General features: G+C 72.4%; 42 protein-coding genes and 3 pseudogenes. 21 read left to right on the top strand and 24 right to left on the bottom strand.

Annotated features, from left to right (window positions below; all coding sequences use genetic code 11):
- Positions 1-194: 194 nt before the first annotated feature.
- Positions 195-1,784, bottom strand: a complete 1,590-nt coding sequence (locus tag AC07AL_RS25980; protein WP_363584369.1) for a threonine/serine exporter family protein — start codon at positions 1,782-1,784, stop codon at positions 195-197.
- Positions 1,785-2,106: 322 nt separating this feature from the next.
- On the opposite strand from AC07AL_RS25980, the gene qcrB reads away from it, so the two are divergent.
- Positions 2,107-3,729 carry a cytochrome bc1 complex cytochrome b subunit gene (gene qcrB, locus AC07AL_RS25975; protein ID WP_478318359.1) on the top strand — a complete coding sequence of 541 codons (1,623 nt, stop codon included), beginning with the start codon at positions 2,107-2,109 and terminating at the stop codon, positions 3,727-3,729.
- A gap of 45 nt (positions 3,730-3,774) precedes the next feature.
- Here qcrB and ctaF read toward each other — a convergent pair whose 3' ends face one another.
- The 5 genes from ctaF to AC07AL_RS25950 form a co-directional block, all read right to left on the bottom strand.
- Positions 3,775-4,164: an aa3-type cytochrome oxidase subunit IV gene (gene ctaF, locus AC07AL_RS25970; RefSeq protein WP_363584365.1), complete on the bottom strand. Its 390-nt coding sequence runs from the start codon at positions 4,162-4,164 to the stop codon at positions 3,775-3,777.
- Entirely contained in the window at positions 4,161-5,840 is a 1,680-nt protein-coding gene (gene ctaD / locus AC07AL_RS25965; RefSeq protein ID WP_363584363.1) for an aa3-type cytochrome oxidase subunit I, read from the bottom strand. Before ctaD ends, ctaF begins: the two co-directional genes overlap by 4 nt.
- A 264-nt stretch (positions 5,841-6,104) precedes the next feature.
- A complete protein-coding gene (locus AC07AL_RS25960; RefSeq protein WP_363622669.1) occupies positions 6,105-6,584 on the bottom strand; it encodes an ATP-binding protein in 480 nt (159 codons plus the stop codon).
- A gap of 141 nt (positions 6,585-6,725) precedes the next feature.
- Positions 6,726-7,118: an STAS domain-containing protein gene (locus tag AC07AL_RS25955; protein WP_363622667.1), complete on the bottom strand. Its 393-nt coding sequence runs from the start codon at positions 7,116-7,118 to the stop codon at positions 6,726-6,728.
- Positions 7,119-7,235: 117 nt separating this feature from the next.
- Positions 7,236-8,180, bottom strand: a complete 945-nt coding sequence (locus AC07AL_RS25950; protein WP_363584357.1) for an RNA polymerase sigma factor SigF — start codon at positions 8,178-8,180, stop codon at positions 7,236-7,238.
- Between the two features lie 313 nt (positions 8,181-8,493).
- Here AC07AL_RS25950 and AC07AL_RS25945 point away from each other — a divergent pair, with 313 nt between their 5' ends.
- From AC07AL_RS25945 to AC07AL_RS25930, 4 genes are all read left to right on the top strand, one after another.
- On the top strand, positions 8,494-11,946 hold the full coding sequence (locus tag AC07AL_RS25945) for a HAMP domain-containing protein (protein ID WP_478318356.1): 3,453 nt from the start codon (positions 8,494-8,496) through the stop codon (positions 11,944-11,946).
- 70 nt (positions 11,947-12,016) lie between these two features.
- Positions 12,017-14,566: a SpoIIE family protein phosphatase gene (locus AC07AL_RS25940; RefSeq protein WP_478318355.1), complete on the top strand. Its 2,550-nt coding sequence runs from the start codon at positions 12,017-12,019 to the stop codon at positions 14,564-14,566.
- Between the two features lie 99 nt (positions 14,567-14,665).
- The gene (locus tag AC07AL_RS25935) at positions 14,666-14,836 is read left to right on the top strand and encodes a hydrophobic protein (RefSeq protein ID WP_331744879.1); all 171 of its coding nucleotides are present in this window, start codon (positions 14,666-14,668) and stop codon (positions 14,834-14,836) included.
- A gap of 156 nt (positions 14,837-14,992) precedes the next feature.
- Positions 14,993-16,009 (top strand): YihY/virulence factor BrkB family protein, encoded by a 1,017-nt coding sequence (locus AC07AL_RS25930; RefSeq protein WP_478318354.1) that lies wholly within the window; start codon positions 14,993-14,995, stop codon positions 16,007-16,009.
- A 12-nt stretch (positions 16,010-16,021) separates the two neighbouring features.
- Here the strand turns inward: AC07AL_RS25930 and AC07AL_RS25925 are convergent, their stop codons facing one another.
- A complete protein-coding gene (locus AC07AL_RS25925; RefSeq protein ID WP_478318353.1) occupies positions 16,022-17,575 on the bottom strand; it encodes a phosphatase PAP2 family protein in 1,554 nt (517 codons plus the stop codon).
- A 140-nt stretch (positions 17,576-17,715) separates the two neighbouring features.
- On the bottom strand, positions 17,716-18,087 hold the full coding sequence (locus AC07AL_RS25920; protein WP_363622656.1) for a winged helix-turn-helix transcriptional regulator: 372 nt from the start codon (positions 18,085-18,087) through the stop codon (positions 17,716-17,718).
- Between the two features lie 110 nt (positions 18,088-18,197).
- Between AC07AL_RS25920 and AC07AL_RS25915 the strand changes: the two genes are divergently transcribed.
- Both AC07AL_RS25915 and AC07AL_RS25910 read left to right on the top strand, forming a co-directional pair.
- Positions 18,198-19,037, top strand: a complete 840-nt coding sequence (locus tag AC07AL_RS25915) for an SDR family oxidoreductase (RefSeq protein WP_363622654.1) — start codon at positions 18,198-18,200, stop codon at positions 19,035-19,037.
- Positions 19,038-19,177: 140 nt separating this feature from the next.
- Entirely contained in the window at positions 19,178-19,351 is a 174-nt protein-coding gene (locus AC07AL_RS25910; protein WP_063352486.1) for a CsbD family protein, read from the top strand.
- 223 nt (positions 19,352-19,574) lie between these two features.
- Here AC07AL_RS25910 and AC07AL_RS25905 read toward each other — a convergent pair whose 3' ends face one another.
- Genes AC07AL_RS25905 through AC07AL_RS25895 form a run of 3 tightly spaced genes read right to left on the bottom strand, consistent with a single transcriptional unit; the run spans position 19,575 to position 22,151 of the window.
- A complete protein-coding gene (locus AC07AL_RS25905; protein ID WP_478318351.1) occupies positions 19,575-21,554 on the bottom strand; it encodes a DUF8189 domain-containing protein in 1,980 nt (659 codons plus the stop codon).
- Between the two features lie 55 nt (positions 21,555-21,609).
- Positions 21,610-21,885, bottom strand: coding sequence for a hypothetical protein (locus AC07AL_RS25900; protein WP_363627717.1), 276 nt, complete (start codon positions 21,883-21,885; stop codon positions 21,610-21,612).
- Between the two features lie 5 nt (positions 21,886-21,890).
- The gene (locus AC07AL_RS25895) at positions 21,891-22,151 is read right to left on the bottom strand and encodes a hypothetical protein (protein ID WP_400985651.1); all 261 of its coding nucleotides are present in this window, start codon (positions 22,149-22,151) and stop codon (positions 21,891-21,893) included.
- Between the two features lie 464 nt (positions 22,152-22,615).
- Here AC07AL_RS25895 and AC07AL_RS25890 point away from each other — a divergent pair, with 464 nt between their 5' ends.
- Positions 22,616-23,602, top strand: a complete 987-nt coding sequence (locus tag AC07AL_RS25890) for a helix-turn-helix transcriptional regulator (RefSeq protein WP_363584338.1) — start codon at positions 22,616-22,618, stop codon at positions 23,600-23,602.
- A 61-nt stretch (positions 23,603-23,663) separates the two neighbouring features.
- Here the strand turns inward: AC07AL_RS25890 and AC07AL_RS25885 are convergent, their stop codons facing one another.
- Both AC07AL_RS25885 and AC07AL_RS25880 read right to left on the bottom strand, forming a co-directional pair.
- Entirely contained in the window at positions 23,664-24,611 is a 948-nt protein-coding gene (locus AC07AL_RS25885; RefSeq protein ID WP_400985824.1) for an NmrA family NAD(P)-binding protein, read from the bottom strand.
- Between the two features lie 95 nt (positions 24,612-24,706).
- Positions 24,707-25,744 (bottom strand): helix-turn-helix transcriptional regulator, encoded by a 1,038-nt coding sequence (locus AC07AL_RS25880; protein WP_363584336.1) that lies wholly within the window; start codon positions 25,742-25,744, stop codon positions 24,707-24,709.
- Positions 25,745-25,840: 96 nt separating this feature from the next.
- Between AC07AL_RS25880 and AC07AL_RS25875 the strand changes: the two genes are divergently transcribed.
- Both AC07AL_RS25875 and AC07AL_RS25870 read left to right on the top strand, forming a co-directional pair.
- On the top strand, positions 25,841-26,239 hold the full coding sequence (locus AC07AL_RS25875) for a VOC family protein (protein WP_363584334.1): 399 nt from the start codon (positions 25,841-25,843) through the stop codon (positions 26,237-26,239).
- A gap of 183 nt (positions 26,240-26,422) precedes the next feature.
- The gene (locus tag AC07AL_RS25870) at positions 26,423-26,896 is read left to right on the top strand and encodes a nucleoside deaminase (RefSeq protein WP_363584332.1); all 474 of its coding nucleotides are present in this window, start codon (positions 26,423-26,425) and stop codon (positions 26,894-26,896) included.
- Between the two features lie 287 nt (positions 26,897-27,183).
- On the opposite strand, the gene AC07AL_RS25865 is transcribed toward AC07AL_RS25870, so the two are convergent.
- Positions 27,184-27,552, bottom strand: a complete 369-nt coding sequence (locus AC07AL_RS25865) for a hypothetical protein (RefSeq protein WP_063352503.1) — start codon at positions 27,550-27,552, stop codon at positions 27,184-27,186.
- A gap of 116 nt (positions 27,553-27,668) precedes the next feature.
- A complete protein-coding gene (locus AC07AL_RS25860; RefSeq protein ID WP_363584330.1) occupies positions 27,669-28,121 on the bottom strand; it encodes an SRPBCC family protein in 453 nt (150 codons plus the stop codon).
- Between the two features lie 354 nt (positions 28,122-28,475).
- Between AC07AL_RS25860 and AC07AL_RS25855 the strand changes: the two genes are divergently transcribed.
- Positions 28,476-29,552, top strand: a complete 1,077-nt coding sequence (locus tag AC07AL_RS25855) for a mechanosensitive ion channel family protein (RefSeq protein ID WP_478318349.1) — start codon at positions 28,476-28,478, stop codon at positions 29,550-29,552.
- 4 nt (positions 29,553-29,556) lie between these two features.
- Here AC07AL_RS25855 and AC07AL_RS25850 read toward each other — a convergent pair whose 3' ends face one another.
- Positions 29,557-30,327, bottom strand: a complete 771-nt coding sequence (locus AC07AL_RS25850) for a maleylpyruvate isomerase N-terminal domain-containing protein (RefSeq protein ID WP_363584326.1) — start codon at positions 30,325-30,327, stop codon at positions 29,557-29,559.
- Positions 30,328-30,531: 204 nt separating this feature from the next.
- On the opposite strand from AC07AL_RS25850, the gene AC07AL_RS25845 reads away from it, so the two are divergent.
- Entirely contained in the window at positions 30,532-30,837 is a 306-nt protein-coding gene (locus AC07AL_RS25845; protein WP_400843852.1) for a GNAT family N-acetyltransferase, read from the top strand.
- 117 nt (positions 30,838-30,954) lie between these two features.
- Positions 30,955-31,695 (top strand): SDR family oxidoreductase, encoded by a 741-nt coding sequence (locus AC07AL_RS25840; protein WP_363584322.1) that lies wholly within the window; start codon positions 30,955-30,957, stop codon positions 31,693-31,695.
- 85 nt (positions 31,696-31,780) lie between these two features.
- Here the strand turns inward: AC07AL_RS25840 and AC07AL_RS25835 are convergent, their stop codons facing one another.
- The 3 genes from AC07AL_RS25835 to AC07AL_RS25825 form a co-directional block, all read right to left on the bottom strand.
- Entirely contained in the window at positions 31,781-32,764 is a 984-nt protein-coding gene (locus AC07AL_RS25835) for an alpha/beta fold hydrolase (RefSeq protein ID WP_363584320.1), read from the bottom strand.
- Positions 32,765-33,214: 450 nt separating this feature from the next.
- A complete protein-coding gene (locus AC07AL_RS25830) occupies positions 33,215-33,649 on the bottom strand; it encodes a hypothetical protein (protein WP_363627711.1) in 435 nt (144 codons plus the stop codon).
- 47 nt (positions 33,650-33,696) lie between these two features.
- Complete coding sequence (locus AC07AL_RS25825; RefSeq protein ID WP_363622628.1) at positions 33,697-34,119, bottom strand: hypothetical protein; 423 nt, start codon at positions 34,117-34,119, stop codon at positions 33,697-33,699.
- 225 nt (positions 34,120-34,344) lie between these two features.
- On the opposite strand from AC07AL_RS25825, the gene AC07AL_RS25820 reads away from it, so the two are divergent.
- Positions 34,345-35,694, top strand: coding sequence for an LGFP repeat-containing protein (locus tag AC07AL_RS25820; RefSeq protein WP_478318346.1), 1,350 nt, complete (start codon positions 34,345-34,347; stop codon positions 35,692-35,694).
- Positions 35,695-35,909: 215 nt separating this feature from the next.
- Here the strand turns inward: AC07AL_RS25820 and AC07AL_RS25815 are convergent, their stop codons facing one another.
- The 3 genes from AC07AL_RS25815 to AC07AL_RS25805 form a co-directional block, all read right to left on the bottom strand.
- On the bottom strand, positions 35,910-36,041 hold the full coding sequence (locus AC07AL_RS25815) for a hypothetical protein (protein ID WP_478318344.1): 132 nt from the start codon (positions 36,039-36,041) through the stop codon (positions 35,910-35,912).
- A 332-nt stretch (positions 36,042-36,373) separates the two neighbouring features.
- Entirely contained in the window at positions 36,374-37,180 is an 807-nt protein-coding gene (locus AC07AL_RS25810; protein ID WP_478318342.1) for an alpha/beta fold hydrolase, read from the bottom strand.
- A gap of 151 nt (positions 37,181-37,331) precedes the next feature.
- A complete protein-coding gene (locus tag AC07AL_RS25805; protein WP_363584314.1) occupies positions 37,332-37,694 on the bottom strand; it encodes a MerR family transcriptional regulator in 363 nt (120 codons plus the stop codon).
- A 77-nt stretch (positions 37,695-37,771) separates the two neighbouring features.
- Between AC07AL_RS25805 and AC07AL_RS25800 the strand changes: the two genes are divergently transcribed.
- Positions 37,772-39,019 (top strand): MFS transporter, encoded by a 1,248-nt coding sequence (locus AC07AL_RS25800; protein WP_478318340.1) that lies wholly within the window; start codon positions 37,772-37,774, stop codon positions 39,017-39,019.
- Positions 39,020-39,129: 110 nt separating this feature from the next.
- On the opposite strand, the pseudogene AC07AL_RS25795 reads toward AC07AL_RS25800, so the two are convergent.
- Positions 39,130-39,354, bottom strand: a pseudogene (locus AC07AL_RS25795) (glyoxalase/bleomycin resistance/dioxygenase family protein); the annotation flags it as partial.
- On the opposite strand from AC07AL_RS25795, the pseudogene AC07AL_RS25790 reads away from it, so the two are divergent.
- From AC07AL_RS25790 to AC07AL_RS25780, 3 genes and pseudogenes are all read left to right on the top strand, one after another.
- Positions 39,325-39,453, top strand: a pseudogene (locus AC07AL_RS25790) (ACR3 family arsenite efflux transporter); the annotation flags it as partial. The pseudogenes AC07AL_RS25795 and AC07AL_RS25790 overlap by 30 nt on opposite strands.
- A gap of 52 nt (positions 39,454-39,505) precedes the next feature.
- Complete coding sequence (locus AC07AL_RS25785) at positions 39,506-39,862, top strand: arsenate reductase ArsC (RefSeq protein ID WP_363584451.1); 357 nt, start codon at positions 39,506-39,508, stop codon at positions 39,860-39,862.
- A 244-nt stretch (positions 39,863-40,106) separates the two neighbouring features.
- Complete coding sequence (locus AC07AL_RS25780; protein WP_400806751.1) at positions 40,107-40,751, top strand: restriction endonuclease; 645 nt, start codon at positions 40,107-40,109, stop codon at positions 40,749-40,751.
- Positions 40,752-40,834: 83 nt separating this feature from the next.
- Here the strand turns inward: AC07AL_RS25780 and AC07AL_RS25775 are convergent, their stop codons facing one another.
- A complete protein-coding gene (locus AC07AL_RS25775; RefSeq protein ID WP_478318337.1) occupies positions 40,835-41,704 on the bottom strand; it encodes a C40 family peptidase in 870 nt (289 codons plus the stop codon).
- Between the two features lie 294 nt (positions 41,705-41,998).
- Here AC07AL_RS25775 and AC07AL_RS25770 point away from each other — a divergent pair, with 294 nt between their 5' ends.
- From AC07AL_RS25770 to AC07AL_RS25760, 3 genes and pseudogenes are all read left to right on the top strand, one after another.
- The gene (locus AC07AL_RS25770) at positions 41,999-42,862 is read left to right on the top strand and encodes a phosphotransferase (RefSeq protein WP_478318336.1); all 864 of its coding nucleotides are present in this window, start codon (positions 41,999-42,001) and stop codon (positions 42,860-42,862) included.
- A gap of 196 nt (positions 42,863-43,058) precedes the next feature.
- Positions 43,059-44,261, top strand: a complete 1,203-nt coding sequence (locus tag AC07AL_RS25765; protein WP_478318334.1) for a hypothetical protein — start codon at positions 43,059-43,061, stop codon at positions 44,259-44,261.
- A gap of 185 nt (positions 44,262-44,446) precedes the next feature.
- Positions 44,447-44,824, top strand: a pseudogene (locus AC07AL_RS25760) (ADP-ribosylglycohydrolase family protein); the annotation flags it as partial.
- Positions 44,825-44,918: the final 94 nt, after the last annotated feature.

Here is a 44,918-nt window from a genome sequence, read left to right as displayed (position 1 = left end):
TCCCCCCCCCCCCCCCCCCCCCCCCTCTCCCCCCCCCCCCCCTTCCCCCTCCCCCCCCCCCCCCCCCCCCCCCCCCCCCCCCCCCCCCCCCGGCGCCGTCAGCCGCACGGTGCCGCCCACCGTCCTCAACGGCAGAGGCGGCCGGCCCTCAACGGCAGAGGCGGCCGGCCCTCAGCGGCGGTGACGGCCAGCCCTCAGCGGCGGTGGCGGCCGGCGCTGCGGCCGGGCGCCGGGACCACGCCCGGGGCGGGGAGGAACAGCCGGGCGACCTCGCGGCCCAGGTTCACGCCGATCGCCACCGCCATCGCCGTGGCCGTGGCACGCCCGACGCCGACGAGCCCGATCTCGGGCTCGCCCCGGACGAAGGCGAGCAGCCCGAAGTACAGCAACGAGCCGGGCAGCAGCGGCCCCAGTGCCGCGGTGACGTACGGCAGCGAGGAGCTTCCCCGGTAGCGGGCCATGAGCTGGCCGGACAGGCCCACCAGCCCGGCGGCGAGGCCGGTGGCCATGATGGGCTCGCCGCCGGCGTTGACCAGCACGCCGTACGTCGTCCAGCCGACCCCGCTGTTGAGCAGGACGGCCGGCAGCGTGCCCGGCTCGGTGTTGAGCAGCACCGCGAAGGTCAGGGTGAGCAGGAGCGCCGCCACCAGTTGGAGCGGCGGGTTCGACGCCGCGACCGGGACGGGCCGGGCCGCCAGGTCGGCGCCGTTGTTGACGCCGATGTAGAGCACGGTCATCACCCCGACCACCACGCCGGCCATCATGTACAGCGTTTCCATCAGACGTGCGGCCGCGGTGAGGTAGAAGCCCGCGAGGCCGTCCTGCGCCGCCGCCACCATGGGCCATCCGGGCAGGAGCGTGTAGAGCCCTCCGGTGATCACCACCGATCCGCCCAGGTTCAACCCGTTGAAGGACAGCAGGATGCCGATCGCCGCCGCCGGGGTCGCGGCCGTCGCGATCCGGTAGAACTCCGGGAGGTCGTGGCGTCCGACCAGCGCCGCGAGCCGGTCGCCGGCCAGTGCCGCGGCGACGGCGCTGACGAACACCAGCCAGGCCCGGGCGTCGGCCCGGCCGCCGACCAGCAGCGTCGCGGCGCCGGCCAGCAGGCCGGAGGACAGGACCAGGAGCCAGGCGGGGTAGCGGCGGCAGTGCCGGCGCACGGCCCTCAGCCGGTGGTGGGCGTCGTCGACGACGAGTCCGCCGGTCGTGATCTCGGTGACCAGCCGGAAGAGCACGGCCAGCCGCGCGTAGTCCCCGGCCGGGTGGCGCACGGACCGCTCGACCGTCACGGGTGGCTCCGAGGGGCCCGGCTGGTACGAGATCGCCACCCGGGTGAAGGTGACCTGGGGGTCGCAGGGCTGGGCCCGGTAGGCCTGCGCGACGGCGAGCATGGCGGCCTCGACGTCCTCAGCGGCCTCGCCGCAGGCCAGCATCAGCTCGCCCACCAGCAGCGCGAGGTCCAGGACGGCGGCCACCGCGGCCGGCCCCGGGTCGTCCGCGCCGGGTTCGCCGGTCACCAGCGGACGGTCGGTGGTCGGGGTGCGCAGCAGCGGCAGCATCAGGTCCGGCCAGGCCGCCGTGCCGTCGGCATCGGCGGATCCGCTCTCCGCCCCGGGCGGCGCCGGCCGGCCGGGAGCTCGGCCCTCCCCCGGAACTCGACCTTCCCCGGGGGCGGGGGCGGCCCCGGGGGCCCCCTCCGGACTCGACTGGGGCGGGACTCTTCCGGTCCGGCTCGCCGGCCCGTCCGCCTCGGCCCGCACGCCGAACTGCTCGTGTTCCGGCATCGTCGCTCCCTGCAACACCCCCCACCTGATGACCTTTCGCACCCATTCGACTACCCGCAGCCATCATTTCGTGAACGTCTCGACCGGAGCGCGGGGGTCCGTTCACGCCCGCCGTTCGTGGGCCGACCCGCCGCGTCCAGGCCGGGGTCCGGGGAGATTCCGCAGTTCAGCGGCCTGACACCGGGGCCTGAGAGGGCGAACGGCCATCGAACCGGGGCCGTCCGGGTGAAGCCCGGGACGGAGGGCGAGCCCCGTCCGGCCGTCCCGCCGCCACGGGATATGGCTATCGGGACACACGATCGGAGCGGACGGGAGGAGCGGCGTGCGGCTGTCGAGGTGGAGGGCGCGGGCCGGGCGGCGGGCGGAGCGGGCCGCCCGGAACACGGCGGTCGCGCTGGACCGGCGGCTGCCGCTGTTCGACGGGGCCAAGGGCCTGCTCCGGAAGGTCTTTCCCGACCACTGGTCCTTCCTGCTCGGCGAGTTGGCGCTCTACACCTTCGTGCTGCTGCTGTTGACCGGCGTCTTCCTGACGTTGTTCTTCACACCGTCCATGGCCGAGATCGTGTACGCCGGAACGTACCCGCCGCTTCGCGGGGTGCGGATGTCCCAGGCGTACGCCTCGACGCTGTCGATCAGTTTCGACGTGCGCGGCGGCCTGCTGATCCGCCAGATCCACCACTGGGCGGCGCTGGTGTTCACCGCCGCGATCTGTGCGCACCTGCTGCGCATCTTCCTCACCGGCGCGTTCCGCCGCCCCAGGGAGGTCAACTGGCTGGTGGGACTGACGCTGTTCCAGCTCGCCCTGCTGGAGGGTTTCGCGGGCTACTCGCTGCCCGACGACCTGCTCTCCGGCACCGGCCTGCGCACGGCCCAGGGCTTCATCCTGTCGGTCCCGCTGGTCGGCACCTACCTGAGCTTCTTCCTCTTCGGCGGGGAGCTTCCCGGGCACGACATCATCCCCCGCCTGTACAGCGCGCACATCCTGCTGCTGCCCGGTCTCCTGCTCGGCCTGATCACCGCGCACCTGATCCTGGTCTTCCACCTCAAGCACACCCAGTGGGCCGGGCCCGGACGCACCGACCGCAACGTCGTCGGGAAGCCCCTCTTCCCGCACTTCAGCGTCCAGACGGCGGGCCTGATGGCGATGGTCTTCGGGGTGCTGGCGCTGGCCGCCGCCCTCGCCCAGGTGAACCCGATCTGGCTGTACGGGCCCTACCGCCCCGACCAGGACTCCACCGACGCGCAGCCGGACTGGTACATGGGGTTCATCGAGGGCGCGCTGCGGCTGATGCCCGGGGCCGAGACGCGGCTGTGGGGCCACACCGTCGCCTGGAACCCGCTGATCCCGGCCGTGCTGTTCCCGCTGCTGTTCTTCGCCGCCCTGTACGGCTATCCGTTCTTCGAGCGCTGGATCACCCCGGGCAGCGGCGAGCAGCACCTGTGCGACCGCCCCCGCAACCGGCAGACCCGGACGGCGCTGGGTGTCGCCGGGACGTGCTTCTACGTCGTCCTGCTGGTCGCCGGCGGCCAGGACGTCGTCGCCCGGGCACTGGACGTGCCGGTGGAGGGCCTGAACCGGTTCCTGCGGGTGGGTCTGTTCGTCGGGCCGGTGGCGGCCTTCTGGATCACCCGGCGCCTGTGCCTGGCCTTGCAGGAGCGGGACCTCGAACGGGTGACGGAGGGCGACGAGACCGGGTTCGTGCACGAGGCCGTCGAGGGCGCCTTCCACGGCGAGCACCGGCCGCTTCCCACCGGCCTGCGCTACACGCTGGCCCTGCGCGACGCCCCGCTTCCCCTGCCGGCGCCGGGCGAGGGCGCCTCGCGGCGCGCACGGCTGCGGGCCGCCCTGAGCTCCTGGTACTACCGGGACAACGTGGAGACGGCGGTGGACGAGCCGCGGCCGGGGCCGCTCGCGTCCACCGACGCGGGACGCTCCGAGCGGTGACGACCGACCGCTCACCACTCAGCGCTCACCGCCAACCGGCCGGACTCACTGCGCGCGCTGGGCGTGCTGGAAGACGAAGCCCAGGACGCCGGCGCCCGTCACACCCGCTCCGATGAGGAAGAGCCACAAGGCGTACACCAGCCCCAGCCCGGTGACCGCGACGCCGGCCGCGGTGAGCAGCGGGTAGTAGCTGCGCGGTGCGAAGAACTCCAGCGGCCCGGCGCCGGTGACGATCTCGGCGTCGGTGCGGTCCTGCGGCCGACGGCCGCGGCGGGAGTACTGGGTCCGGAAGAAGAACGCGATCAGCGTGGACATCATGAAGGCCACGACCAGCGCCGCCTTGCCGGCCGGCTCCCGGGCGAACCAGCCGTAGATCGAAGCGGCGACGGCGAAGAACAGCGCGACGCCCGCGAACAGGTAGGACTCGGTCTTCACCGCGCGTTCTCCTCGCCTTCGAGCGCCGTGCGCGAATACTCCGGGTGGTGCAGGTCGAAGGCCGGGCCTTCGGAGCGGATGCGGGGCAGGGCGTGGAAGTTGTGGCGCGGCGGCGGGCAGGAGGTCGCCCATTCCAGGGAGCGCCCGTAACCCCACGGGTCGTCCTCGGTGACCCGGACCCCGTACCTGGCGGTGCGCCACACGTTGTACAGGAAGGGCAGGGTCGACGCGCCCAGCAGGAACGCACCGACCGAGGAGACGGTGTTCAGGGTGGTGAAGCCGTCCGAGGGCAGGTAGTCGGCGTAGCGGCGCGGCATGCCCTGGGCCCCGAGCCAGTGCTGCACGAGGAAGGTGATCTGGAACGCGGGCAGCAGCATCCAAAAGTGGATCCTTCCGAGGCGTTCGTCCAGCAGCCGGCCGGTGATCTTGGGCCACCAGAAGTAGAAGCCGGCGAACATCGCGAACACGACCGTCCCGAAGAGGACGTAGTGCAGGTGGGCGACCACGAAGTAGCTGTCGGTGACGTGGAAGTCGATCGGGGGCGCGGCCAGCAGGACGCCGGTCAGCCCGCCGAGGAGGAAGGTCACCAGGAAGCCGAGGGAGAACAGCATGGGTGTCTCGAAGGAGAGCGAGCCGTTCCACAGGGTGCCGATCCAGTTGAAGAACTTCACCCCGGTCGGCACCGCGATGAGCAGCGAGGCCAGGGAGAAGAACGGCAGCAGCACCTGGCCGGTGGCGAACATGTGGTGGGCCCAGACGACCGCGGACAGCGCGGTGATCGCGATCGTGGCACCGATCAGTCCGTAGTAGCCGAAGACCGGCTTGCGGCTGAACACCGGGATGACCTCGGAGATGATGCCGAAGAACGGCAGCGCCACGATGTACACCTCGGGGTGGCCGAAGAACCAGAACAGGTGCTGCCACAGCATCGCCCCGCCGTTGGCCGGGTCGAAGACGTGGGCGCCCAGCTTGCGGTCCGCCTCCAGCGCGAACAGCGCCGCGGTCAGCGGGGTGAAGGCGAGCAGCGCGAGGATCGAGGTGAACAGCACGTTCCAGGTGAAGACCGGCATCCGGAACAGCGTCATGCCCGGTGCCCGCAGGCAGACGATGGTGGTGATGAAGTTGACGGCTCCCAGGATCGTGCTCAGACCCGCCACGATCAGCCCCACGGCCCACAGGTCGGCGCCCGTTCCCGGGCTGTGGAGCGGCCCGTTCAGCGGGGCGTAGGCGAACCAGCCGAACGACGCGGCGCCGTCGGTGGTCAGGAAGCCCCCGACCACCATCAGGCCGCCGAACAGGTACACCCAGTACGTGAACGCGTTCAGCCGGGGGAACGCCACGTCCGGGGAACCGATCTGCAGCGGCATCACGGCGTTCGCGAAACCGGCGAACGTCGGTGTGGCGAACAGCAGCATCATGATCGTCCCGTGGATGGTGAACAACTGGTTGTACTGCTCGTTGCTCACCACCTGCAGTCCCGGCCGCATGAGCTCCGCGCGCATGAGCATCGCCAGCAGCCCGGCGAACAGGAAGAACCCGAACGCCGTCGTCAGGTACAGGTTGCCGATGGCCTTGTGGTCGGTCGTGCTCAACCACCGCAGCACCGCCGAGCCTTGACGCCGGCGGGCCACGCCGGGCGCCGGGCGGGCGGCGGCCCGCCGCCGGGTCTGCGCCATCCGCTTCCTCCTCCTGCCGGGGCCCGCCCGTACCCGCAGGGGAAAGACGCGGAGACGCTCGCCGGGACACACGCTGTGTCGCCATGCAATCACCCGCCGTCGCGCGGGCCCCTGAACCGGAGTCGGCGTGGCGGCCCCGACCGGGCGCGGATGACGAAGTCGGCGCACTGGTGCGATCCGGTGGGGCGCCGTCCCAGGTCAGCCACGAGTCAGCCGCAGGTCTGCGGCGGATCAGCCGCGGGTCAGCCGCGGGTCTGCGGCGGATCAGCCGCGGGTCAGCCGCGAGGCGTCGAACTCGGCCCAGATCGTCTTCCCGTGGCTGTGCGGTTCGGCGCCCCACCGGTCGGCGGTCCGCTCCACGATGAACAGGCCGTGGCCGCCGGGGAGGGCCGGGTTGTGCGGGCGGCGCGGGGTGGGCAGGGTCGGGCTACGGTCGCTGACCTCGGCCCGCAGGCGGATCCCGGTGGCGTCCAGGACCAGTTCCAGCGGGCCGTCGCCGTGGAGCATGGCGTTGGCGACGAGTTCCGCCACCAGCAGGACGACGTCCGCGAGGGCGCCTTCGCCGGCGCCGGGCCCGGCGGCGGACGCGTACCAGTCGTCGAGGGCGCGGGCGGTGAAGGTCCTGGCGTGGGCGACCGGTTTGGGGATGCCGGACAGGGTCAGCCGCCTGCGCTGGCCGCCGACGGGCAGCACCGGGCCCGGCTGGTGCGGGTCGCCGTCCAGGGTTCCCCGGCTCATCGTCATGTGAGGACACCCTTTCGGATCGACGGCGGTCTCGCACGGTCGGTTTCCCGGCAGTTCTCGGATTATGCCCCGTGCCGGCGTCGAACCGGGGCCGGGGCGGCCGGCCCCGGGCCGAGGCCCTGGCGGCCCGAGCCGGGGCGGTCAGGCCGCCAGGGCCTCGTCGACCGAGTCGTGGATGGAGAACACCGCCTGCGCGCCCGTCAGTTCGAGGACCCGCATGACGGTGGGCGCCACGGCGGCCAAGTGCAGGTCCAGCCCCTCCTCCGCCGCCGCGAGGCGGGTCTTGAGCAGGAGGTTCAGGCCGGAGGAGTCGCAGAAGCCCACCCCGGCGAGGTCGATCACCACCGCGCCGCGGCGCTGCGCGATCACGCTGGTGAGCAGGTTGGCGGCCGAGGCGAGCGTCTCGATGTCGAGGTCGCCCACGAGGGCGCACACCACCGCGCCGGAGGCCGTGGCACGGGTCTCGACCACCAGTTCCGCGGGCCGCGGGGACGCTGCCGGCGCGGCGGCCGCCCGAATGTCGTCGATTGGCATCATCGTCGTCTCCTCCATGTCCATGCCTTCCGACCATACGGAGGTTGTGCCGGACTGCCAAACACGGGGGTGTGCGCCCGGTTTGGTCCTCCCCGGGGCTCGTGTGGCCATGCATGCTCAGTCGTCCTCCAGCCCGTCGCGCAGGTGCCGCAGGGTGCGGCTGAGCAGTCGGGAGACGTGCATCTGGGACAGCCCGAGGCGGGCGCCGATCTGCGACTGCGTCATGTCCTCGCAGAAGCGCATGGACAGGATGAGCCGTTGCCGCTCCGGCAGGTCGGCGATGAGCGGCTTGAGCGTCACCAGGTCCTCGACGAGGGCGAGGTCCCGGTCGTCCTCGCCGAGCCGGTCGCCCAGGGGGCCGGGGGCGTCGTCGTCGTTGCTGCCGCCGAGGTCCAGGGAGCCGGCGGTGTGCGCGTTCGCGGCGGTCAGCCCTTCGACGACCTCCTCGGGGGAGAGCGCGAGGTGCTCGGCGAGTTCGGCGACCGTGGGGGCCCGGTCCAGGTCCTGCGACAGGCGTTCCTGCGCCTTGGCCAGGAGGATGCGCAGTTCCTGGAGGCGCCGCGGCACGTGGACGGCCCACGTGGTGTCGCGGAAGTGGCGCCGGATCTCGCCGAGGACGGTCGGTATGGCGAAGGTGGTGAACTCGACGCCGAGGTCGGGGTCGAAGCGGTCGATGGCCTTGATCAGGCCGACCGCGCCGACCTGGAGCAGGTCCTCCTGCGGCTCGCGGTGCGAGTTGAAGCGGCGGACCGCGAACCTCACCAGGGACAGGTTCGTCTCGACCAGGGTGGCGCGGACGTAGGAGTACTCCTTCGTCCCCTCCTCCAGCGTGCGGAGCCGGCGCAGCAGCACCTTGTTGAGCTCGCGCGCGTCGGCCGGCGCGATCTCCCGCAGGTCACCGGCGTCGGCGAGCTCCGGCGGGAGCAGGTCCCGAAGCCCTCCGGCGTCGGCGGGTTCCGGCAACGGCAGGTCCCGGGGCTCTCCGGCAGGAGCGGCCGTGCGGGACGGACCTCCCGTCGACGGGTGGGCGGAGGCGGGCAGTTCCCCAGTGGTCGTGGCCATCGGACTCCCTCTCTCGTGCTCTCTCGTGTCGGCGCGGTCTGCCCCCCGGTACCCCGTGTCGGCGGATCGATGCAGCCGCCCCCCGTGGAGGTTTCGTGAAGCCCGCACCGGCGCCGGGGCGCGGACGCGCGTCCGGGCGACGGGCGGGGCGTACGACCGGGTGGCGACCGTTGTCCGGCGGTGTGCGGGCTGGGGTAGCCTCCGAGGGCGGTACAACACCTGGAACGACGGCCAGGTCCCCCGACCCGTCCTTCGGGGTGCCCACGACCGGATTCGGGCCAGTCGGCCCGGCGTTCCACGGAGGCGACGTTCGATGGCTGGCCCGACCACGTCCCGCGACTCACAGCACCACCCGGACGAGGGGGCGGGCGCCGCGCAGGTGGGCGAGCCGGAACTGCGGCTGCTGCTGGCCGGGTTGACGGCGGTGCGCGACGGCGATTTCAGCACCAAGCTGCCGGGCGACGCGGACGGGCTGCTGGGCGAGATCGCCACGGTGTTCAACGGCATGGTCGACCAACTGTCGCGGTTCACCTCGGAGGTGACCAGGGTCGCCCGGGAGGTCGGCACCGAGGGCCGGCTCGGCGGCCAGGCCCAGGTGCCCGGGGTGTCGGGCACCTGGGAGGACCTGACCGACTCGGTCAACGCGATGGCGGGCAATCTCACCACCCAGGTGCGGGACATCGCCCAGGTCGCCACCGCGGTGGCCAAGGGGGACCTGTCGCAGAAGATCACCGTCGACGCCCGGGGCGAGATCCTGGAGCTGAAGAACACCGTCAACACGATGGTCGACCAGCTGTCCTCGTTCGCCGGTGAGGTGACCCGGGTGGCGCGGGAGGTCGGTACCGAGGGCATCCTGGGCGGCCAGGCCGACGTCAAGGGCGTCTCGGGGACGTGGCGCGACCTCACGGACTCGGTGAACTTCATGGCCGGCAACCTCACCGGCCAGGTCCGCGCGATCGCCCAGGTGGCCACGGCGGTCGCGCGCGGGGACCTGTCGCAGAAGATCACCGTCACCGCGCGCGGCGAGATCCTGGAACTGAAGGAGACCATCAACACGATGGTCGACCAGCTGTCCTCCTTCGCCGACGAGGTGACCAGGGTCGCCCGGGAGGTCGGCACCGAGGGCCGGCTCGGCGGCCAGGCCGAGGTGGAGGGCGTCTCCGGCACCTGGAAGCGCCTCACCGAGAACGTCAACGAGCTGGCCGGCAACCTCACCCGGCAGGTCCGCGCGATCGCCGAGGTCACCAGCGCCGTCGCCGCCGGCGACCTCACGCGCTCGATCAGCGTGGACGCCTCCGGCGAGGTCGCCGACCTCAAGGACAACATCAACGCCATGGTCGGGTCCCTGCGCGAGACCACCCGCGCCAACGAGGAGCAGGACTGGCTCAAGACCAACCTCGCCAGCTTCTCGGCCCTGATGCAGGGCCGGCGCGACCTCGGGGTCGTCGCCGAGTCCGTCATGGACGAACTCGCCCCCCTCGTCGGCGCGCAGTGCGGCGTCTTCTACCTCGCCGAGGACAGCCCCGTCGGGACGGTGCTCCAGCTGGTCGGCTCCTACGCCTTCCCCGACGGCGAGCGCCCCACCCGCTTCCGCCTCGGCGAGTCGTTCGTCGGCCAGGCCGCCCGCAGCCGGCGCGCCATCACCGTCGACGCCCTGCCGCCGGACTACCTGGCCGCCGCCTCCGGCCTCGGCCGCACCGGGGCGCTGTCCCTGGTGGTGCTGCCCATCGTGGTCGAGGACCAGGTCCTCGGCGTCATCGAACTGGCCTCCGTCCGGCCGTTCACCCAGGTCCACCTGGACTTCCTCGACCAGCTCATGGAGACCATCGGCGTCAACGTCAACACCATCATCGCCAACGCCCGCACCGACGAGCTGCTCGACGAGTCCCAGCGGCTCACCGCCGAACTCCAGGTCCGCTCACAGGAGTTGCAGTCACGCCGGGACGAGTTGCAGGCCTCCAACGCCGAGCTGGAGGAGAAGGCCGACCTGCTGGCGGCGCAGAACCGCGACATCGAGACCAAGAACCTGGAGATCGAACAGGCCCGCCAGGAACTGGAGGAGCGCGCCCACCAGCTGTCCCTCGCCTCGAAGTACAAGTCGGAGTTCCTGGCCAACATGAGCCACGAACTGCGCACGCCGCTCAACAGCCTGCTCATCCTCGCCCAGCTGCTCGCCCAGAACCCCACCCGCAACCTGACCGCCAAGCAGGTCGAGTACGCCGGGATCATCCACTCCGCCGGCTCCGACCTGCTCCAGTTGATCAACGACATCCTCGACCTGTCCAAGGTCGAGGCCGGAAAGATGGACCTCAACGTCGAGGCGGTGCCGCTGCGCGCGCTGCTCGACTACGTCGAAGCCACCTTCCGCCCGCTGACCAGCCAGAAGAACCTCGCCTTCACGGTGCGGACGGTCCAGCAGATCCCCGCCGAACTCCTCACCGACGACTACCGGTTGCGCCAGGTGCTGCGCAACCTGCTGTCCAACGCCGTCAAGTTCACCGAGCAGGGCCGGGTCGAACTGCGCATCGAGCCCGCCGACGAGACCGACCTGCCCGACGCCGTCCGGCGCGGCGGCCCGGTGCTCGCCTTCCACGTGAGCGACACCGGAGTCGGCATCGCCCCCCAGCACGTGGAGAGCGTCTTCGGCGCCTTCCAGCAGGCCGACGGCACCACCAGCCGCAAGTACGGCGGCACCGGCCTCGGGCTGTCCATCAGCCGCGAGATCGCCTACCTGCTCGGCGGCGCGATCACGGTGGAGAGCACCCTGGGGCGGGGCAGCACCTTCACCCTCTACGTCCCCGCGACCCGCCCCGACCTGGCCGAGACCGGCGCCGACGGGGCCCGCAGGACGCTGGGCACCGGTGGCACCGGCCCGTCCGAGGCCCCGGAGCGCGCCCCCTCGCCTCCCGCCGCCGGTCAGCCGCGGCGCCTGCTCGTGGTCGAAGGCCGCCCCAACGGCCTGCTGTCCCTGGTGGCGGAGAACGCCGTCGCCGACGTCGCCCGCTCCGCCGGCGCGCAGCGCCGGGTCGAGATAGTCACCACGGTCGGTGCCCCGGAGGCCGCCACTGCGCTCGCCACCGCCCCGTACCACTGCGTCGTCCTGGAACTCGACCTGCCGGACAGCGCGGCGGCCACGCTCCTGGCGGAGATGGAACGCGACCCGGCCCTGCACACCGTCCCGGTGCTGGCCCACAACAGCCGGGGCGTCACCACCGACGACGAGCACGCCGTCCGCCCGGAGGGGGAGCGGCCGCTGGAGCTCATCTCCAGCCTCGACGAGCTGCGCGAACGCATCGCCCTCCACATGAGCGCCGACGGGCCCGGGCGCGCCCTGCCCCCGGTGCGCCGCACGGACGGGAACCCCGCCCGGGGCCGCGGGGCCGACCCGGTGCTCTCCGGCCGCACCGCGCTGGTGGTCGACGACGACGACCGCAACCTCTTCGCGATCACCAGCATCCTGGAGCTGCGCGGCATGCGGGTCCTCCAGGCCGAGAACGGGCTCGCCGCGCTCCAAGCCCTCCGCGCGCACCCCGGGATCGACGTGATCCTGATGGACGTGATGATGCCCGAGATGGACGGCTACACCGCCACCGCGGCGATCCGCGCCATGCCCGAGCACGAGGGGCTGCCGATCATCGCGGTCACCGCCAAGGCCATGATCGGCGACCGGGAGAAGAGCCTGGCCTCGGGAGCCAGCGACTACATCACCAAGCCGGTCGACGCCGACGAGGTGATCGGCAGGATCAGGGACCACCTCAGCCGGTAGTCGCCCTGTCCCATGCCCCCGTGTCCCCCCGCGCCCACCCCGACAGTCCAGACTTCAGGAGCCGACAGCCGTGCACCATCCGCAGGAGCCGCGCGCCACGGACCGTCCCGCAGCGGTCGGACCGGCCGACACGCCGAGGGTCGGAGCGCAGCGGAGCGCTGCCGAGGCGCAGGCAGCGGCCCGGGCCCGCTCCGAAGGCGAGTCCGCGGCGGTCGACCGGCTCGCCACCACGGTGGAGCGGCTCAGGCTGGAACTGGAACAGGCCCAGGCCCAGGCGGCGGGCCGCGCCGTCGTCGAGATGGGCGTCGGAGTGCTGGTGGAGCGCCTGCGGTGCGGGCCCACCGAGGCCGCCAGGCAGCTGGAGAGCCTCGCGGAGCAGGCCGGGGTGACGGTCCTGGCGCTCGCCGCCGACCTGGTCAACCAGGCCGCGGCGGACGAGATCTCCGCCCTCGCCCGCGAGTTCGTCGCGGACGCCTCGGCTCCCCCGGCCGAAGCGGTGGCCGTGCGGCTGCGCAGTGCCGAGGCGGACGTGCTCGCGAGCGGTGACGCGGCGGCGGCGGCGCGTTCCATGCTGGAGCACGCGCTGCGACCGCTCGGCGTGGCCGCCGTCGCCATCTGGGCCGCCCACCCGGACCTCTCCCTGTCGCTGGCGGGCAGCGCCGGTTTCCCCGAGGAGGAGGCACGCCGCTGGCGCCACGTCCCGCCGGGCGTGCCGACCCCCGCCCGCCGGGCCCTGGACGAGCGGGCGGCGGTCGGCTACCCGACGCTCGCCGGCGCCTCGCTGCCCTCGATCGGCCAGCACGAGATCCACGGCGGTCGGCTCGCCGTCCCGGCCGGCGTCGGCGGGCGACTCATCGGCGTCCTGGAGATCTGCTGGCCCGACCCGCTGCCCGAGCGCTCCCAGCCGCTCCAACGCCAGTTCGAGGCGCTCGCCGAGCTGGCCGCCACCACGCTGGAGTCCTGGAGCGGGCAGGAGCCCTCCGCCTGCGACCCGGCCGACGCGCAGTTCGGCGAACTGCGGCAGCTCACCGACGGCCTGCTCGACCCGTGCATGATCCTGCGGGCGGCGCCGGACGGCGACGAGTTCCCGCCCCGGTTCGTGATCCGGCACCTCAACCCGGCCTTCGTCGACTTCGCCGGCCGGCCCACCGGCGTGATCACCGGCACCCGCCTGCTGGAGGCGTACCCGCTGGCGGGCGAACCGGGCGGCCTGGCCGACAAGGTCGAACACGTCTTCGCCACCGGAGAACCCTTCCGCGCCCAGGACATGCGCCTCGCCGCCCTGGTCGACGGAGTACCGCTGACCACCCGGGCGCAGGTGAGCATCAGCCGGCACGGCAGCCACCTCGCGGTCGTCTGGCGCCTCGACGACGGCACCCCGCGCGTCGCCCGCCTGCTGCAGCACGCCCAGCGGCTCGGCCGGATCGGCGGGTTCGAGGAGAACCTGCGGACCCGGCAGATCGCCTGGAACGAGACGGTGTTCGAACTGCACGGGCTGCCGCCCACCGCCGCGCCCCTGGCCCTCGACCAGCTCCCCGACCACGCCCACCCGGACGACCGCCACGCCATCGACCGGTTCCTGCGCACCCTCCTGCACCACCAGCGCCCGGCCTCCACCGCCTTCCGCCTCCAGCGGCCGGACGGCGTCACCCGCCACATCCGCGTCGTCGCGGAGCCCGTCCGCGATCCCGGCAGCGGTCTCGACGGCGATCCCGGCAGCGCTCCGGACAGCGGTCTCGGCACCGTCCGCGGCGCCTACCAGGACATCTCCGCCCAGCACTGGACGGAGGTCGCACTCGCCGCCACCCGCGACCAGCTCGCGCAGAGCGAACAGCAGGCGGCCGAACGCAGCCGCCTCGCCCTCCAGCTCCAGCACGCCATCATGCCGCCCACCCGGGGCCCGCTGGACCTGCACGACCTGAGCGTCGCCGTGCGCTACCGCCCGGCGGAGAAGGACCACCTGGTCGGCGGGGACTGGTACGACACCCTCGCCCTGCCCTCGGGAGACGTCCTGCTGTGCGTGGGCGACGTCTCCGGGCACGGCATCGAGGCCGCCACCGGCATGGTCGCGCTGCGCAACGCCCTGCGCGGCCTGGCCGCCACCGGCGCCGGGCCGGCCCAGTTGCTGAGCTGGCTCAACAGCGTCACCCACCACCTGACCGACAACGTCACGGCCACCGCGGTGTGCGGCCTCTACGAACCCGCGACCCGCCGGTTGCGGTGGGCCCGCGCCGGGCACCCGCCGCCGGTCCTGCTGCGTGGCGGGCGGGCGGACATCCTGCCCCAGCTGGGCGGCATCCTCCTCGGCGCGATCGGCCACGCCGACTACGAGCAGGGCGAGCTCGTCCTGGAGGCCGGTGACACGCTGGTGATGTACACCGACGGGCTCATCGAGCGCCGCGACGAATCCCTCCAGGCGTCGCTGACCAGCCTGACGGCCCTCGCCGAGGACTCCCGTACCGGGTCGGCCACCGGGTCCGCCACCAGGTCCGCCGCCGGGTCGGCCACCGGCTCGGACACCGGTTCGGCCAACCTCGAAGAGCTCCTGGACCACCTGCTGCGCTACAGCAACGCCGACACCGACGACGACACCTGCCTGGTCGGAGTGATGGTGCGGTAGCGGTCGGACGGGCAGGGCAGGGCAGGGCAGGCGCATGTCCGCGGCGAATCGGGGCAGCCGAGGGACGAATCGACGCGTCCCCTGATCGAGGAGGTCCCCGTGCTCGCCCTGGTCCTGGTCCTGCTGCTCGCCCTGCTCCTGTTCGGCTTCGGCTTCGCCCTGAAGGTGCTGTGGTGGGTCGCCCTCGCGGTCCTCGTCGTCTGGCTCCTGGGCTTCCTCGCCCGCGGCACCACCTCCTCCGGCGGACGGGGCCGCTGGTACCGCTGGTAGCCCGCCGTACGCACGGCCCCGTCGCCGGCCGCCGGGGCGCCCGAGCCGCCGCGCAGCCCCTGCGCGGCGGCTCGCGCGTGCGCGCCTCCCGCACCGCCCCCGGGGGGGCGGAACCGGGCGGGTGTCGCGGGCGCGGGCCGGGGCAGACGCCGGGGCATGAACCCGATCGAACGGGCCTTGCGGGCCGTGGACCGCTTCCAGCAGCGCCGCCGGGTGCCCGCCGTGGTCATCGGCGTCGTGCGCAAGTACGGGGACGACCGGGGCGGGCTGCTGTCCGCCCTGATCACGTACTACGGCTTCGTCGCCCTGATCCCGCTGCTGCTCCTGCTCAGCACCGTTCTCGGCTTCGTCCTGCACGGCCGCCCCGGGGCCCAGCAGTCGGTGCTGAACTCGGCGCTCGCCGACTTCCCGATCATCGGCGACCAACTGCGCCAGAACGTCCACTCCCTCCAGGGCAGCGGTCTGGCACTGGCCATCGGCGCGCTCGGCCTGCTGTACGGGGCGCTCGGCATCACGCAGGTCCTCCAGCACGCCATGGCCGAGGTCTGGAACGTGCCCGGGGTGCAGCGGCCCGGTTACTGGCCCCGGCTGGGGCGCGGCCTGCTGCTGTTCACGGTCCTGGGCGCCGGCCTGGTGCTGGGTACGGCGGCCGCCTCGCTGGTCGGCAGCGCCCTGGGCGGGGTGCCCGCCCGGGTGGGGGGCCTGCTGGTCTCGGCGCTGCTGAACACCGCCCTGTGCCTGGCCTGCTTCCGCGTGCTCACCCCGCGCGAGATCCCGACCCGGGCCCTGCTGCCCGGCTGCGCCGTCGCCGGGCCGCTGTTCACCGTCCTCCAGGCGTTCGGTTCGCTCCTGGTGACCCACGAGCTGCGCCACGCGGGCCAGGTCTACGGCTTCTTCGCGACCGTGATCGGCCTGCTCTCCTGGCTCTACCTGGCCGCGCAGATCACCGTGTACGCCGCCGAGGCCAATGCGGTGCTCGCCCGTCGGCTGTGGCCCCGCAGCCTCCTGCAACCACCGCTCACCGCCGCCGACGAGAAGGTGCTGTCCTCCGTCGCCCGCCAGGAGGAGCGCCGCCCCGAACAGCACGTCGAGGTCTCCTTCCACGACGGGGAGCGGCCCGGCGGGGCCGGTGACGACGGGCCGCGCGGCCCGTCGTCCCCCGACGCCCGGTGACACCGCCTGCGGCTACCGCCGGCCCCCGCTTCGCCCGTCCCGGCCCGGGCGGCGCGGCTCGCTCGCCGGGGCGGCGGTCGCGGGCCGGTACACGGTGAGCCCGGCCGGGACCTTGGACAGTCGCAGGGCGCCGCGCGCGGGGACGCTCTCGCCGTCGACGGCGATGCGGGCGGCGTCGCCGAGGGAGTCCAGGTCCAGGGCGCGCAGCCGGACGGCCCGGTAGACCCGGGACCGGTCCAGGGTGCCGGACAGGAAGGCGGCGGCCAGGCGGGTGCGGGCGAAGGGCCGGCCGCCGTCGACGACCCGGACGTCGAGCTGTCCGTCGGCCAGGGCGGCGCGGTGGGTGGGGGCGAAGCCCGCCGGTTCGTACGCCCCGTTGCCGGCGAACAGCAGCCACAGCCGGTGCGGGCGGCCGTCGGCGTGGACGGTGACGGGTTCGGCGGTCGGCAACAGCTTGGCGACGGCCACCGCGAGGGCCGGCCACTTGCCGATGCGCTTCTCCAACTTCTCCCGCTGGTAGACGAGTTCGGGGTAGATGCCGAGGCTGAAGGTGTTCACGAAGGTCCGGGCGCCGGCGTCGTCGGCGGCCAGGCCCAGGTCCACGCCGACGGCGGTGCCCGCCTGGACGGCCTCGGCGGTGGCCTCGTGGGTGGTGGCGCCGAGGTCGAGGGCGAAGTGGTTGAGGGTGCCGCCGGGGAAGACCGCCAACGGCAGCGCGCGCTCGACGGCCAGCGCCGCGGCCAGGTTGACGCTGCCGTCACCGCCGCACACCCCGAGCGCGCCACCGGCCCTGGCGGCCCGGTCGGCGGCTTCCGTCAGTATCTTCGCCAGGTCGTCCTGCGGCCCGCACACCCGGACGTCCGCCTCGGGCAGCAGGGCGCGCAGCGTCCCGGCCACGTCCTCGGCGGTGGGGGCGAGCGGAGAGCCGCTGCCGGAGCCCGAGTTGACCACCACCGACAGCCCCCTCCCCTGCGGCAGGGCCGGGGCCGGACAGGGGGCCGGGGCGGCGGGCGGCGGCACGTCGGACGAGCGCGGCCACCAGTGCAGGGTCGCGGCGGCGGCCGCCGTACCCAGTGCCGCACCGGCCAGGACGTCGCCCGGGTAGTGCACGCCGGTGTAGACGCGCGAGAGGGCCACCGCCGCCGCGACCGGCGCGACGGCCGCGCCCAGCAGCGGGGACTCGATCGCCACACCGGCGGCGAAGGCGGCCGCGGACGCGGAGTGACCGGAGGGGAAGGAGGTGGTGACGGGCTGGCGCAGCAGCCGGCGCACGGCCGGGACGGCGTCCAGCACCGGGCGGGGCCGGCGGGTGGCGTGCTTGGCGACGGTGTTGGCGGTGGCCGAGGCGATGGCGAGCGAGCCGAGGCCGCGCAGGGCCGCGCGTCGCCCGCGGCGTCCGCCGACCGCGCCGAGGACGGCGGCGGTGCCCATCCACAGCACCCCGTGGTCGGCAGCCCGGCTCAGCGCCCGCAGCCAGGGGCGGGTGCCGTGCAGCGGCGCGGCGGCGACGCGGTCGAAGAGGGCTCGGTCTATGGCGTCCAGTCGGGTGGTCTTCAGTCGCTTCATCCGACGAACCTACGGCGCGCGGGTGACAACGCCGGGGAGGAGGCCGGGGGTGTGTCGCGACGGCCGGCCGTGACGGCCCGCGTACAGGGCCCGGAACTCCCCCAGCAGGGGAGTTCGGTGCGACCGCCGTCCCTTCCCCGCTATCCCGCGTCGCGCGGCGGCAGCCCCCGGGTGATCCGGTCGAACAGCTCGGCCAGCGGCTCGCCGAGGTCCTGGCCGAACTCGGTCAGCCCGTAGGTGACCTGGGGCGGCGTCGTCGGCTCGACCCTCCGCCAGACCAGGCCGTCCTGCACCAGCGCGCGCAGGGTCTGGGCGAGCATCTTCTCGCTGATGCCGCGGATGCTCTCGCGCAGCTCGTAGAACCGCAGGTCGTTGCTCCGCAAGGAGATCAGCACCCAGATGCCCCACCTGCTGGTCACGTGGTCGACCACCTCGCGCGCGGGGCAGTCGGTGTGAAACACCTCATACCGCTTCCCGGCCTCGCCCTGCCTGTCCTGCACACCTACCACCATGCCCCGAGCTTACGTCAAGGTATGTCCTTACCAAGGGTTAGCCCTGGCTCCTAGCGTGAGGACCACCGAGGCCGCAACGGCCACGGCGGACGTCGAACGAGGAGCTGACCATGATCGTGGTGACCGGGGCCACCGGCAATGTGGGCCGACCGCTGACGCGGGCACTGGCCGAGGCGGGCCGACAGGTGACGGCGGTGTCGCGGCACGCGGCGGCGGTGCCGGACGGTGTCCGCCACGTGGCGGCCGACCTGGCCGGGCCGGCCGGCCTCGAACCCGCGCTGGCCGGGGCGGAGGCGCTCTTCCTGCTGCTGTCCGGCGACCTGCACGCCGCCGGGGCCAACCCGGCCGACCTCATCGGCCAGGCCGTGGCCGGCGGGGTCCGCCGGATCGTCCTGCTCTCCTCGCAGGGCGTGGCGACCAGGCCCTTCGGCCCGACGCGGATCGCGATGAGCGAACTGGAGGACGTCCTGCGGGGGTCCGGTGTGGACTGGAGCATCCTGCGGCCGGGCGGCTTCGCCTCCAACGCCCTGTGGTGGGCCGAGTCCGTCCGCGCGCAGCGGGTCGTCGCCGCGCCCTTCGGCGACGTCGGGGTGCCGATCATCGACCCGGCGGACATCGCCGACGTCGCGGCGGCCTGCCTGCTGGAGGACCGGCACAGCGGCGGCGTGTACGAGCTGACCGGCCCGGAGGTGATCACCCCGCGCCGGCAGGCGCAGGCCATCGCGGCCGCCCTGGGCTCGCCGGTGCGGTTCCACGACCTCACCCGCGAGGAGGCCTCCGCCGCCATGGCCCACAGCATGCCGGTGGAGCTCGCCGAGGACACCCTGGACATCCTCGGCTCCCCGAACCCGGCCGAGCTGCGCGTCAGCCCGGACGTGCAACGGGTCCTCGGCACCGCCCCGCGCCCCTTCGCCGACTGGGCCGCCCGCAACGTCGCCGCCTTCCGCTGAGCCTGCCCGAGTGGCCCCGTCGACACCGCGCCGGCTCACGGCTGACGGCCGACTCCGGATGTTCCGGGTGTGGAACCGCCGATCCCGGGCAGACGCCGTCCGGGGCGGACCGAGCCCCCACTACCGAGAGGAGTGATCCGATGAGTGCCAAGGACAAGCTGCACAACGCGGCCGAGAAGGTCCACGGCAAGGCCAAGGAAGCCGCCGGACGGGCCACCGGCGACCGGGTCGTCGAGGCCGAGGGCCGGGGCAAACAGATCAAGAGCGACCTGAAGCAGGCCGGCGAGAAGATCAAGGACGTCGGAAAGGACTGACCCGGAGCACGGCGGCCGCGCCCGCGCGGCCGCCCCGCCCCGCCCCAGCCAGCTCAACCGTCCCTGCCCGGCCCGTGGGACTCAGGAACCCGTGGAGACGCCGCCGTCCCGCGTGACCGGCGAGGGCTCCCGGCCACCCCGCGCCAAGGCCCGAACCCTCTCGGGGTTCGGGCCTTGGCGCGTGGCGGCCTGCGCACGCGGTCGGTCTGCAGCTGGGGTGTGATCAGCCGATCTGGCCCCAGGGAGAGAAAGGACCGCCGGGGGTGGACTGGCTGCTGCCGGCGACGTTGCCGCTGGCGGAGGTCACATAGATGGCGATGGTGTTGAACCGGCTGAACACCGCGCTCGGATCGCTGGCCACACCCGTCGGATCACCCGCGTCCGCGACCGTGCCCCACGACCCGAACGGACCGCCCGGAGTGTTCTGGTTGGTGCCCTGAATGGTCCCGGCAGTGGTGCGGGCGTAGACCACCATGAGGCCGCTCGGTGTCTGGAGCGCGGCCGGCTTGCCGACGAACCCACCACCCGTCGAAAGCTGCTGCCAGGGAGAGAAAGGACCACCAGGCGTGCCCTGACCGGCACCGGCGACGTTGCCGCTGGCAGACGTCACATAGACCGCGATGGTGCCGGACTGAGTGAACACCACACTCGGATCACTCGCCACACCCGTCGGATCACCCGCATCAGCAACCGTGCCCCACGACCCGAACGGACCACCCGGAGTGTTCTGGTTGGTGCCCTGAATGGTCCCGGCGGTGGTGCGGGCGTAGACCACCATGAGGCCGCTCGGTGTCTGGAGCGCAGCGGGCGTGCCGACGAACCCACCACCCGTCGAAAGCTGCTGCCAGGGAGAGAAAGGACCACCAGGCGTGCCCTGACTGGCACCGGCGACGTTGCCGCTGGCAGACGTCACATAGACCGCGATGGTGCCGGACTGAGTGAACACCACACTCGGATCACTCGCCACACCCGTCGGATCACCCGCATCAGCAACCGTGCCCCACGACCCGAACGGACCACCCGGAGTGTTCTGGTTGGTGCCCTGAATGGTCCCGGCAGTGGTGCGGGCGTAGACCACCATGAGGCCGCTCGGTGTCTGGAGCGCGGCCGGCTTGCCGACGAACCCACCACCCGTCGAAAGTTGCGCCCACGGAACGAACGGACCGCCGGGGGTGTTCTGGTTGGTGCCGTACACGTTGCCGTCCGCACCGACCCGGTACAGGGCGATGGTGCCGTTGCTGGTGAGCACCGTCGAGTCGGCGGAGCCCCGGGCGGTGGAGGCCTGCGGCGCGATGGTGAAGACGCCGCCCTGGTAGGTGTGCTCCTGGCCGTCGATCTCGTTGGCGATCATCGAGATGTTGAACGTGCCTGCCGCCAAGGGGGCGTTGTCGAAGGGGACTTGGTAGTTGGTGGCGCCGCCGCTGGTGGCGCGGAAGCGGTTGTAGTAGCCGTTCGGGCCGGTGACCACGTAGTCGAGCCAGTTGATGACGCCGCTCTGCGTCGGGTGTGCCGTAAGGTTCAGCGTGCCGGACACGGTCTGGCCCGAGTTGAAGCCCCACAGCAGGACGTTGAAGTCGGCGGGGATGGCGGGAGCGAGGTTCTTGGAGCGCAGCAGCTCGAAGGAGGAGGTGGGGTAGCCGTCGATGGATGACCAGTGGGTGTTGGCCGAGTACTCCTTGGTCGGGACGCTGCTGTTGTCCTCGGCGATGTACGTGAAGTCGCCGGCGGCCTGGTTGGTCCAGCCTGCGAAGAGGTTGATGTGCTTGCCGGCGACGGCGAGGGCGTCGCCGGGCTGGAGCTGGGACCAACTGCTGAGCTTGGTGCTGTACTTCGGGTCGTCGATACCGGGTGCGGGGTACGTGACCGGCGGGCTGCCGGGGAGTTGCCAGGCCATGTCGACGAGACCGCCGCAGTCGGTGCGGTACGGGCCGCCGACCGCGCTGTCCGAGAACGACTGCCCCTGGTTGTAGGTGACCCCGTGGGCGACCCAGTCCCGGGCGCGCCGGACCATCTGGGCGCCGGTGAGCTTGTTCCCGACACCGGTGCCGAGGGTGCCGGTGGAGGTCGGCGTCCTGTTGCCGTCCGGGTAGTAGGTGCCGTCCGCCGAGGCGGGGGAGGCGGTGAGAAGACCGGCGGCCACGGCGGTCGCGGCGAGCACGCAGACGCGGCGCAGGGCACGGGCAGGACGGGGCGTGCTGGGCATGGGGGTCCCCTTGGATGTGGGCGGGCGAGCGAGGGTCGGTGCGGGTCAGCGAGGGTCAGTGCGGGTGGACGGCGGCGGCGTACCGGCCGGCCGTTGCTGCGGTGAGGGCCCGGGCCAGCAGGTTCTCGGCCAGGGCGTGCGCGGTGGTCGGGCCGTCCGCGCGGACGAAGAGCACCAGGGCGATGCGGCCCCGGTCCGGTACGGCGCGGACGTGTTCGAGCCCGTGCTCCGGGGTGGCGTGCGCCCACAGGACGTCCTCGACGATCCGCGCCGCGGCGGTCGTGGTGGGCGCACCGCTGGTGTCCACGACGGTGGCCCGGACGGGGAGCACGGCGATCAGTCCCAGCCGATGCCGCTGGCGGACGGGCCGGCCACGACCGGCGGCACGGTGGTGGTGGAGCCGTCCCAGCCGATACCGTCCGCCGCCCCACCGTCCGCCGCCACGACCGCCACGACCCCCGGCACGGTGGTGGGACCGTCCCAGCCGATGCCCGCCGGCGCCGTGGTCGCGGCGGTGGCCGAGGCCGCGGGCGCCAGGATCCCCGACAGGGCGACGGTGACGGCGGCGGTGGCGAGCAGGCGGACGGTCTTGGACATGGCGGCACCCCAGGCGGCTTGTGTGGTGGGAGATCTGATCGAGGACCAGAACTTCGGGGAGGCTGTTCGGCGGTTGCCCCGCCGCTCTCCCGGTGACCACCATCCTGCTGGCACCGCCCGCGCCCCGGAAGGTGAGAACCCCGTCAGCAACCGGCCTGGCCGCTTCAGGACCCGGCGCCCCGGCGCCCGTCGCGTTGTTCGTGAGATCCCCGTGCCCACCACCGGCTCACAGCGGTCATGGTCACGGACTCCTTCGACAACCGCTTCCACTACGGACTGTCACGGCTGCTGCCCCCGAGAGCCTGAACCCGAGACCGGGAGGCGAGCGCGGGAGGCGAGCGCATCGAATCGGCCGGACCCCGCCCGGGGCAGGACTGCTTGTGGAGTCGAAGCCGGACTGGGATGATCCCGATGTGTCGCACGGCGGCACGGCACGTTCGACATCGCACCGGGGGGCTGCGCGCATGCTGGACATGCTGGGGTTGGACCGTGTCTCGGAGGCCGTCTACCGGGCCATGCTCGCCGATCCGCAGGGCGGCGTCAGGGAGTTGTGCGACCAGCTGGGCCTGCCCGAGCCCGCCGTACGGGAGGCCCTCGACCGGCTGGCCGATCTGCAACTGCTCCGGGCCTCCCGGGAGGCACCCGGGGTTCTGCTGCCGGTGAGCCCCGCGCTCGGCCTGGAGCTGATCCTGCGCCGCCAGGAGCAGGAACTGCTGCGCCGCCAGCAGGATCTGGAGATCGGCAAGGCCGCGGCCGCCCGGGCGATCGCCGAGTACGCCGACCTGCGGCCGAACACCCCGGTCGAGACCGCCGAGCGCCTGGTGGGCCTGGACGCGATCCAGGCCAAGCTGGAGATCCTCGCCCAGGCGGTCACCGGGGAGTGCCTGTCCGTGATGCCCGGCGGAGCACAGTCCCGGGCCAGCCTGGACGCCTCCCGGCCGCTGGACGAGGCGGCCATGCGGCGCGGGGTGGCACTGCTGACGCTCTACCAGGACAGCGTGCGGCACGATCCGGCGACGCTCGCCTACGCCCGCTGGATGACCGAGGAGAGCGGCCTGGTCCGCACCTGCCCGACGCTGCCGCCCCGGATGCTCATCTTCGACCGCCAGGTCGCCGTGGTCCCGATCGACCCGGCCCACACCCGGCTCGGCGCCCTGTGCACGCGCGAGCCCGGGATCGTCGCCTCCCTGGTCGCCCTCTTCGAGCGGACCTGGCAGGCCGCCGTCCCGCTCGGCGCCGACCGGCGCAAGGACACCGAGACCGGCCTCAGCGCCACCGAGCAGGAACTCCTGCGGCTGCTCGCGTCCGGCCTCACCGACGAGGCCGCCGGCCGGAACCTGGGCCTGTCGGCACGCAGCGTCCGCCGCCAGATGGCCGGGCTGATGGAGCGCCTCGACGCGTCGAGCCGCTTCGAGGCCGGCCTCAAGGCGGCGCAGCGCGGCTGGCTCTGAGCGGCCGCTCCCCCGGCACCCGGCCGGCTACGGTCGCCGGGCGGCTACGGTTGCAGGCCGGCTACGGTCGCCGGGCGAGCAGGTCCTTGATCACGGTGTCGAACCCCCGTGGGGGGCGACCGAGAAGCTCAGCGACGTCGTTCGTCGCCCGGTCGTACCGGTTCTCGCCGTGCAGCCTGGCCATCGTGGCGATGTGGTCGAACACGTGGTCCGGCAGGCCTTGGCTCTTGAGGTCGTGCTCCAGCCACTCCTGGTAGGGCACGTCGACGTAGGTCACCTCGCGGCCCAGGGCGGCGGAGAACTCGGCCGCGATGGCCGTCATGTCGCGGGATCGAGCCCCGGTCAGTTCGTGGACGCGGCCGGTCCGGGGGGCAGGATCGAGCAGGAGTGCGGTGACGACCTCGGCCACGTCGGCGGCCGCGACCGGTGAGGTCCGGGCCGAGCCGAAGGGGAGGCGGATCGTGCCGTCCCGCCGGATCGAAGCCGCCGCCACCTTGGTGAAGAGCGGATTCTCCATGAACACGGTGGGCCGGACGTGGACGACCGGCGCCCCGGACCAGTCGAGGACGTGTTCGGCGAGGTAGTGCAGTCGCTGCTGCCGGGACTCGGCGTCGCTGGTGAGGTCCATCTGCGAGACGGTCATCTGCGAGATGCTGACCAGCAGTTCCAGGCTGACGCTCTCCCGGGCGGCGACCGCCACCGTCGCCGCGGCCTCCAGGTAGGCGGACGACACGCTCATCCCGAAGTAGGCCCGGTGGCAGCCGGCCAGCGCCTCGACCACGTCCGCACCACGGGTGAGGTCACCGACCATCACCTCCACGCCGCCCATCGTCCTCAGGTCCGAGGCCCGTTCGTCGTCGTGGTGTACGAGAGCCCTGACGGGCACGTTGTGCGCCCGCAACCCCTCCAGGACCCTTCGCCCGACTCCGCCGACCCCACCGCCGGCGCCGGTGACAAGGACAGGTTCTACGAGCACGACGATTGCCTCCCACCTACCTGACCGGGACATCCGGTGCACTGCCAACGCTCCCGCGCCGGGAAGGTTCCGCGGGTCCTTGACGCCAGGGCGGGCGCGTCGGCGGCCGTGAGGGCAGGGCGGGCGCATCAGCCTCCGATCCGGTCCGGATCGCGGGCCTGGCGAGCGGAGGCGGCGAGCCGGTCGGCGAGCGCGATGACGAGGCCGCGGAGTTCGTCCGGCCGCTCGATGACGAACGGCCGGTCGAGCGAGGCGAGGACGGGGGGCAGCCAGTCGAGCCGCTCCGCCCGCAGTTCGACGTGCAGCCACCGCTCGGTGTGCGGATCCGTTCCTTCCTCGGGTACGGGTTCCTCGATGCTCGCGACACTGGCGGGGAGCCGGGCGCGGATCTGCTCGACCGTCCCGTGGATCCGCAGGGTCACTTCGTACCGGTACGCGGCCTTGGCGAACCCGGACAGGACGCGCTGGGCCGGATCGAGCCCGGCGGGCGGCTCGAACGAGCCCGGCAGGGGCCTCGCGTCCGCGATGCGATCGAGCCGGAAGGTCCGGTCCTGGCCGGTCCCGGGATCGATCTCGGGATCGGCGCCCGTGACGTACCACCGGCCCGCGTGGGTGACGATCCCGTACGGGTGCAGCGTGCGTTCGCTCCGCCGGCCGTCCCGGGCGGTGTACCTGATCGAGATCGGGCGGCGATGGCGCACCGCGTCGGCGACGGCGAGCAGGACGCCCGTCTCCGGGGTGGCCGCCTCGCCGGGCTCAGCCGTGAAGGCGAGGGATTCCAGGACGGCGTCGAGCCGACGGGCGAGGCGCTCGGGCAGTGCCCGGCGGATCTTGGCCGCCGCCGTCTCGCCCGCGGTCTCGGTCGCGGTCCCGGTCGCCGTCAGCAGCCCCGCCCTGCGGCCCGCGACGAGGCCGAGCAGCACGGCGAGCGCCTCGTCGTCGTTGAGCATGAGCGGAGGCAGGCGGTACCCGGGGGCGAGCCGGTACCCGCCGTAGCGGCCGCGGACCGCCTCGACGGGGATGTCGAGGTCGACCAGGTGGTCCACGTACCGCCGCACGGTGCGCCCGTCGACGCCGAGCCGGTCGGCGAGTTCGGCCACCGTCCTGATGCCGCCCGACTGCAGGAGTTCCAGGAGGGTGAGCACACGGCTGGTAGGTCGGCCCATGTCCACGAGCCTAGCGCTGATACCGGACCGATTCTGTCCACTATTTCCTCTACCGTCCGGGGTGCAACGGCTTCACCGACCCGAGGAGAGAGCACCATGGACTTCGTTTCGATCCGGATCATCACGGACGACATCGCACGCCTCGTCGGCTTCTACGAGCGGGCCACGGGGGTACAGGCGCACTGGTCCACCGAGGACTTCGCCGAACTGCGGACCGCCGGCGGGACCCTCGCGATCGGCAGCACCCGGACCGTGGCGCTGTTCGCGCCCGGCTCTGCCCGTCCGGCCGACAACAACAGCGTGATCTTCGAATTCCTCGTCGCCGACGTGGACGGCGTGTACCGGAACCTGACCGGCTTCGTCACCGACTTCGTGACCGAGCCCACCACGATGCCCTGGGGCAACCGGTCGCTCCTGCTCCGTGACCCCGACGGCAACCTGGTCAACTTCTTCACACCCGTCACGCCGGCGGCCGTCGAGAGGTTCGCCCGCTGACGACAGCACGGCCGCCCGGGCGGGAGCCAGTCCCCGCGGCACGCTCCGCACCGGCTCGCGGGCCCGGGCCGCCGCCGGGGGTGGTCGCGGGCGGAGGGCGGGTGCGGCAACCTGGTACCACCGCCCCGCCCGACCGCGACACCATGGGGCCCGCCCCACCGCCGATCCCCTGAGGAGCACGTCATGAACGACCGCACCCGCGAGCACCTGCTCGCGGCCATCGAGATCGCGGCCGACGCCCGGGCGCACGGCAACCACCCCTTCGGAGCGCTGCTGACCGACTCCGCCGGGAACGTCCTGCTCACGGCCGAGAACTCGGTGCTGACCGACCGCGACGTCACCGCCCACGCGGAGACCAATCTGGTGCGGCAGGCCTCGCGCACCCTGGCCCCGACGCAGCTCGTCGACGCCGTCCTGTACACGAGTACCGAACCGTGCGCGATGTGCGCCGGGGCGATCTACTGGAGCGGCATCCGCAAGGTCGTCTACGCGCTCGCAGGGGCGGAGCTGAACGCCATCGCGGGAGTGGACCCGGAGGAGCCGGTGCTCGACCTGCCGTGCCGCCAGGTCTTCGCCGCCGGCGGCAGCACCGTGGAGGCGTCCGGCCCGCACCTCTTCGAGGAGGCCTCCGCGGTGCACACGGGGTACTGGGGGTAACGCTCTGGCCCACCCCGGGACTCCTCTGTCCGGCTCCTCTGTCCGGCCCGTCAGTCCGGCGGCTCGGGCGGGCGGGGCAGGCCCGGCTCGGGCTCGAGCTCAGGCCCGGGCGGCGCGGGTGACGGCGTAGCGGGGCCCGGGAGCACCGGATCCGGCGGCGGCTCGGGCACGCCGGGCGGCAGCGGAGGATCCGGCACCACCGGCGGACTGACAGGTCCGACGGACTGGGACTGCGGCTGGGGCTGGAGCTGCGTGGAACCGTACGGCATGACTGCTGCTCCCTTTCGTCAGAAGATCCGACCGCCGTAGAACGGGTCGTAGTAGAGCCCGTAGCGGTCGCGGACGTCGGCCGACACGTCGGCCGCGCCGTCGTCGAGGCCGGGACCGTTCCTGATGTCGTCCTTGGACCGGTCGACGTACACCTTCTGCTCGCCGATCTCGATCCGGATCACGGTGCCGGCGGGCAGGAGCACCCGCCTGCCGAGGATCCACGGACCGGTGTCGACGACCAGGTGCTGGGCGCCGACCGCCTCGGACAGCTTGTCGATCTTGCCGATCGCTCCGTCGGTGGCCTCGACGTGGAAGCCGATGAGATCGGTGCCCGCCGTGTGACCGGCGGTGTCCCGGAACTCCCAGATGTTGACGCGATCACTCACGACCGTCTCCTTCCGTCGTCGGGTCTGGCTGTCAGGTCCGGCTGTCAGGTCTGACTGCCTGATCGGGCTGCCTGATCGGGCTGCCGGTACGCTTCGGCTGCCCCCGATCCGGAGGTTCATGCCACCGTGTCGTCGACCGTGGCCCCGACCGGTCCGCCGCCCTCCTCGACGTGGCGCTTGAAGTCGGTCAGGTCGTCGATCACCCTGCGGTCGACGAACCCGAGCGCCTCGGCGAGGTGCTCCCAGAGCCCGTGCGGTTCGACCTCCAGCTGGAACATCACCCGGGTGGCGGCGTCGCCCACGGCGTGGAAGGTGACCACGCCCTGGTGCCGCACCGGGCCAGGGCCGCTGTCCCACGCCACGCGGTCGTTCTCCACCAGCTCCGTGGTCACGGCCGTGAACTCGCGCGGGCCGGCGGCGGTCCGGACCACCCAGCTGGTGTCCTGGCCCGACCGGTCGACCCTGACCACACCCCGCATGAACTGCGGGAACTCCTCACACCTGACCCAGCTCTCGTAGACCGTGCCGAGCGGCGCCGCCACCTCGACGGACTCCTCGATCCGGTGCATCGCTCCTCCTGACATGTCGGTGCCCGCCCGGGCCGGCGGGCCTTCAGGCTCCGGCTGCCCCGTTCCCGGCCCGGTATGCACCCCGGCTGAACCCTCGACGCGGCCCCTCGGCTCGCCCCCCTCACCCGTCTCCCCCGTCTCCCCCGCCTCGTCCCCCTCGCCCCCCTCACCCCCCTCACCCGAACGGCCCATCGCCGTGGTCGGGCCCCCACCTCACCTCCGGCAGGTGTGAATCCCGCCGAACGGGAAAACGGGCTCCGGGAAGCGGGCCCGGGGAAAGCCCGCCCACAGCGCCGGCCCGGGGAAGGCCGGCCCACAGCGCCGCGCTGCGGCCGTCGCGGAGGGAGAGCGAGCGTGTGGTGGAGCCTGTTCCGTCTGCTCCTGGCAGGTGCGGGGGTGGCCCTGACCACCTACGTCCTGGACCGGACCGCCGAACGGCTGGTCCGCAGATTCGCCCCGCACCGGCCGGGCAGCGTCATGCCGGGGATGCTGCGCAGTTGCCGGCGACCCCTGGTCACCGTGCTCGCCGCCTCGCTGTCCCTCGCCGTCCAGCCGTGGGTCGGCGGTTCGCCGGAGACCCGGGAGCAGCTGCACCACCTCCTGGTCCTGCTGGCGATCGCCTCCGGCGGATGGCTCGGCGCCCGGGTGGTCGGGCTCGTCGTCGAAGGCGCCGTCCGCCTCGCCGTCCACCGCCGCGACCCCTCCTCGGCCGGCCGCGCCCGCACCCAGGCGGGCCTGCTCGGCCGGATCTGCCAGGCGATCATCGCGATCGCCGCCCTGGGCGCGATGCTGATGACCTTCCCCTCCGTGCGCGGCATCGGGACCAGTCTGCTCGCGTCCGCGGGCCTGGTCGGCGTGGTCGCGGGCATCGCCGCTCAGAGCGTGCTGGCCAACCTCTTCGCCGGGGTGCAGCTGGCCTTCGGCGACCTGGTCCGGATCGGCGACGTGGTCGTGGTGTCCGGCGAGTGGGGCACCGTGGAGGAAATCACCCTCACCGCGGTGGTGATCGCGACCTGGGACCAGCGCCGCCTGGTGATGCCGATGTCCTACTTCGCCGGCCGCCCGTTCGAGAACTGGTCGCGCCGCTCCAGCCGGATCACCGGCACCGCCTTCCTCCACCTCGACCACCGGGCCCCGGTCCCCCTGCTGCGCAAGGAGTTCGACGCGTTCCTCGCCGACAGCCCCCTCTGGGACGGCCAGGGCAGCGCCCTACAGGTCGTCGACACCACGCCCACCACCATCGTGGTCCGGCTCCTGGCGACCGCCGCCAACGCCGACGACGCGTTCTCCCTCCGCTGCCAGCTCCGCGAACACCTGGTGACGCACATCTGCGAACACCACCCCGAAGCGCTCCCCCGGGTGTCCGTCACCCCGGCGCCCCGGACCCAGCCTGACACCCCGCGCGCCCCCTTCCCCCCACCCGCTCAGTAGTCACTCAGTAGCCGCTCAGCAGGGCACGCACCCGTCGCAGCTCCTCCGGACCGACCGTGCTGTGCCAGCGGCCCGGGTCCGCCGGACGCCGCCCCCACAACAGCAGGACGCGCACCGCGGCGTCGCTCTCGATGGTGGCCGGGCCCTCGGGCGGGGCCAGGGCGATGGACGCGCCGCCGGCGTCCGCGGTCACCAGGACGTCGTCGGTCCCGGGGACGCGCAGGCGGGCCTCGACGCGCCCCCCGGGCCCGAGGTCGAGTCCGGCCACGCCCCGGGCCAACAGCGGCCGGCCGACCAGCCGCACGCTGTGCGACGTCATCCACGGTTCGGCGAGCGCCTCCCGGGCCGTACGGTCGTCGCCGGTGAGGTCCCACCGGTGGAGGATCAGTTCCTCGCGCAGGTGCTCGGCGAAGAACGGCACCGTCACGGTCCGGCCGGTCCACCGCACCTCGGTGTCCGGGGGCAGGTCGCTCTCCGCGGCCGCGGCGACCTCGGCCAGTTCGGCGCAGCGGGCGGCGAAGGCCTCCCACAGCTGCGCGTCGGACATCCGCCGGTACGGCTCCTCCCGATCGAAGCCGCGGGTCTCCACGGGCTCGCCCGCGTGGAAGGCGCGCAGGACGCGGGCGAGTTCCTCGGCGTTGCCGGTCTGGTGGGCGAGGACGTCCCGCACCGTCCACGCCTCGCACCACGTCCCGTCGTCGGGCCTGCGTTCCTGGACCGCCCGTACGAACGGGACGAGTTCCGGCAGGACGTCACTGACCTCAGCGGGAATCATGCGCCATGGGTATCCCGGCCGCCGCGCCGGGCAAACCTGCCGCCGGACTGTTCGGCCGCCGGACGTTCACCTGGCGCCCCAGCCTGTGTCCGTCGGCCCTCGTGGTGACCAGACGACAAATGTTGATTCTTAAACTATAGTAGCGGTGCCGCGCCACCCCGCCACCGGCCCTCCCGGGCCGCCCCCCATCTTGCGGAGGAAACCATGGACGAGCTCGTCACCGACAACACCGAGAAGTCGCGCTTCGAGATCCAGGACGGCGGAGAACTCGCCGGCTTCGCCGAGTACCACCGCTCCGACGACGAGATCGCCTTCATCCACACCGAGATCGACCCCCGCTTCGAGGGCCGCGGCCTGGCCGGCCGACTGGCACGCGCGGCACTGGACACGGCCCGCGAGCAGACACTCGCCGTCCTCCCCTACTGCCCCTTCATCCGCGGCTGGATCACCAAGCACCCCGAGTACACCGACCTGGTCCCCGCCTCCCACCGTGCCCGCTTCGGCCTCTGAGCCGCCCGCCGGCCGGCGCCCCGGCGAGAAGCGGGAGGCCCCCCGGCCCCGGATTGCCAACTCCCCCGCCGGGGAGGCGGCTTGCCGGACGCGATGACGCCTCGCACAATCACTGTTATGTCCACAACCAACTCGGGAAGTCACTCCGCGCCGCCCCCAGCCCCGGCCCCTGGCAGGCGCGTGCTCCTGATCGGCGCGTCCCGGGGCCTCGGGCTCGCCCTCGCCCAGGAATGGGCGAGAGCCGGCTGGCAGGTCGTGGCCACCGTACGCGGCTCGGGCCGGACCGGGCTGCACGAGCTCGCCGACGCCCACGCCGGGCAGGTCGAGGTCGAGACCGTCGACATCACCGAGCCCGAGCAGGTCGCGACGCTGAGCGCTCGCCTGGCCGGCCGGACGTTCGACCTGCTCTTCGTGAACGCCGGCGTCACGAACCAGCCCGAGGGCACGGTGGCGCAGACCTCCACCGAGGAGTTCGTCCGGGTCATGGTCACCAACGCCCTGAGCCCGCTGCGCGTCATCGAGGCCCTTCAGGACCTCGTCGAGCCCGCGGGCACGATCGCGGTGATGTCCTCGGGCCAGGGCAGCGTGGCCAACAACGAGCGCGGCGGCCACGAGGTGTACCGCGGCAGCAAGGCCGCGCTCAACACGTTCATGCGCAGCTACGCGGCGCGGCACAGCGGCGAACCCCGGCCCCTGGTCCTCATGGCCCCCGGCTGGGTGCGCACCGACCTGGGCGGCTCGGACGCCCTGCTCGGCATCGACGAGAGCATCCCGAACGTGGTCAGGACGCTCGACGCCCTCCGGAGCAGCCCGGGCCTGCACTACGTCGACTACCTCGGCCGAACCGTGGCCTGGTGAGCGCGGCGCTCCGGAGCACCACGGCGCGGATGGGCCGCGAGTTCGACCCGACCGTCGAGCCCGCGCAGCACCCTGCTCCCCTCGCTCAGGAGGGAAGGGACGCGAGCCAGTCGGTCAGGATCCGGTTGACCTCGGTGGGGCGTTCCTGCTGGACCCAGTGCCCGCAGCCGTCGAGGATGTGGCAGGAGAGCAGGCCGGGCAGGGTCGCGGGGTAGGCCGCGATCGCATCGGCCAGCCAGGTGGTGGAGGCGTCCCGGCTCCCGCCGATGAACAGGGACGGCTGGGTGACGGGGGCGCCGTCGAAGTCGGCGAGGTCCTCCCAGTCCCGGTCCATGTTCCGGTAGCGGCCCAGCGCACCGCTCATGCCGGTTCGCTCGAACTCTCCGGCGTAGACGTCGAGTTCCTCCGCGCTGAGCCAGCCGGGCCGCCGTCCGACGGGGAACCGGTCACGAAGTGTCCCGCCACGGCTGACGAAGTGCGGGTCGGGCGCGCCGGGCGCCGGCATGGTGTCGGCGGACAGCGCGGCGTAGAAGCCCGCGAGCCAGCCGCGCACGTCCGGTTCGATCTCGGCCTCGGCCCGACCCGGCTCCTGGAAGTAGGAGACGTAGAACTCCTCGTCGCCGCCCAGTTGGGCGAAGACCTCGCCGGGCCTCGGTCCGCCCCGCGGGAGGTAGGGAACGCTCAGCAGCCCCACGGCGCGGAAGACGTCCGGTCGGATCAGGGCGGAGTCGGCGGCGATGGTCGATCCCCAGTCGTGGCCGACGATCACCGCGGACCGTTCACCCAGGGCGTGCACCACCGCGACGTTGTCCTCGACCAGGTCGAACATCCGGTACGCGGCCACCTCCTCGGGCCTGGAGGAGCGCCCGTACCCGCGGACATCGATGGCGACCGCGCGGTATCCGGCAGCGGCCAGCACCGGCAACTGGTGGCGCCAGGAGTACCAGGACTCCGGGAACCCGTGCAGCAGCAGGACCAGCGGCCCGGTGCCCTGCTCCACCAGGTGGATCCGGCCGGCGGGCGAGGGGACCAGCCGGTGAGTGGGGCCCGTGGTCCGCGACGGTGACATGTGTCCTCCTGGTATCTCGATCCGACGTACACCAAGTTCGGTTCGGCAAGCTGATGTTCGGCGGCACGATGCCGATGCGGTGCCGATTCAGGTGCCGACGCAGTGCCGATCATGCTGCGCGCGCACCGAGGAGGGCGAGGCCTGTTGCCATTTCGGCAAAGCGGCCCGCGCCCCGCCCGTGGCGATGCTCCGATCGGTCACCCCGATGGCCCGCACAGCTACGCCCTCGCGAGCAACGCGCTCAGCCGGCCACCGCGGTCTCCCCCGCACCCGCACCCGCACCCGCACGCACCGCCCAGACCGACGCGGTGTGCCGCTGTTTCTCTCCACCCGGGCACTGTCAGGGCATGGGGTTCTCCCGTGACATCGCCGCCGGTTCGTCGACGCCCCCAACCGGCCGGGTCGTCGTGGACGACCACCCGATCATGGGTGCAATCGTTCTCCGAGCCCCTACACCCTGGAGAAGACCCGCTGCGCGCTCCCCCGCGGCTGACCGCCCAGGCCGGCCACCGCGCCCTTTCGTTCCTCCTGCAGATAGATCTCGCAGTCACCACCGGGGTAGTAGTCCCGCAGCACCACAAAAACTCCCGACCCCGCGTCGTCCACACTCCCGGTCCGCCAACTCCCCTGGTACTCCCCCAATGCCACGCCCTGCCCGACGGGATCCTTCGCACAGAAGTACCCGTCGAGCCGCACCTCGCCGAGCCGCCCCCCCTCCCGCAGTTCGATCACCTCGTCCCGCGACGCCCAACGCCCCACGTAGTCCTTCGGATCCGGCCCTCCCGACCGGGCCTTCAGATACCCCGCCAGACCGGCGATCAGCAGGACACCCGCGAGCAGGACGGCACCCTCCCGGGACTTCAGGTACTTCCATCGACCAGCCACAGCTCCCCCTCGCTCGATGCCGCCGTACTCGAAATCACCGCGGCATCTCAGCCCTTCTCCATGACGAACCCCTTGGTCGCCAGAAGCCACAGGTCCTTCCCGTTGTCCATGGCCGTCAGCCAGATCCTGCAGTTGCCTCCCCCGTCCTTACGGGTCGCCGTCACATACACCCCACGACCGGCGTCATCGAGGTAGGACTCCTTCCAACTCCCCTCCAGTTCCGTCGGCTGCGCCGGATCGGCCGCCGCGCTGTTGCACACGTAGGCCGGCACCTTCGCGGACCCGACCCGTCCGTCCGGGAGGAACTCGAACACCGCCGTTCCACCGCTCCACCGTCCGACCGGGTCGGGCACCTCAGGCCAGGAAGGCCGGAACGTCAGCCACACGACCACGCCCACGCCGAGAACACCGAGAGCCCCACCCAGCACGCCGAAGAAGACGCGCCGTCCCCTCGCCACACGATCCTCCATCGAATACCTGATCGATCACTCTGCATGACATCAAACACCGAGGACAGTAGTGACCGGTGCCCCGTCGCAGCGAACCTTGAGCGCGTCTCACCGATGTTTGACGGACCGCGGGGGCCCAGTAGTTCTCGCGACTGGGCCTACCCGTGTGCTTCTGTCGCGCACCTGCCCATTCTTGACGCTTCGGACACTATCCCTCCCATTGGCATGTACGCGAGAATCACTCGGGTGAACATCATCAGCGAACACTCAACGCCCCGCGGACGAGCCCGCCGACGGGGAGCGAAGATCTCGCTCCTGCTCACCGCCCTTCTCGCCGGCTCCGCCCTCTGCCCGGCGACGGCCTCCGCCGCCGGGCAGGACCCGGAACAGATCTGTGGCCACACGGTCCAGGGCCGCATCCTGGAAAAGTACCGGGAGTACCGAACCACGCTCGGCTGCCCCCGGACCGACGAACAGACCGCTCCCGACGGGGTGGGCCGGTTCAGTGTCTTCGACGGCGGCTCGATCTACTGGAGCCCCTCCACCGACGCCCACGCCATCTGGGGCCTCATCCGCGACAAGTGGGCCGCCATAGGCTGGGAGAAGGGCTCCCTCGGCTACCCCACCAGCGACGAAATCTCCCTCCCCGACGGCGCCGGGAAGCGCCAGGTGTTCCAGGGCGGCTCGCTCTACTGGCATCCCACGCGCTCCAACGGCGTCCACCCCGTCTGGGGCCTCATCGGCCAGCGCTGGGGACAGGCGGGCTGGGAAGGCGGGGTGTACGGCTACCCCGTCACCGACGAACTCCAGCAGGAGGGCGTCACCCAGATGTTCGAGCACGGCCCCATCCGGTGGTCGCCGAACGAGACCGCGAACCCGCTGATCCCCCGCGCGAACGCCCAGTTCTTCCAGGGCAGCCCGGCCCCGGGCGATCTGAAGGAGAGCGCCACGCTGCTGCCCAAGGGCCCCGACCGGGGCGTCGTCGTGGTGCGCGGCTACATCGGCGACGACGGCAACCCGGTCAACCACGCCCTGGGCAACCACCGTCTGTGGAGCACCGAACCCGAAGCCAGCTCCAAGGTGGCCATCGCCTGGGACACCGCCACGGGCCAGGTCGGGATCTACGTCGACCAGTCCTGTGTCGGGGATCTGACGTGCCGCAATGCCAAGCCTCTGGTGCGTACCGAGCACGCCAAGGTGGTCCAGGACGACCGGACCCCGCAGAACGAGTACTGGGCGGAGCCCTACGGTGACGGCGGCATCCGGGTGGACGTGTCAGCGGTCAACTCGTTCGTGGACGTCCCGGGCTCGCAGTACGCGGATCTCGGCCGGATCAACGCGACGTTCCACATCTACCCGCACGGCTACGACGACAAGAACAAGAACTTCACCGGCTTCGACGTCGACACGAACAAGGACAAGTACCCGTCCTGGGAGGTCCTGCGCTACCCGCGCCTGCTGGAGAACTCCGGTTCCCCGCAGGCTCTGTGGCAGGGCGCCGTGTGGCAGGGTTCCATCACGGACCTGAAGGCCCCGCAGCACCTGTGCTACCGGAACGACCCGGACCACGCACCCGTCAACATGACCTGCAACTGATCAACGCGGGAGGCCGGTCCGTCCGGTCTCCCGCTCGGTCCGCCGGCACGATGTACGCCCTGGCGCAGTGGGCGCCGATTCCGGCGCTGCGGAGGTGGCCGAGCGGGGGCCGGCAAGCCTCGGTCAGCGCACGGCGAAGGCCTCGGTGACGTGCACCGCGGTGCGCCTCCCTCCCCGACGGGAAGGAAGGGGCACCGCGCGTCACGGCCGGCCGCTCAGCACCGCATGGCTTCGGCCTTCTCCAGGGCGAGTACTTGGAGGCTCCGCGGTACGGCGACCGTGTGGACGGGGTGGCGCACGCCGTCGCCCGCGAGAACAGCACCGGGTCTCGCAGGGAAGCACGTCATGCGACTCATTCTCCTCCTACCGTCCAACTCATCGCTGCCAGCGCTGGATTCACGATGGCTGTGACCCTACGGTTCGTCGATGTCCTCGACCGCCCCGGGGTTGTCGTAGAGCGGCCGGCCCCCACTCGTAGGCGGTGACCGTGGTGGCGGAGCCGGCGACGAGGTCGGGGTTCGGGCGGACGGTCACCATGGCGACCGGGTACCGCAGGAACCAGCCGGCCACCAGCGCGGCCACACCCGGGTGTTGCCGTCTGCCGAGGACGGCATCTTGCCCGTGGTGTGCCAGGTGTGCGAGGAGTTCAGAAGTCTGAACGCCCAGAGCGCCGCCCCGCTCACTGGCGGGCAGGCCGGGGCAGTTCGTCGAGCCAGGCGCCGATGAGGCCCTGGACGGTCTCGGCGCACTCGACCTGCGGGTTGTGGCCGACGCCGTCGAGCACCGTCGCCGCCATCCGGGGGTAGTGGTCGAGCAGGGCGAGTTGGTCGCGCCAGCCCACCAAAGCGTCCTGCCGGGTGGTGACCAGCAGGTGCCGGCCCTGGTGCTCCGGCGCGCGGTGTTCGGGCCAGTGCGGCAGCAGGAAGTCGGCTTCGAGTTCGGCGGCGGCCGCCGGGTCGTGCGCGCGCCATCCCGGCCGGACGTACTGTTCGAAGAGCTTCCAGTTGCGCGCGGTGTGACGGGCCATGACGAGGCCGAAGAGTTCGCGGTCGGCGGGCGGGAGCCGGTCGAGGAGCTCGCCGTTGCGCTCGGACACGGTCACGCCGGGCAGGGTCCGGTCGGGGCCCCAGTGCACGACCGGTACGAGCAGCGCCGAGCCCAGGACCTGCGCCCCGAACCTCGCCGTCACCGCCCGGGCCAGCTGTCCACCGAACGACTGCCCGAGCACGGCGAAGGGCTGCTCACCCAGTTCGGCGTGGATCCAGTCGAGGACGGCGTCGGCCAGGGTGGCCGCCGAGGTCGTCCCCGGCAGCCGGGGGCTGGTGCCGTGGCCGGGGAGGTCGAGGTAGAGCCGCCGCCACCCGGGGCGGTCGGCGAAGGCGGGTTCGACGGGGAGCAGGACCCGGTGGTCGACGGTGTAGCCGTGGATCATGACGAGCGGTGTGCCGTCGCCGAATTCGAGGTGCCGGATGGCGGAGTCGGTCATGACGGAAGGGTCCAACCATCACACCAGTGGCAAGGTCAAGCCGACCGCCCGGCAGGCCGACAGACCGCCCGCGGCGCGTCCCGACGTCGGCTCACACCTCGGACGCACCCCTCAGGCTCACACCAACAGACACACACCTCGGGCTCACGCCTCAGGCCCGGCTCTTGACCTCGGTGAGGTACTCCCGGATGGCATCACGGTTACGGGTCAGGCACTGGATCCGACGGGTCATCCGCTCCGTCTCGGACTCCAGGGTGCCGATCATCTCCGGTGTGGCGTCGGCGAAGTGGATCGTCCGCGGGCTGTCCAGGCAGGGCAGGATCTGCCTGATGATCCGCGTGGGCAGTCCGGCGTCCAGGAGTCCGCGGATTTGCAGGACCCGGTCGACGAGGTAGTCGTCGTAGGCCCGGTAGCCGTTCGCCTCGCGGTGCGCGGTGATCAGGCCCTGCTGCTCGTAGTACCGCAGCAGGCGCGGAGGAGTGTCCGTCAACCGGGCGAGTTCGCCGATACGCATGTGACCACCCTCACGCCCGACCGGTGCCGTTCCGGGCTGGACCTTGACATGGATGTCAAGGATAGACGATCGGGCCCATGCCCGAACTTCACTCCCCCAGCCCCTCGAACCCGCCCGCCACCCGGCTTCCCCAACCCTCGGACCCGCCCGCCGCCCGGCTGCCCTGGCCCAGCCTGCTGGCCCTGAGCACCGCCGGATTCGTCACCATCATGACCGAGGCCCTGCCCGCCGGCGTGCTGCCCGCGATGAGTGCGGACCTCGGCGTCAGCCAGTCCGGCGCCGGGCAGTCCGTCACGCTCTACGCGGCCGGTTCCATCGCGGCCGCCATACCGCTGACCGCCGCTACCGCCGGCTGGCCGCGCAAGCGCCTGCTGCTGCTGTCCGTCGGCGGCTTCGCCGCGGCCAACGCCGTCACCGCGGTCTCGACGAACTACCCCCTCACCATGGCGGCGCGCTTCGCCGCGGGCCTGGTCGCAGGCCTGCTCTGGGCCCTGCTGGCCGGGTACGCCCGCAGTGTCGTCGCGCCGGAGCAGCGCGGCAGGGCGATGGCCGTCGCCATGGGCGGCTCGACGGTCGCCCTGTCGGTGGGCGTGCCCGCCGGCACCCTGGTCGCCGCGCTGGTGGGCTGGCGCACCACCTTCGGACTGATGAGCGCCGTCGCCGTGGCGCTCGCCGCCTGGATGCTCGTCGCGCTCCCGGCCGTCCCGGGGCGGCCCGGCCACGCCCGCACCCCCGTCCGGCAGGTGCTGCGCATCCCGGGGGTGGCGGCCGTCCTCACCGTCACGGTGGCCTTCGTCCTCGCCCACAACCTGCTCTACACGTACGTCGCGGCGCTGCTCGCGCCCCTGGGCCTCGGCGGCCGGACCGACACCGTCCTGCTCGTCCTCGGGCTGTCCTCCCTGGTGAGCATCATCGGTACCGGGGCGCTGATCGACCGCCACCTGCGCACCCTGACGATCGCCGCCTGCGCCCTCCTCTCCGCCGCGGCCCTGTCCGTCGCCGCCGCCCTGCTCACCGGCACCTCCTGGCCCGTCTACGGCAGCGCCGCGGTCTGGGGTCTCGCCTTCGGTGGCGCCGCCACCCTCCTGCAGACGGCGGTGGCCGACGCGGCCGGCCCGGCCGGGGACATCGCCCAGTCCCTGCTCGTCACGTGCTGGAACCTCGGCATCGCCGGCGCCGCGCTCGCCGGCGGTCTCCTCCTCGACCACGGAGGCCCGAGCACGCTGCCCTGGTCCGCCCTGGCCCTGCTCGCCACCGCCCTGACCGTCACCGTCGCCGCCCACCGCCACGGCTTCCCCCGCCCCACCGGCCACCCGACCGGCTGAACGGTCCGGGCGTCCGGTCGACTCTGCTGCGGCAATCCCCGAGGCCGTGGTGACGGGAGTGCTGCTGGTTGCGCACGCATGTCCGCCGGACTCGACCTCCGGACGCATCGTCAGCTGCCGCAGGCACAGTCTGCGGCAACCGTCTCCTCGGTACCGGTGCGGCAGCCCCGCGGTGCGGCGTCGATCGCCCCCTTGCCCTGCGGTGCGGCGTCGACACTCTTGCCCAGGGTGTCGGCGTCGGCCTTGACGACGTAGACCTCCCAGGGCTCCTTGCCGGGGCCGGTGACCCAGACCTTGTTCTGGAGGGCGTAGCAGCAGGAGGTGTCGTTCTCCTCATCGAGGTGCCCGTCCTCATCGGCCTCGTCCACGTCGCCCTCGCCGCCCGCCGCCTCTTCCCCCAGCCCGCCAGTCCCGGAGGTTCCGCCCGTGCCTGAGCCCAAGCCGTCCGTACTCTTCGTCTGCGTCCACAACGCCGGACGCTCCCAGATGGCCGCCGCATTCCTCAGCCACCTCGGAGGCCGCCGGGTCGAGGTCCGCTCCGCCGGCTCCGCCCCCGCCGACACCGTCAACCCCGCCGTGGTCGAGGCCATGGCCGAGGTCGGCATCGACCTCTCCGCCGAGGTTCCGAAGATCCTCACCACCGAGGCCGTACAGGCCTCCGACGTGGTGATCACCATGGGCTGCGGCGACACCTGCCCGTACTTCCCCGGCACCCGCTACCTCGACTGGAAGCTCGACGACCCGGCCGGGCAGGGCCTCGACGCCGTACGCCCGATCCGCGACCAGATCGAGACCCGGATCCGCGGCCTGCTCACCGACCTCGGCATCCAGCCCAGCGTGTGAGAGCCCACCGGTAGCCCGGGGCAGTCCTCCAGGCCGGGCACACCCCGGCGGTGGCGTCCCGACACCGGGCCTTCGGCTGCCGGGCCTTCGGCTGCCGGGTGTTCGGCCGCCGGGTGTTCGGCCGCCGGCCGCCGAGATCCGGACAACTCGGGCCCGCAACCGTCCGAATTCGCCGGGATCGTCGGCGGCCGGGCGGCGGCTGCTTCTACGCTCGCGTCCACACCGTGGTCCGAGGGGGGACGCTGTGGCCCGAAGGCCCGTACGACGACGCCGGTCCACTGCCGCCCGCCGCGCGCAACAGGCCCGGGACAACGCGCTGACGCTGGGCATCGCGGCTCTGGTCGCGGTCGCCGTGGTGTCGTTCGTGCTGACGTGGCTGGCCCGCCACCTGCTCCTGGTCGCCGCGCTGCTGGCCACCGGCGTGGTGGTGGGCGCCGTCGTGCTGCGTCTGCGGCAGCTGGCCCGGCGGCGGGAGCTGGCTGCGCGCACGGCGCAGCTGCGGCACATCGGCCCGTTCCTGAGCATGACTCCGAAGGCGTTCGAGCACGCGCTGGCGGACCTGTGCAGGCGGGACGGCTGCACAAAGGTGACGGTGGTCGGCGGGGCCGGCGACCTCGCGGCGGACGTCCTGGCCACCACTCCGTCCGGGCAGCGGCTCCTCATCCAGGCCAAACGGTACGGGCCACGGACCTCCGTCGGCTCCCAGGACGTCCAGAAGGTCAACGGCACCTACCGCGACGTCCACCGCTGCGACCTGGCGGCCGTGGTGACGACCAGCTCGTTCACCAAGGCCGCCGCCGCGTTCTGCGCGAACGTCGGCATCCACGCCATCGACCGGCGGGCACTGGCCCTGTGGGCCGAGGGAACCGGCAAACCCCCCTGGGCCTGACACCTGACCGCCCGGGCCCGCACCGTCGTGGGGCTCGGGCGGCCTCGTCGCGCGCCTGCGCCGTCCTGGTGCGTGTGACGGGGTCAGGTGGTGCAGGTGGGGACGTTGTCGAGCCAGGCCGGGCCCTGGACGTAGATGTTGCTGATCCAGCCGCGGTAGTCCGGCAGGTAGGACCAGGCGTCGTTGACGTAGCCCTCGGCCTCGACCTTCTCGGCGTGCTGCTGGCACTGGATGCGGACCGTCGTGGGGCCGGGCAGGACGGCGACGGGCGGGTTGGCGGTCGACGGGGTGGGGCGGATGTTCACCCCGCTGCTCCAGGTCCGGCGGTCGGCGCCCGCGGGGACGTCCGGCGTGTAGCGCAGGGCGCCGGCGTAGTCGGCGGCCGTGTGGCTGGAGAAGTCGGAGACCATGAGGCGGGTGTCCGATTCGCGGGCCTCGACGATCTTTCCGCCGCCGAGGTAGATCGCCACGTGGTGGACGTGGGACAGGCCCCAGAAGACCAGGTCGCCGGGGCGCAGCACACCCTGGTCGCGGCCGAGTTGCTGTCCGGGCAGGCGGGAGATCTCGGCGGCGTCCTGCTGCCCGACGATGTCGCTGCCGACGGCCTGGGACCAGGCCCAGCGGACGAAGCCGGAGCAGTCGAAACCGACCCGGAAGGGGTCGTTCCCGGAGCGCTCGGGGTCGCTGGGGTCGACTTGGCCGTACGTCGCGCCGGGGGTGGTGCCGTGCCCGCCGCCCCAGGTGTACCAGGTACCGGCGGCGACCTGGCCGCAGGCGGCGGCGATGGCCCGGCCGGCGGCCTCCGATATCGGGGCGCCCTGCGCGGCACACGCGGCGTCGGCCGGCCCGGCCGGGGCGTCGGCGCGGGCCGGGGGCGTCACCGCCGCCAGCAGGGCGACCACCAGGCAGACCAGCAGACTGGCCAGAGCGATACCACGAGTGTTCGTTCTCAACGGAGGTCCTCTTTCACCGAGCCGGGACGAAGCTGAACGGAACGGAACGGGTTACGGGACTGACCATCCTCCTGCGGAAGCCCGGCATCAACGCCCCTGCCGAATCGGACAGTTGAAGAAACACCGTCGCCCCGCCCCCAGACGGGCCCCTCGCTTGTCGGGGCAGAGGGCGTCCTGTACGCCACCTGTGAACGTTCGCCGCGCGCCGGTACCGTCCTTGTAACAGCGCGGTCCTGCGGGGCCGGTGTGGCCGCGATCTCGGGAGAGCAGCCGCGCTTGAGGAACACCACACACATGTTGAGGACCTTCACCAAGACGTTCGCGGACCCCCACACCCAGCAGCGCTCCCTGGCCCACCACCGCTGGATCGCCCGCACCAACCCCGACGTACGCATCCCCCACGTCGTCCACGTCCACCCCACCGCGATCGACTACGAGCACCTCGACGGCCACCACGGCACCCCCGACGACCTACTGACCCTGGCCGACCTCCTCGGCCACCAGCACACCACCGCCCACACCCACGACCTGCACGCCGCCCGCCTGAACGCACCCCACACCAGCGCCGACGACACCAGCGCCGACGACACCAGCCATGACCACACCAGCGGCGCCGTCACGACCGCCGACGTCACGACCGCCGACGTCACGACCGCCGACGTCACGATCGACGACTTCGCCGACAGCCGCCGCGAGCGCCTCCACCGGCTTCTGGCCACCGGCACCGTACCGTCCCCGCTCCTGACCCCCGGCGCGATCGACGACTGGCTGGAGCAGGCCGCCACCATGCCCGCCGCCTTCTACAAGGACGCCAACCCGCGCAACTTCCTCATCACCGACACCACCGTCGCCGTCGTCGACTTCGACTCCCTCACCCTCGCTCCCTTCGGCTACGACCTCGCCAAGATCATCGTCACCATCTCCATGACCACCGGCCCCCTGCCCGAGGACACCATCCGTCGGGCCGTAGCCGCCTACAACCGCCATCCCGAGCAGCGCGGTCTTCCCGGATGCTCCTGGCTCGAGTTCGCCGCATGGTGCGAGTTCCACCACATCCTCACCACGCCCCACCACGGCACCAACGGCTACCGGTACAGCTGGCACGCGATCAGGCCGGCCTGGACCACCGACATCCTTCGGAACTCCGACAACAAGTGAACACCGTGACGAACATCAGCATAACGCTCCATTCGGTCTATCAACCGACAATGTGACACATCTGCGTGGTGATCCGATTTCAGACGGTGATCGACACGTTCTCGACAGTCCCACCGATCCACTCATCGCGCACGGGCCCTTGCCGCCACGCTGTACCCGCCGCCACCCCTACGGGTGCGCGAGATCAGGAGGGGACATGGCGAGGGGCACCACCCACCAGGTCGAACTGCTACGCGCAGAAGTCGGGACGGCCCTTCAGGCCGGCCTGGAGGAGATCCGCAACCACACCGACAACCTGCGAGCCGAACTCACCGCGACGCTGGCGGCCGGCCTGAGCGAACACCGCGACGAGTTCCTCGAAGCGATCGCCAAAGAACAGCAGGAGGCCAGCCGCGCCCACCAGGACAACCGCAGCCTCCACCGCCAGTTGGGCAATCTGCGCAACGAACTCAGCACTCGGCAGAACAGCGGCCGCGCTCCCCTGGACGGCGGCCCCACCGAGGCGCCTCGGCCCGCCGTCGACTCCCCCGAGGCCGTGGGCCAGCCGGTGGAAGTTGCTCCGGAGATCGAGGGCCCGGACGAAGCCGCTCACCTGCCCGGCGGTGATGCCGGCAGCAGCAACTCCCCCGGTACCAACGAGCTCCCCGACGCCGAGCCCCCGGCATCCGGGCAGGCCGCACAGCACGCCACAGAGCAGGCCTCCCCCTCCGTGACCGGCGAGGCCGCGGAATCCGACAGCGAGGAGACAACCGTGTCCGAGACCACCCCTGCCGACGACGCGCCGACCGCCCCGCACGTCCTCGCCGAGGACCAGCTCAGCCAGATCGCGGCCGAGGTCGCCGCCCGACTCGCAGACCTGTTCCGCCCCTCCGGCCCCACGGAGCACGACACGAAGGTCGATCTGGAGGGCACGGAAGCAGTCGCGCCGGACCAAGCCGTCATCGACGACCTCCCGAGCGGCCGCGCCGACGACGTGTCCGGTCTCATCCCGGAGCCCTTCGTCTGGGAAAACCACGTCAACACCCTTCTCAAGGCCGCAGCCGTGAAGACCGTCGCGATCTCCTGCCACCCCGAGACCTGGGACTTCCTGGCCGCCCAGGCCGAGGGCGCCGACCACTTCTCGAAGCCGGTCAACGACGGCAACGAGGACACGATCCTGTCCGGCCCCAGCACCATCGCCCTCCTCAACGCCCTCCGGGAAACCGCCTACAGCGGAGTCGGCAACGGCAACGGCACCAGCATCGGAACGTGGGCCCTCGCCGTCACCAGCTACGAGCGCATCGCCGCCGTCATCAACAGCACCCGCCCCGCCGACGAACAGGCCGGCAACGACCGCCTGCACCAGCCGCACATCGTCCTCGACGACCGCAGCACCGACAACTCACCCCCCACCGGCTGACCCGCCGACACAGCCGGGGCCTCGACCTCAGCGGACGGCACCCAAGATCGATTCCGCTGGCCGACGACGCTCGGCAACAAGACAACAGGTCACGGGCTCACCGGGATCAACAGCTACACGAACGACAGAACGTCACCAACCGCCTGCCCGACGCCTGGCACCGGCCGCACCGATAGCCTGCACGAATGAAGCGGATTCAGCGGACTGCTGGCGTGGTCGTCGGCTCGGCTGTGGGTGACGCGCTTGGAGCCCCTTTTGAGTTCGGCCCCCAAGGAGCGTTCTCCGCGCGGTTCCCCCTCCCCGGTGCCGGTGCTGAGATGTGCGGAGGTGGCGGCTGGGATCCGGGCGAGGCCACGGACGACACGCAGATGGCCGTGATGGTGGCGGAGTCACTGGTCCAGCGGGGAGGGCTGGACCTGTCGGACATCTTCGACCGCTTCCAGCGGTGGGCGGCATCCGAACCCAAGGACATCGGCTTGCAGACCGAGGACGTCCTCACCAACGGCATGCCCTGGGATCTGGCCGCCGCGATCCACTTCCAGGTCAACCTGCGGGCAGCAGGTACTGACATTTGCTCTTTGGGGTGATGGATCTGCCGTTTTACTGACGGACGGTCACCTGTCGGCGTAGACCGTCTCGCATGCGATATGCGGATGG

It is taken from the genome of Kitasatospora sp. NPDC043949, from assembly GCF_056435365.1.
Note: the sequence above shows the minus strand (reverse complement) of the source record. Positions and strands in the feature narration are given on the sequence as shown.

What these genes read in the sequence shown, in the direction of transcription:
- AC07AL_RS25980 (WP_363584369.1), bottom strand. Translation starts at nt 1,784, where the DNA reads ATGCCGGAACACGAGCAGTTCGGCGTGCGGGCCGAGGCGGACGGGCCG.
- ctaD (WP_363584363.1), bottom strand. Translation starts at nt 5,840, where the DNA reads ATGGCGCAGACCCGGCGGCGGGCCGCCGCCCGCCCGGCGCCCGGCGTG.
- AC07AL_RS25960 (WP_363622669.1), bottom strand. Translation starts at nt 6,584, where the DNA reads ATGACGATGAGCCGGGGAACCCTGGACGGCGACCCGCACCAGCCGGGC.
- AC07AL_RS25955 (WP_363622667.1), bottom strand. Translation starts at nt 7,118, where the DNA reads ATGCCAATCGACGACATTCGGGCGGCCGCCGCGCCGGCAGCGTCCCCG.
- AC07AL_RS25950 (WP_363584357.1), bottom strand. Translation starts at nt 8,180, where the DNA reads ATGGCCACGACCACTGGGGAACTGCCCGCCTCCGCCCACCCGTCGACG.
- AC07AL_RS25945 (WP_478318356.1), top strand. Translation starts at nt 8,494, where the DNA reads ATGGCTGGCCCGACCACGTCCCGCGACTCACAGCACCACCCGGACGAG.
- AC07AL_RS25930 (WP_478318354.1), top strand. Translation starts at nt 14,993, where the DNA reads ATGAACCCGATCGAACGGGCCTTGCGGGCCGTGGACCGCTTCCAGCAG.
- AC07AL_RS25925 (WP_478318353.1), bottom strand. Translation starts at nt 17,575, where the DNA reads ATGAAGCGACTGAAGACCACCCGACTGGACGCCATAGACCGAGCCCTC.
- AC07AL_RS25920 (WP_363622656.1), bottom strand. Translation starts at nt 18,087, where the DNA reads ATGGTGGTAGGTGTGCAGGACAGGCAGGGCGAGGCCGGGAAGCGGTAT.
- AC07AL_RS25915 (WP_363622654.1), top strand. Translation starts at nt 18,198, where the DNA reads ATGATCGTGGTGACCGGGGCCACCGGCAATGTGGGCCGACCGCTGACG.
- AC07AL_RS25910 (WP_063352486.1), top strand. Translation starts at nt 19,178, where the DNA reads ATGAGTGCCAAGGACAAGCTGCACAACGCGGCCGAGAAGGTCCACGGC.
- AC07AL_RS25905 (WP_478318351.1), bottom strand. Translation starts at nt 21,554, where the DNA reads ATGCCCAGCACGCCCCGTCCTGCCCGTGCCCTGCGCCGCGTCTGCGTG.
- AC07AL_RS25895 (WP_400985651.1), bottom strand. Translation starts at nt 22,151, where the DNA reads ATGTCCAAGACCGTCCGCCTGCTCGCCACCGCCGCCGTCACCGTCGCC.
- AC07AL_RS25890 (WP_363584338.1), top strand. Translation starts at nt 22,616, where the DNA reads ATGCTGGACATGCTGGGGTTGGACCGTGTCTCGGAGGCCGTCTACCGG.
- AC07AL_RS25885 (WP_400985824.1), bottom strand. Translation starts at nt 24,611, where the DNA reads ATGTCCCGGTCAGGTAGGTGGGAGGCAATCGTCGTGCTCGTAGAACCT.
- AC07AL_RS25880 (WP_363584336.1), bottom strand. Translation starts at nt 25,744, where the DNA reads ATGGGCCGACCTACCAGCCGTGTGCTCACCCTCCTGGAACTCCTGCAG.
- AC07AL_RS25875 (WP_363584334.1), top strand. Translation starts at nt 25,841, where the DNA reads ATGGACTTCGTTTCGATCCGGATCATCACGGACGACATCGCACGCCTC.
- AC07AL_RS25870 (WP_363584332.1), top strand. Translation starts at nt 26,423, where the DNA reads ATGAACGACCGCACCCGCGAGCACCTGCTCGCGGCCATCGAGATCGCG.
- AC07AL_RS25860 (WP_363584330.1), bottom strand. Translation starts at nt 28,121, where the DNA reads ATGCACCGGATCGAGGAGTCCGTCGAGGTGGCGGCGCCGCTCGGCACG.
- AC07AL_RS25850 (WP_363584326.1), bottom strand. Translation starts at nt 30,327, where the DNA reads ATGATTCCCGCTGAGGTCAGTGACGTCCTGCCGGAACTCGTCCCGTTC.
- AC07AL_RS25845 (WP_400843852.1), top strand. Translation starts at nt 30,532, where the DNA reads ATGGACGAGCTCGTCACCGACAACACCGAGAAGTCGCGCTTCGAGATC.
- AC07AL_RS25840 (WP_363584322.1), top strand. Translation starts at nt 30,955, where the DNA reads ATGTCCACAACCAACTCGGGAAGTCACTCCGCGCCGCCCCCAGCCCCG.
- AC07AL_RS25835 (WP_363584320.1), bottom strand. Translation starts at nt 32,764, where the DNA reads ATGTCACCGTCGCGGACCACGGGCCCCACTCACCGGCTGGTCCCCTCG.
- AC07AL_RS25825 (WP_363622628.1), bottom strand. Translation starts at nt 34,119, where the DNA reads ATGGAGGATCGTGTGGCGAGGGGACGGCGCGTCTTCTTCGGCGTGCTG.
- AC07AL_RS25815 (WP_478318344.1), bottom strand. Translation starts at nt 36,041, where the DNA reads ATGACGTGCTTCCCTGCGAGACCCGGTGCTGTTCTCGCGGGCGACGGC.
- AC07AL_RS25810 (WP_478318342.1), bottom strand. Translation starts at nt 37,180, where the DNA reads ATGACCGACTCCGCCATCCGGCACCTCGAATTCGGCGACGGCACACCG.
- AC07AL_RS25805 (WP_363584314.1), bottom strand. Translation starts at nt 37,694, where the DNA reads ATGCGTATCGGCGAACTCGCCCGGTTGACGGACACTCCTCCGCGCCTG.
- AC07AL_RS25800 (WP_478318340.1), top strand. Translation starts at nt 37,772, where the DNA reads ATGCCCGAACTTCACTCCCCCAGCCCCTCGAACCCGCCCGCCACCCGG.
- AC07AL_RS25785 (WP_363584451.1), top strand. Translation starts at nt 39,506, where the DNA reads ATGGCCGCCGCATTCCTCAGCCACCTCGGAGGCCGCCGGGTCGAGGTC.
- AC07AL_RS25770 (WP_478318336.1), top strand. Translation starts at nt 41,999, where the DNA reads ATGTTGAGGACCTTCACCAAGACGTTCGCGGACCCCCACACCCAGCAG.
- AC07AL_RS25765 (WP_478318334.1), top strand. Translation starts at nt 43,059, where the DNA reads ATGGCGAGGGGCACCACCCACCAGGTCGAACTGCTACGCGCAGAAGTC.